Source organism: Algivirga pacifica (assembly GCF_039543525.1).
GTDB lineage: Bacteria > Bacteroidota > Bacteroidia > Cytophagales > Flammeovirgaceae > Algivirga > Algivirga pacifica.
On record NZ_BAABJX010000062.1, the window covers coordinates 115,343 to 157,172 of the forward strand.

General features: G+C 40.4%; 30 protein-coding genes (1 of these 30 only partly in view). 18 read left to right on the forward strand and 12 right to left on the reverse strand.

The genetic code is table 11. From position 1 onward, the window contains the following. Positions 1-12 carry the 5' portion of an SNF2-related protein gene (locus ABD985_RS19540; RefSeq protein WP_345374740.1) on the reverse strand. It extends 3,519 nt beyond the left edge of the window, so the window shows 12 of its 3,531 coding nt (coding positions 1-12); it begins with the start codon at positions 10-12; the stop codon falls past the left edge of the window. 356 nt (positions 13-368) lie between these two features. Beyond that, positions 369-941, reverse strand: a complete 573-nt coding sequence (locus ABD985_RS19545; protein WP_345374741.1) for a hypothetical protein — start codon at positions 939-941, stop codon at positions 369-371. A gap of 410 nt (positions 942-1,351) precedes the next feature. Between ABD985_RS19545 and ABD985_RS19550 the strand changes: the two genes are divergently transcribed. From ABD985_RS19550 to ABD985_RS19620, 15 genes are all read left to right on the forward strand, one after another. Continuing rightward, entirely contained in the window at positions 1,352-2,761 is a 1,410-nt protein-coding gene (locus ABD985_RS19550; RefSeq protein WP_345374742.1) for an anthranilate synthase component I family protein, read from the forward strand. 26 nt (positions 2,762-2,787) lie between these two features. Next, positions 2,788-3,366: an anthranilate synthase component II gene (locus ABD985_RS19555; protein ID WP_345374743.1), complete on the forward strand. Its 579-nt coding sequence runs from the start codon at positions 2,788-2,790 to the stop codon at positions 3,364-3,366. A 323-nt stretch (positions 3,367-3,689) separates the two neighbouring features. Then, entirely contained in the window at positions 3,690-4,697 is a 1,008-nt protein-coding gene (gene trpD / locus ABD985_RS19560) for an anthranilate phosphoribosyltransferase (protein ID WP_345374744.1), read from the forward strand. Between the two features lie 238 nt (positions 4,698-4,935). Continuing rightward, positions 4,936-5,718 (forward strand): indole-3-glycerol phosphate synthase TrpC, encoded by a 783-nt coding sequence (trpC, locus tag ABD985_RS19565; protein WP_345374745.1) that lies wholly within the window; start codon positions 4,936-4,938, stop codon positions 5,716-5,718. Between the two features lie 203 nt (positions 5,719-5,921). Then, complete coding sequence (locus ABD985_RS19570) at positions 5,922-6,545, forward strand: phosphoribosylanthranilate isomerase (RefSeq protein WP_345374746.1); 624 nt, start codon at positions 5,922-5,924, stop codon at positions 6,543-6,545. 33 nt (positions 6,546-6,578) lie between these two features. Beyond that, positions 6,579-7,763 (forward strand): tryptophan synthase subunit beta, encoded by a 1,185-nt coding sequence (gene trpB, locus ABD985_RS19575; protein WP_345374747.1) that lies wholly within the window; start codon positions 6,579-6,581, stop codon positions 7,761-7,763. 341 nt (positions 7,764-8,104) lie between these two features. Next, on the forward strand, positions 8,105-11,449 hold the full coding sequence (locus tag ABD985_RS19580; RefSeq protein WP_345374748.1) for a cadherin domain-containing protein: 3,345 nt from the start codon (positions 8,105-8,107) through the stop codon (positions 11,447-11,449). 124 nt (positions 11,450-11,573) lie between these two features. After that, a complete protein-coding gene (locus tag ABD985_RS19585) occupies positions 11,574-12,671 on the forward strand; it encodes a PorP/SprF family type IX secretion system membrane protein (protein ID WP_345374749.1) in 1,098 nt (365 codons plus the stop codon). Next, positions 12,671-14,056, forward strand: a complete 1,386-nt coding sequence (locus tag ABD985_RS19590) for an OmpA family protein (protein WP_345374750.1) — start codon at positions 12,671-12,673, stop codon at positions 14,054-14,056. The genes ABD985_RS19585 and ABD985_RS19590 overlap by 1 nt, the downstream gene beginning before the upstream one ends. 268 nt (positions 14,057-14,324) lie before the next feature. Then, on the forward strand, positions 14,325-14,885 hold the full coding sequence (locus ABD985_RS19595) for a TlpA family protein disulfide reductase (protein ID WP_345374752.1): 561 nt from the start codon (positions 14,325-14,327) through the stop codon (positions 14,883-14,885). Positions 14,886-15,155: 270 nt separating this feature from the next. Next, positions 15,156-19,022, forward strand: a complete 3,867-nt coding sequence (gene rpoB / locus ABD985_RS19600) for a DNA-directed RNA polymerase subunit beta (RefSeq protein ID WP_345374753.1) — start codon at positions 15,156-15,158, stop codon at positions 19,020-19,022. A gap of 177 nt (positions 19,023-19,199) precedes the next feature. After that, on the forward strand, positions 19,200-19,628 hold the full coding sequence (locus ABD985_RS19605) for a DUF5606 family protein (protein WP_345374754.1): 429 nt from the start codon (positions 19,200-19,202) through the stop codon (positions 19,626-19,628). A gap of 258 nt (positions 19,629-19,886) precedes the next feature. Next, a complete protein-coding gene (locus ABD985_RS19610) occupies positions 19,887-21,692 on the forward strand; it encodes a glycoside hydrolase family 15 protein (protein WP_345374755.1) in 1,806 nt (601 codons plus the stop codon). Positions 21,693-22,191: 499 nt separating this feature from the next. After that, positions 22,192-22,833 carry a T9SS type A sorting domain-containing protein gene (locus tag ABD985_RS19615; protein ID WP_345374756.1) on the forward strand — a complete coding sequence of 214 codons (642 nt, stop codon included), beginning with the start codon at positions 22,192-22,194 and terminating at the stop codon, positions 22,831-22,833. Positions 22,834-23,039: 206 nt separating this feature from the next. Beyond that, entirely contained in the window at positions 23,040-23,390 is a 351-nt protein-coding gene (locus ABD985_RS19620; protein ID WP_345374757.1) for a rhodanese-like domain-containing protein, read from the forward strand. 234 nt (positions 23,391-23,624) lie between these two features. On the opposite strand, the gene ABD985_RS19625 is transcribed toward ABD985_RS19620, so the two are convergent. The 8 genes from ABD985_RS19625 to pbpC all read right to left on the reverse strand — a co-directional run bounded on the left by ABD985_RS19625 (position 23,625) and on the right by pbpC (position 32,905). Then, positions 23,625-23,819 (reverse strand): hypothetical protein, encoded by a 195-nt coding sequence (locus ABD985_RS19625; RefSeq protein ID WP_345374758.1) that lies wholly within the window; start codon positions 23,817-23,819, stop codon positions 23,625-23,627. Positions 23,820-23,833: 14 nt separating this feature from the next. Next, on the reverse strand, positions 23,834-24,007 hold the full coding sequence (locus tag ABD985_RS19630) for a hypothetical protein (protein WP_345374759.1): 174 nt from the start codon (positions 24,005-24,007) through the stop codon (positions 23,834-23,836). A 43-nt stretch (positions 24,008-24,050) separates the two neighbouring features. Next, positions 24,051-24,587: an LPS export ABC transporter periplasmic protein LptC gene (lptC, locus tag ABD985_RS19635; RefSeq protein ID WP_345374760.1), complete on the reverse strand. Its 537-nt coding sequence runs from the start codon at positions 24,585-24,587 to the stop codon at positions 24,051-24,053. A gap of 150 nt (positions 24,588-24,737) precedes the next feature. Then, entirely contained in the window at positions 24,738-26,339 is a 1,602-nt protein-coding gene (locus ABD985_RS19640) for a hypothetical protein (protein WP_345374761.1), read from the reverse strand. An 18-nt stretch (positions 26,340-26,357) separates the two neighbouring features. Further along, on the reverse strand, positions 26,358-27,671 hold the full coding sequence (gene bamG, locus ABD985_RS19645) for a BamG family beta-barrel-assembly machinery protein (protein ID WP_345374762.1): 1,314 nt from the start codon (positions 27,669-27,671) through the stop codon (positions 26,358-26,360). Continuing rightward, positions 27,655-28,407 (reverse strand): type III pantothenate kinase, encoded by a 753-nt coding sequence (locus ABD985_RS19650; protein WP_345374763.1) that lies wholly within the window; start codon positions 28,405-28,407, stop codon positions 27,655-27,657. The genes bamG and ABD985_RS19650 overlap by 17 nt, the downstream gene beginning before the upstream one ends. Before the next feature lie 122 nt (positions 28,408-28,529). Then, a complete protein-coding gene (locus ABD985_RS19655; protein ID WP_345374764.1) occupies positions 28,530-30,350 on the reverse strand; it encodes a cation:proton antiporter in 1,821 nt (606 codons plus the stop codon). A 230-nt stretch (positions 30,351-30,580) separates the two neighbouring features. Next, positions 30,581-32,905, reverse strand: coding sequence for a penicillin-binding protein 1C (pbpC, locus tag ABD985_RS19660; RefSeq protein ID WP_345374765.1), 2,325 nt, complete (start codon positions 32,903-32,905; stop codon positions 30,581-30,583). Between the two features lie 481 nt (positions 32,906-33,386). On the opposite strand from pbpC, the gene ABD985_RS19665 reads away from it, so the two are divergent. After that, the gene (locus tag ABD985_RS19665) at positions 33,387-34,658 is read left to right on the forward strand and encodes a Glu/Leu/Phe/Val family dehydrogenase (protein ID WP_345374766.1); all 1,272 of its coding nucleotides are present in this window, start codon (positions 33,387-33,389) and stop codon (positions 34,656-34,658) included. 202 nt (positions 34,659-34,860) lie between these two features. On the opposite strand, the gene ABD985_RS19670 is transcribed toward ABD985_RS19665, so the two are convergent. Both ABD985_RS19670 and gcvH read right to left on the reverse strand, forming a co-directional pair. Continuing rightward, positions 34,861-38,076, reverse strand: a complete 3,216-nt coding sequence (locus ABD985_RS19670; RefSeq protein ID WP_345374767.1) for a hypothetical protein — start codon at positions 38,074-38,076, stop codon at positions 34,861-34,863. 331 nt (positions 38,077-38,407) lie between these two features. Beyond that, positions 38,408-38,785 carry a glycine cleavage system protein GcvH gene (gcvH, locus tag ABD985_RS19675; protein WP_345374768.1) on the reverse strand — a complete coding sequence of 126 codons (378 nt, stop codon included), beginning with the start codon at positions 38,783-38,785 and terminating at the stop codon, positions 38,408-38,410. A gap of 341 nt (positions 38,786-39,126) precedes the next feature. Here gcvH and ABD985_RS19680 point away from each other — a divergent pair, with 341 nt between their 5' ends. Continuing rightward, positions 39,127-40,281 (forward strand): 1-deoxy-D-xylulose-5-phosphate reductoisomerase, encoded by a 1,155-nt coding sequence (locus ABD985_RS19680; RefSeq protein ID WP_345374770.1) that lies wholly within the window; start codon positions 39,127-39,129, stop codon positions 40,279-40,281. 120 nt (positions 40,282-40,401) lie between these two features. Then, positions 40,402-41,703, forward strand: a complete 1,302-nt coding sequence (gene rseP / locus ABD985_RS19685) for an RIP metalloprotease RseP (RefSeq protein ID WP_345374772.1) — start codon at positions 40,402-40,404, stop codon at positions 41,701-41,703. The last annotated feature ends 127 nt before the right edge of the window (positions 41,704-41,830 follow it).

The window sequence follows — 41,830 nt, forward strand, 5'->3', positions numbered from 1 at the left end:
AATTTTTGCCATCTCAAAATTGGTTTTAAGTCATCGTTTAAAAAGTGTCAGGTTTCTTTTATTCAACGATCCTTATATGATTATGAATATATTTTTTTGTGCCTATGCCGTATAAACCTATAAGTTAATAAACCCTTTTTATTTTTAGTACTAATTAAAAGATTCATACGGGTAATGTTCATCATGTTTGGTTGAACTGTTGAATCGTTGAATTGAGCTTTGCTCGTTGAATCGAGTTGATTTGTTTATTGAGGTATTTCATTCAATCAACAATTCAACTCGATTCAACTCATCTCGAAGTGATGAAATTCAACGATTCAACGGTTCAACTAAAAAATATTGACCAAAACTTTTAGCGATTAACTTGATCAAAAGACTACCTCTACTCGAAAGACCCAAGGAGAGTCCTCAAAGGAAGTGTCCCGATTATAGTCCAGATCATATAGAGCCAACATATTTAATCCTCCTCTACCTCCAATAGGAAACTGTACCCCTCCTCCCAATAGAAATGTCGTATACCAATTAGGCTCCTCTTCTCCGGAGAAAGGATTGTACTGTTTAAATCGATTAGTCAGTAACTCTCCGTGTGGAAATATTCTCAGTCCATTATAGATGTCAATGAGGTATCGGGTAAAAAGTCGCCCTCCAATGATATTGGTTTCATAGGTGTATCCAGGAAAATTCTCTTTGTAATAGGTATATGAAAGAACGGTACCTGCTTGCCAGGCTTCTGTGATGCGAAAGCCCACTAAAGGGGCAAGGCTGATCGCTGTGATATCCCCAAATTGAAAGCCTACGTTTCCACCAAAAAAGAAGCGGTCCTTTAAGGGAATGCTGTTGGCTTCATACGCTGTGTCTTCTGATACTTGAGCAGTACATCGTTTGGGTAACCACAAAACTAAGGATAAAAGTAAGGAATATATTAAAATTCGGTACCACATACAGTAGAAAGGGTTAAGGTTTTTTTATTGGGTAAATCATTGATCAATTTAAGCTTTTTATAGAATAAATAGTGCTATACCCCGTGTTTGAAATAAAAAATAGAATGCGAAAATTGAAATATAAGTACTTAAGTATTAGTGTAATGATCGCATATTGGGGGTGTTTTTGCATTTTTCTAAAAAAAGTTTTTGTTTTTCTGATTCCTCTTTTACCTTTGTTTCCGATGACAAGAAATCAACTCCATATCGCAACTGTAAACCTTTGGTGGTGGCGCTCAGATATACACATTTGAGTGAACCGTTGCCTATACCCGGAGTTTTAAGAAAGAAAACACATCACATTCTGATATATAAGGCCTGTTGTTCACTCAACAGGCTTTTTTTATACCCTAAACATCCAAATAAACTTTATGAAGACATTTCAACTCAAGACGAATCAGGCCAAAATATTGGCAGATACCCTGACGCCAGTGAGCATTTACCTTCGTTTAAGAGATCAATATCCCAATACGTTTTTATTGGAGAGTTCCGATTACCATGGCGATGAGAATAGCTATACCTATATCTGTTGCGAACCAATGGCAGGGTTCTCTGTAGAGCAAGGAAAGTTAAAGAAGAGTTATCCGGATGGGAGTGAAGAGATAGAACAATTGGAGGATTATAGCGTAGCCGTTGAGCAGCTGAGTCAGTTTATGTCGGCCTTCAAGTCAGAGGACATGGGGCATAAGTTTATCTCCAATGGGTTGTTTGGGTATATGACTTTTGATGCGGTACAATACTTTGAGGATATCCGTTTCAGAGCAAAAGATAAGGACGAGCAAATTCCAGAGATTTTTTATCAGGCCTTCCGTTTTGTCATCGCGATTGACCATTTCAAGAATGAGCTTTATGTTTTTGAGCATCAGTTGGCAGAGGATACTTCTCCTTCCCGTATTGACGAGATTTTGACAATTGTAAAGAGCCGTAACTATGGTCAGTTTGACTTCTCTTGTGTAGGAGAAGAAAGCAGCAGTTTTGAGGATGAAGAGTTTTTGGAAGTATTGAAAAAAGGGAAGGAGCATTGCTATAGAGGGGATGTTTTTCAGGTGGTATTGGCCAGACGTTTCCAGCGTGCCTTTAAAGGAGATGAGTTTAATGTGTATAGGGCTTTGCGTTCGATCAACCCTTCTCCTTATCTGTTCTATTTTGATTATGGCAGTTATAAAATATTTGGTTCTTCTCCAGAAGCACAGTTGGTAATCAAAGAAGATAAAGCAACCATACACCCTATTGCCGGAACATTCCGCAGAACAGGAAATGATACGGCAGATGCGGAGTTAGCCAAAGAACTATTGAAAGATCCTAAGGAAAATGCAGAGCATGTGATGTTGGTCGATCTTGCCCGTAATGATCTGAGCCGAAATGGAGGAGAGGTAGAAGTAGAGGTGTATAGAGAAGTACAGTATTACTCTCATTTGATCCATTTAGTATCAAAGGTAAGTGGAAAGTTAGGAGAATCTTCCGATCCAATTCGTGTGGTGGCAGATACGTTCCCTGCCGGAACCCTGTCGGGGGCGCCAAAGTATCGCGCATTGGAAATCATCGACGAGAATGAAACGGTAAGTAGAGGATATTATGGGGGAGCAATTGGTTTCCTGGGTTTTAATGGAGATTTCAACCATGCCATTATGATCCGTTCCTTCCTGAGTCAGAAAAATAATTTGTACTTCCAGGCAGGAGCCGGAGTAGTGGCGGCATCCTCACCAGAAAGTGAGCTACAGGAAGTACATAATAAGTTAGCGGCTCTCCGTAATGCCTTGGAACTGGCAGAAACCCTATAATCCATTTGCTTTAAACGAATAAGACCATGAGTAAAAATATATTAGTAATCGATAACTACGACTCTTTTGTCTACAATCTGGTACACCTGATCAAGGAACTAGGCTATGACCCTAAAGTCGTAAGAAATGATAAGATCACTTTGGAGGAAGTAGCTTCTTATGACAAGATCTTACTCTCTCCTGGGCCAGGAATCCCATCAGAGGCAGGGATTATGCCTGAGTTACTGAAAACCTATGGAAGTAGTAAGAGTATTATGGGGGTATGCCTTGGACATCAGGCAATAGGAGAAGCTTTTGGGGCTACTTTATATAACATCCCTGAAGTATTGCATGGTATTGAAGGAAAGGTCAGTATCCTGAACCAGCAGACCAAGTTATTCAAAGGATTACCAGAGACTTTTTCCATAGGACATTATCACTCCTGGATAATAGATAAGGAAAGTATTGATGAGTCTGTACTTGAGATTACCGCATTAAGCAAAGAGGGCTATGTGATGGCTGTAGCGCATAGGGAGTATGATGTGCAGGGAGTACAGTTCCATCCGGAATCGGTCTTGACGCAGTTTGGGAAGGAGATGATACAGAATTGGTTGGGGAAGGTATAAGTTAAGAGGTAAAAGGTAAGAGGTAAGAAGTAAAAGGTAAAAGGTGTTTATCTATAAGCAGGAAGTTCAAGAGTTCAAATTCCGAACGAGGTACGAGTAAGGAATTGCTCTTGGACCAAGCGGTTTACTACCTTGGTTAAGGTTTGTACTGACTACTTTTAAACTAGGGATGTATTTTCTGATCATACGAAGTAAACCGTGATAAAGTCTAATTTTCTCCTTTCAACTAGATTGAAAGGATTGGCAGCTGATTAACCTACCAACCACCTAACCACCTAACCACGCTGTAAGTCATCTTGAACGTTTGAAAATATAGAACAATCATGAAACAACTATTAAATAAACTATTCGAATATAAAACCTTGAGCCGGGAAGAGGCCAAGAATACCTTAATCAAATTAGCAAAGGGAGAGTATAACAATAGCCAAATGTCGGCTTTCTTGACGGTTTTCCTGATGCGTATGGTGACCGTGGAAGAATTATCCGGATTTAGGGATGCTATGCTGGAGCTGTGTGTTAAGGTAGACCTTAGTGATTACGATGTGATGGATATTGTGGGGACAGGAGGAGATGGGAAAGATACGTTCAACATTTCGACGCTATCGTCTGTAGTGGTGGCAGCAGCAGGACAGTCCGTTGCCAAACATGGAAATAAGAGTGTTTCTTCTGTCTGTGGCTCTTCAAATGTATTGGACCATTTGGGGTATCAGTTTACCAATGACCATGACCTGTTGCGTAAAAGTTTGGATGAGACGAATATCTGCTTTTTACATGCTCCTTTATTTCACCCAGCCATGAAAAATGTAGCACCAGTACGTGGAGAGTTGGGCGTGAAAACTTTCTTTAATATGCTCGGGCCATTGGTAAATCCAGCTTTTCCAAAGAAACAGTTTTTGGGAGTATTTAATCTGGAAGTCGCTAGACTATATACGTATTTACAGCAGCAGACTGAGAATAACTTCTCGATCGTCTATGCGTTGGATGGCTATGATGAGATTTCATTGACGGGAGACTTTAAGGTGATCTCTAATGAAGGGGAGAAGGTGTATAGTCCAGAGGATTTAGGTTTGCCAATAGTAGATGCAAAAGCACTACATGGAGGGAATACCGTAGAAGAAGCGGCTCAGATTTTCATGGATATCCTAAAAGGGAACGGAAATGAGGCGCAGAATGCTGCCATTTTTGCCAATGCCGGAATGGCCTTGAGTAGTGGAAAAGGCATTACGCCAAAAGAGGGAGTGGAAGAAGCGAGAGAGGCTTTATTGTCAGGAAAAGCCTTGCAAACTTTCAATACATTGGTAGAACTATCTAAGTCTACAACTATCCTATAACCGTGGGAGCAGTTGAGGCGGCTTACGCCGCTGGTTGAGTGGCACTGCGTGCCGTTGAGTGGAGCTTCGCTCCGTTGAGATGTACTTCGCAAGTTGAGATTCTGCAGTACTGCTCTTTCTCAACAGCCCGAAGGGCTACTAAACGGAGTGAAGCTCCACTCAACGGCACACAGAACACGCCATGTAATGGACTCAACAGAGCTAGTTAGTAGTATGATGGATAAATATTAGAAACAACATGAACATACTTGATAAAATTGTTGCCCACAAAGAAGGCGAAGTAGCACTCCGAAAAGTAAAGAGAAGTATTGATGAACTGTCGAGCCGCCCTTGGTTTGATAGAGAGCCTGTTTCGGCTAAGAGTTGGATCACTAGTCCAAATCGTTCAGGGATTATTGCAGAGTTTAAGCGTCAGTCTCCTTCCAAAGGATTGATTAATGGAGAAGCAAAGGTGTCGGATGTAACGGAGGAATATATTGCAGCGGGAGCATCAGCATTATCTGTGTTGACAGACGAGCAGTTTTTTGGCGGAAAGATTGATGATCTATTGGCAGCAAGGGCAATCAATGCAGCACCTATTTTGAGAAAAGATTTTATTATAGATGAATATCAGATCTATGAAGCAAAGTCAGTAGGAGCGGATCTTATTTTGTTGATAGCTGCTTGTCTTCCTCCTGCAAGATTGAAGCAATTAGCAGCGAAAGCCAAAGAGCTAGGGATGCAGGTATTGATGGAAGTGCACAGTGAAGAAGAATTGACAGATCACCTTAATGAGCATTTGGACTTGGTAGGGGTAAATAACCGTAACCTTAAAACCTTTGAGGTAAGTATTGAAACTTCTATTCGATTGTCTGAACTCATTCCAAGGGATTTTGTGAAGATCTCAGAAAGTGGCATCAGTGATCCTGCGACGATCAAGCAGTTGAAACAATATGGCTATGAAGGCTTCTTGATAGGAGAGAATTTTATGAAAACCACAGATCCGGGAGCCGCTTGTAAAGCGTTTATAGCGCAACTATAGCTTTTGTTCATAATGTTTAGTAGTAGAGCTTCGCTCGTTCATGTTGTTTAGTTGTTGAATTGCTGAGGCAGCTTTTACTGCCTCAGCAATTCAACTCGAATCAACTTCCCGAAGGGAAAATTCGAGACGCCGTGTAACGGATTCAACGATTCAACAACTAAACATTATGAACGAGCGAAGCTCTACTAAACAACATGAACAAAATGAAGTTAAAAGTATGCGGCATGCGAGCGCCGCAAAATATAGAAGAGGTACTGACATTATCTCCTGACTACCTAGGGTTTATCTTTTACGAGAAGTCCCCTCGATTTGTAGCAAATATTCCTGAGACCATTGATTTTATTAAGTCGTTGGGTCAAGTGAAGAAGGTAGGGGTATTTGTGAATGCTCCGGTAGAGGAGTTGCTGCAAATTGCTCAGCGATATGACTTGCAGGTGATACAGTTACATGGAAAAGAGTCCGTAGAAACTTGTCGACAGGTGCGTGAGCAAGGCTATGAGGTTTTTAAGGTATTTGGTGTAGGGGAGGATTTTGATTTTTCTGTACTCAAACCTTATGAGGAGGTTGTCGATTACTTCCTTTTTGATACCAAGAGCAAGCAGCACGGAGGCACTGGAAAGACATTTGATTGGTCGGTTCTTCAAGGGTATGATAGTAAGGTGCCTTTCTTTTTAAGTGGAGGGGTAAGTTTGGAAAATCTCGAAGAAGTGAAGCAGCTGAACTTATCAACATTATATGGAATTGATGTGAATAGTCGATTTGAAAACGCTCCGGCCCTGAAAGATGTTACTTTATTAAAGGAACTGAAGAAGGGACTGCAGTCTTAACGATTTAAAATACACAAGCAAACAATAACACTTATGACATTTAAAACCCCAGACGAAAACGGATACTATGGTGATTTTGGAGGAGCATTTATTCCTGAAATGCTTTATCCGAACGTAGATGAACTGAAGCAGGCTTACTTGGAAATGATTCAGGAAGAGGCTTTCCAGAAGGAGTTTGACCAGTTGTTGAAAGATTATGTAGGGAGGCCGACTCCTTTATACTATGCTCCTAATTTATCGGCGCATTATAAAACGAATATCTATCTGAAACGTGAAGACCTGAATCACACGGGAGCGCACAAGATCAATAATACAATTGGTCAGATCCTGTTGGCAAAACGTTTGGGTAAAAAGAAAATTATTGCTGAAACAGGAGCTGGTCAACATGGTGTAGCAACAGCGACAGTCTGTGCCTTGATGGGGGTGGAGTGTATTGTCTACATGGGAGAGATTGATATGGCTCGCCAACGTCCCAATGTGGAGCGTATGCGTATCTTAGGAGCAGAGGTACGTCCGGCAACTAGTGGAAGTAAAACCCTCAAAGATGCAACCAATGAGGCGATGAGACATTGGATCAATAATCCAACAGACACACATTATATCATTGGTTCTGTGGTGGGACCTCATCCATACCCCGATATGGTTACTAGGTTTCAGTCGGTGATTTCGGAGGAAATGCGTATTCAGTTGAAAGAGCATATCGGTAGAGAAACACCAGATTACGTGATTGCTTGTGTAGGTGGGGGAAGTAATGCTGCAGGAGCCTTTTACCATTACCTGGATGAGCCGGAAGTAAACCTTGTTGCCGTAGAGGCCGCAGGGCACGGGGTACAGTCAGGGGAGTCTGCCGCAACCACGGCCTTGGGTAAGCCGGGAGTATTGCATGGCAGTAAGACAATCCTGATGCAGACGGAGGATGGACAAGTAGTAGAGCCTTATTCTATATCGGCAGGGTTGGACTACCCGGGTATAGGGCCTATTCACGCACATTTGTTCGCTTCAGGTAGAGCGTCATTCCAATACGTAACCGATGAAGAAGCCATGCAGGCAGGGATACAGCTGAGCCGTATGGAAGGTATCATCCCGGCGATAGAGTCAGCACATGCTTTCGGAGCCCTTCAAAAGATTGATTTTAAAGAGGATGATGTAGTCATCGTTAATCTTTCGGGTAGAGGAGACAAAGACCTGGAGAGTTATATCAAGTGGGGAAAGTATTAATGAAGAATGATTTGTAGGGGCGACCCCAAGTGGTCGCCCTTAGCCATAGTTGAACTTGAACACTATAGATAATAGATCTATTATTTTTTTGTACTATAAACATACAGGGACATTGTTTTAAGGATAAATAGTGGTATTTTCGTTAGCTGAAATTAAAAATCGAATACTCTCAATACTGCATTAACCGATTAGAGGTTGTTTTTCTCAAAAAAAATAAGTGTGCAGATAGAGGACACAATAAAGACTTTCTTTGCTGCTACTAATAGGTTACGAAGCTTGATGGTATTCGTATTTATATCACTTACAGGCATTTATCTACTCTCAAAAACTTTAATACCTGAATGACTAAAATAACTCGATTATTAGTGCTTTTCGCAGGCGCTTTTATAGGACCTTTTTTTGCTTTACATGCCCAGACTGTATCAGAGATCATTATTGATACAGGAGAGAAAACCAATAAGCAACTATTCTTACCCCATCATGCTACTGAGGTATCGTCTCTTTCAGCAGGCTATGTACATACGGCAGTGGTCAACTTTGGAGCGCTAAAGATTCAACAGGGTACAACTTCCATTGAAGATGTAAAGGAGGTTTCTGCAGGCTTTTACTATACGCTAGTCCTAAAAAATGATGGAACAGTAGATATACTGTCCCATGGGGAGAAGAATAAGTTTATGACTTCTGATAATATTCCGGCAGAGGTCAATACAGGAGCAAAGGTAGTGGCAATAGGCGCTGGAGATGAACATGCGGTTGTTCTGAAAGAAGATGGAAGTGTATTGACTTGGGGAGACAACACACATCAACAATTGGCGATACCGGTAGGGTTGCCTGCAATTAAGGCAATCAGTGTGGGAAATTTTCATACGTTAGCGCTTTCGACTACTGGAGAAGTATATGCTTGGGGTAAGAATGACGAAGGGCAAACTGATATTCCGACAGCTGTAACGACAGGCAATGTCAAACAACTTGCAGCCGGAGAGTTACACTCATTGGCATTACTGGAGGATGGAAACGTCGTATTTTGGGGAGATCAATCCCTATTCAATCAAGGGCCGGTTCCGGCGGAGATCCAAGGACGCGTTATTAATATAGAGGCCGGCAATCATCACACAATGGCTGTTTTGGAGGATTCTAGTTTGGTGATGTGGGGAAATGAGACTTTCTCACAGGCTAGTGAACTACAGGTATTGAAAGGAAGAAAAATAAGAAAAATTTCGGCAGGGTATGGGCATTCAGTGATTACAGCCTCCAATTACAATCCTTCGGAAATTTTGGTGGCCGATACCATCTATGTCAATGAAACGGTTTTGGAGCCAGAAGAGGAATTTGAACCTTTCGTGATTGGTTCCGCACTAGCAGTAGATAGGGATGCCGTAGATCATCTGGTGTACAGCACGACAACCTATACAGGTATATTTGGCTTTGGAGGAGGGCCTAGCTCTGCAGAAGATGATAGGGCTTTTCAGTCTGCTCCGGCAGCAGGACAATTAGGCTTGGGTGAGCCGTTGGATTACGAGACGAAGAATCTTTATACCGTTGGGCTAAGTGCTTATGACCTGAGTGGAAACGCAGTGATAGGTAGTACAGTGGTGAAGGTGTTGGATGTAAATGAGAAGCCCGATAGCTTATTCTTAGCTGCTGATAGTATTTGGGAAAATGTACCCGTAGGAAGCTTTGTGGGTACATTAAGTACTCAGGATGTAGATTTTGGCGATACGCATACCTATACGTTTGTTACAGGGGAAGGTGATAGCCACAATGATGCCTTTGAGATTCGTAACGATAGTTTGTTTACAAAGGTTAGCCTATACGGAAAGTCTTCTACGCTAAAAGTGAGAATTGAGACGGAAGATAAAGGAGGGCTTACTTTACAGGAGAGCTTCTTTATTGAGATGAAAAGAGTGCCACAAGGAGTGAGGCTATTCAATGACTCTATTCCGGAAAACCTTCCAGTCGGCGCATTGGTGAGTAAATTAGAAGCTATCAATACCAATGAGTTTAGCGTATATAGTTTCTCTTTGGATAAGGATAGTGCAGACAATGCTTACTTTCGTATCAGTGGGGATAGCCTTTTGCTTGACAGTGCCTTGAATTATGAAAAAGATGATGAATATCGAATCGTTATTGAAGTATCGGATCAAGGGATTGTTACTTATGAAGACCCAAAATGGATTGTGATCACGGATGTGAATGAGGCACCATTTGACATTACTTTCTCTGACAGTGTAATTCTTAAAACAGAGGGGATGGCGACAGGAAGTGTGATTGGCGCCTTGTCTGCCAAGGATGAGGATAAGAACGAAACCTATACCTTTACATTACCAGAGGGGCCAGGGATGTTTTCCTTGGATGGGAAGCAGGTAGTGGCAGATCCTTCTTTCTATAACTCCCCGGATACCATTTATCGTATGCTGGTACAGGTAGAGGATAGTGAGGGACTAACGTATCAGGAAGAGGTTATATTCAAGGCATTTCATTTACCTGTTCTTGATGATACCGTCGTAGAAGTATATACGCAAGAGGCTTTAGAACAACCTTTGGATACCTTGAGGGCTTATCGAGGAATCGCTCCTTATACTTATAGTATTGTGAAAGGAAACGAGGAGGGCTACTTTACCTTAGAGCATGATGTACTTTTGGCAACGGATAAGTTGTCGATAGAGGATGCTGATGAGTATTACTTCTTGACCGTAGAGGCCATAGATGCTAAAGGGTTGAAGGCACAGGCAAAAGTGATGGTGAAGCTGCAGGAGCGTTTGTCAAAGCCATATTTCTATGCTGATAGTATGTATACGATTCATGAAGATATTCCGGTAGGGGAAGTATTCGGTATTGTACCTGCGAGAAGCGATAAGGAAGGGTCGCTGACATTTGAGTTGATTGATCAGAAGCAAGCCAAGGATTTTGCCGTATCCTTAGTAGAAGGTAAGTTAAGTGTAGCCGGAAATCTGGAGGCGAACCGCCAATCGTTTTACGAACTAAAGGTACGTGTAACCGATCAGGATGGAGAAACAGCAGAAGGAACGGTACAAGTGAAAGTGATCAATGTGAACCGTGCTCCTTATGAAATTGAGTGGGAAGAAACATCGGTATATGTACAAGAAGGAGCAGTGGTACCAATTTACGTTGGAACCCTTCATACGAAAGATAAAGATGAAGAAGATTCTCATATGTATGAGTTAGTTAATCATTTTAATTCGAAGAATGACGACGATGACGACGATGACGACGACGATGACGATGACGACGACCGTGGTGACAATAGTGATTCTTTCTTTGAAATATTACCGAATGGAGAAGTTTATCTTATCAAAACAGTTCCATCAGATCGTTCAACTTTATTTTTTACTGTGAAATCTACTGATAATGGAGTTCCTGTAAAGTCTGTAACACAAAAGATGGCCGTTCCTGTGAAGTTACTGGATGAACTGGTAATCTATAACTCTTTCACGCCAAACGGAGATGGCGTAAATGACACTTGGTATATCGATGGCATAAAAGAGTATACCCCATCTTATGTAGTCGTGTTTAACGGAGCAGGTAATAAGGTTTTTGAAACCAAGAAAGGAGATGAATGGGATGGCCGATACCAAGGCAAGGAGCAACCTGTAGGAGTATACTACTATGTGGTAGCTTTAGGAAACAAGGCGCCAATTAAAGGTACGGTAACAATTCTTCGATAAGAGCTTGTCTGAATCAGTGTTACAAGCAAGCTCTAAGCAGTATTCGTTCGATATGTTCAATTGTAATTGAACATATCGAACAACTCATGTTTTGCATATCCTAATAGAGTAAAATAATCCATTTATGAGTATTTATATACGTTATTTTTCAGCGTTATTCCTTTTTTTGTTTCCATTTTTGAGTGATGCCCAGCAATTTTATTTAACACAGTATTCTCAGGCACTTCCTTGGTACAACCCATCATTTACGGGAATAGAGTCTTTTTCAGCAGTAGATTTAGGGATAAGAGATAATGGAGGGGGAGATGTGAATACCCCTACAACAATGCAGGTGAATATTAATTTAGCATTGACAGGTGAAAATAAGAAGTATGGGCAGGAAACAAAGACAGTCAAGCGCCCTAATATTACTTTTCGTACCAGTGACCAGACACTTTTTAGTCGACATGATACAAAAGTGGAAACAGAGGTGCATGGTGGAGGACTAAGGAAACGTCAGGAAGTTTTTGAAGCCCGTAGTAAACATGGATTAGGAGCAGGCTTGGTGAGTATAAAAGCCGGAGGTATCGTACAGTATCAAGGACAGTTATCTTATGCCTTTCATTTGCCTTTATCTAAGCGCTGGAAGGCTTCTTTTGGAGCGGCAGCACTAGTTTCGAGTTCCAGGTATAATGTGATAGATTATACAATGAGAAACTCGAATGATCAAATTTACTTAGAACTTCTGGATAAGGGAGGTCGTCAGGAACTATTCTATTATTTAAATATGGGAGGAACGCTGTATAGTCAGCGATATCATTTGAGTTATGCGTACACGAATGTGTTAGGAGGGAATTTAGAAAATACGGCGAATGACTCTAGCGCAATTAGTAATAAAATGGAAGATGTTCACGGAATAATGGCAGGAATGAGGATATCTCTTGGGGGAAGGTCAGAGTTACAGCCTAATGTATTATTACTATTAAGAACGAATACTCCTTCCTTGATTAGCCCAGGAGTCAAGTGGATATACGATCAGAAATTTATGGCAGGAGTAAATTATCGTCCAAACGAATCTGTCGATTTTATAACAGCTGTAATGCTTTCCCCTCAGATTAAATTTGGGTATTCTTTTGACTTACTGATTGGGGATCCTAATAATACAGATTTTCGAATGCATGAGCTATCCCTTTCCTTTATATTGAATAGAGATAATAAAACTTTTGACCGTCGTTTTTGGTAATGAAACAATACTTTTTTTTGAATGCTAAGTGGAGTTTGATGGGAGCATTATTATGTATCCTAGGGACTTCGATGAGCTTCGCACAGGATACTCTTGTTTTTTCGGACCTTAAGAAAGTGGAGGAGGTGAGCTCAATACATGAAGAAATATTTCCTTTGTCTTTCGGAGAGAAGCAGTTGTTGTTTACAAGGATATATCGCCCTGAAGCAGGACAGCAGACTATAAAATATGGGACATGGTGTCTGGATGTAGAGACAGGAGCAGAACAACAACTTCACTTACTTGAGGAAGGAGGGAAGGAAGCTATCGTGGGAGTTACGGATAGTTTACTTTATGTAAAACAGGTTTATCAAGGAGAAATACATTTATTTAGCTTATCCAAGGCAGTATTAGAAGGTGGAGAAAGTAAAGCAATAGAGGTAGAGATTCCGGGATTGAAAGATATAAGCTCCTTGAGTGTTTGCGCTACAGGGGATATAATGTTGATTGTGATGAGTAGTGGGAGACGAAAGGAGCAGGATGACTTATTTGTTAGTTTTAAAAAGGGCTTGTCAGCAGGTAAGGAGCATTGGACAAGGCCAAAGTCGTTAGGAAGAACGATTAATTCAATGGCTTATGAGTTATCTCCTTTTTTGCAGAGAGATACAAAGACCTTATTCTTCTCTAGTGAGCGTGAGGGAGGAAAAGGTGGTGCAGATATCTACAGAACAGAGCGATTGGATGATACCTGGCAGCAATGGGCTGAGCCTATTAACCTAAGTGAAATCAACACAGAGCACTTTGATGCGTATTTTGTATGGGAGGATAGCTTGGCTTATTGGGCGAGTAATCGAGATACTGCAGCGGCAGCTTTATCGGATATTTATAGGGCTGAAGGTCGTTGGAATAAAGTGGAATTAGCAAAAGATATAGTCGATAGGCAAGCAGGTATAGTCCCGGATACAACAGCATCATTATACGCCAATAGGAAGTTACCATTATCAACAGCAGAGTCACCGGCGGAAAAAGGACTATTTTTATTGGATGCTTCTACATCGGTAAAGGAATATGCGATTGAGTTTGGGGTGGGAAGTGCAGACCTGTATTGGAAAGACATCGCATTACTCAATAAGCTTAGTCAGGTATTGATACAAAACAGGAATTATATGATCAAATTGCAAGGGCATGCTGATGCAGTAGGTTCCAGTGATGATAACCTGATACTATCCAGGCAGAGGGCCGAAGCAATTCGTCACTATTTGTTGGAAAAAGGAGTGTCATTTGCACAGGTGAAAGTACAGTATCATGGAGAGAAAGAACCGCTAACTTCTAATAATACAAAAGAAGGACGGCAGCAAAACCGCAGAGTAGAAATATATCTCTCCAAAATAGATATTGAACAATGATATATGATTAAAAGACATCGAGTAATAGACATCGAAAGACTTATCCTTTTTCGATGTCTTTTTTTGTCGTAAGGTGTCTAAAGTCACATAACACCCTTGTATTTCCCACAGAACCTTAACAGAAGAGTTGGCAGCTTATGGGTGGTGACTTTTTTTCGTATATTGCTCATTCCGTCTAGAGTAAGAGTCTGTTTAGTGCCCTATTCTCAAAATATGGATACCAAACAAGCTCTAGGTTAAAGTGAAGGGTAAATAAGCAAACGCAAACATGAACTGGAAGAAAGAACTAAAAAGCTGGGGTATTACCGTTGCTGTAATCTTAGGGTTGTATGTGACAGGTTTACACACAGAGGTGATCGGATTATTACAAAGAGTAACATTGGCAACAGGGTTGAGGGAGGCTTCTGTATTGCATAAGCCTGAGCAAGCTTCTTATGATATGATATTAGAAGATTTGGAAGGAAATCATATGGCTCTGTCAGAACTGAAAGGTAAAAATATATTTATGAACTTCTGGGCTACTTGGTGTCCTCCTTGTATCGCCGAGATGCCGGAAATTGAAGAGCTGTATCAAGAGCTGGAAAAAGAAGATAAAGCAGCCTTTGTCATGATATCTGTCGATGAGGATCTGGAAAAGGTAAAGCATTTTATGGAGAGAAAGGGATTTTCTTTTCCGGTTTATCGCTTGCGCTCTGAGCGCCCTGCAATGTATCGCAGTAATTCCATCCCTACCACCTTTATTATTTCTTCAGAAGGGAAGGTGGTTGTGAGACAAATTGGTATTGCTAGTTATTTAAATGACGGAATACGCTCATTGATGAAAAAATAATAATAAAAAATACCCTTGAGGGAACTTTCTCACAAGAGTGGTTTTTTAGGAAATATTATTGAAATGCAGGCACCTAGGTTAACGAATATTTAATAAAAATTCTTATCTTCACGGGATGTATTCTACATAATTCCTTTGCACCTTAAAAGTAAATATGTAGTTTTGCACCCTATTTTGCATAAATAGTACTTTATTGAGAGCATTTTCAGCATTTTAAGAGATGCTTTATAGCAGATAAAGTTTGTTCCGAAAATCAAACAAAATATTACCTTGGCTACATTCACACACGGCAGGAAAAACTTCGCGTCAGCAGAAAGAATTATGGACTATCCTAACTTTCTGGACGTTCAGTTTGAGTCATTTAAAGATTTCTTTCAGTTAGATACCCCGCCAGATAAACGTAAAGAAGAGGGTCTTTACAAAGTATTCCAAGAAAACTTCCCAATTGCGGATTCCAGAGAGAATTTCGTATTGGAGTTTATTGACTATACGGTGGATCCTCCTAAGTATACGGTTGACGAGTGTATCGAAAGAGGCTTGACCTATAGCGTTCCTTTGAAGGCAAAGCTAAGGCTTTACTGTAATGATGAGGACAATGAAGACTTTGAGACCATCGAGCAAGAGGTGTTCTTAGGAACAGTTCCTTACATGACTGAGCGTGGCTCTTTCGTGATCAATGGTGCAGAGCGTGTTATTGTATCTCAGCTACACAGATCTCCAGGGGTGTTCTTTGCACAATCAAAGCATACCAATGGTACAAAGCTTTACTCAGCAAGGGTAATTCCTTTTAAAGGATCTTGGATCGAGTTTGCGACCGACGTAAATAACGTAATGTATGCGTACATCGATCGTAAGAAAAAATTCCCGGTAACAACTCTTCTAAGAGCAATTGGATGGGGTGGTGACCGAGATATCCTAGGATTATTCAACCTTTCAGAGGAAGTTGAGGCTACATCTGCTGCTTTGCAAAAAGTAGTGGGTAGAAAGCTTGCTGCCCGTGTTTTGAAAACATGGACAGAGGATTTTGTAGATGAAGATACTGGAGAGGTAGTTTCTATCGATCGTAACGAGATCTTGCTAGAGCGTGATCACGAGATCGAAGAAAGTGATATTGACTTGATCCTTGATTCAGGGGTTAGCACGATTATCTTGCACCGTGCAGATATCAATATCGCAGATTACCAAATTATCTATAATACGTTACAGAAGGATAACTCTAACTCTGAGAAAGAGGCCGTTGAGCAAATCTATCGTCAGCTTCGTAATACAGAAGCTCCAGATGAGCAAACAGCAAGAGAGATTATCCAAAACTTGTTCTTCTCTGACAAGCGTTATGATTTGGGTGAGGTAGGTCGTTACAGAATCAACAAGAAGTTGAAGCACGACCCGGATACCAACAACCAAAAAGTCTTGACAAAAGACGATATCATTGAAATCATCCGTTTCTTGATCACTTTGATCAACTCTAAAGCGGTAGTGGATGATATTGACCACTTGTCAAACAGACGTGTTAGAACAGTAGGAGAGCAGTTGCATAGCCAGTTTGGCGTAGGTTTGGCGCGTATGGCGCGTACAATCAAAGAAAGAATGAACGTACGTGACAATGAGGATTTCAAGCCAGTAGACTTGATCAATGCTCGTACATTGTCATCTGTTATCAACTCTTTCTTCGGTACAAACCAGTTATCTCAGTTCATGGACCAAACAAACCCATTGGCCGAGGTAACACACAAACGAAGAGTTTCCGCTTTGGGACCAGGTGGTCTTTCTCGTGAAAGAGCAGGTTTCGAGGTTCGTGACGTTCACTATACACACTACGGTCGTCTTTGTACAATTGAGACTCCGGAAGGTCCAAACATTGGTTTGATTTCTTCACTTTGTACGTATGCAAAAGTGAACTCTATGGGATTCATCGAAACTCCTTACCGTGAGGTGAAAGAGGGTGTGGTGACCAAAGATATCACTTACTTGAGTGCAGAAGAGGAAGATGGCGTATTTATCGCACAAGCGAAGATTGATCTGAATGAGCAGGGAGCATTTACTGACGAGCTAATGAAGGTTCGTTTTGAAGGTGACTTCCCATTGAAATCACCAGATGAGATTAGCTATGTGGATATCGCTCCAAACCAGATTGTATCGGTAGCCGCATCTATGATTCCTTTCTTGGAGCATGATGATGCCAACCGTGCCTTGATGGGATCCAACATGCAGCGTCAGGCAGTTCCATTGTTGAAGCCTGAAGCACCAATCGTAGGTACAGGTCTGGAAAGACGTGTTGCGATTGACTCTAGAACAGTATTGTTAGCGAGAGAAGATGGTGAGGTAGCATTCGTAGATGCGAATAAAATCCATATGCGTTATGACCTTTCTGCGGACCAACGTCTGACTTCTTTCGATAATGAGATCGTAGAGCATAGCTTGGTGAAGTTCAGAAGAACCAACCAGGATACTTGTATGAACATGAGACCTCTGGTAAAAAGAGGTGATCTTGTGAAGAAAGGACAAGTATTGTCGGAAGGATACTCTACTGAGGAAGGAGAGTTGGCATTGGGTAAAAACATGTTGGTGGCATTCGTGCCATGGCAAGGTTACAACTTTGAGGATGCGATCGTAATCTCAGAAAGAGTTGTAAGAAATGACGTGTTTACTTCATTGCACATCGAAGAATTCGAACTTGAAGTAAGAGATACTAAGCGTGGTGAGGAAGAATTGACTTCTGAAATTCCGAACGTAAGTGAGGATGCAGTGAAGAACCTGGATGAGAATGGTATTATCCGTGTAGGTAGCTTCATCAAGGAAGGAGATATTCTTGTTGGTAAAATTACGCCTAAAGGAGAGTCTGACCCTACACCAGAGGAGAAGCTATTGAGAGCAATCTTCGGTGATAAGGCAGGTGATGTGAAAGATGCTTCTATGAAAGCTTCTGCATCTCTTAGAGGTACAGTAATTGATACTAAGTTGTTCTCTCGTCCTAAGAAAGACAAGGACATGAGAGCGAAAGCCAAGCTTGAGGTTGAAAAACTTAAAAAGCAATATTCAAGAGACCTGAAAGGACTTGAGGTGAAAGCCATCAACAAACTGACTGAGTTGTTGGATGGATTGACTTCTCAGGGAGTATTCCACAAGTTCGGTGAGGAGATCTTGAGCAAAGGAGTGAAATTCTCTTATGAGAACATTCAGAAGAACTTGTTCCCAGAGAGAAACCCTTATAAAGATGAGTCAAGCTACGCAGTTCCTGAGGAAGTGAACCTATTGGGTGATCTAATTTTGGAGAACTGGACTGAGGATGCAAGAGTTAACGCAATGATTGCAGCCATGGTTAAAAACTATACTGTTGCTCGTAACGAGTTGACCAGCCGATTCAAACGTGATCGTTTCACATTGGAGGTAGGTGATGAGTTACCAACAGGTATTGTGAAGCTTGCAAAAGTATACGTTGCTAAGAAACGTAAACTGAAAGTAGGGGATAAGATGGCCGGTCGTCACGGTAACAAGGGTGTTGTGGCGAAGATCGTTCCTGAAGAGGATATGCCATTCTTGGAAGATGGAACACCGATGGACGTTTGTTTGAACCCATTGGGGGTACCTTCTCGTATGAACCTTGGTCAGATTTACGAAACAGTCCTAGGTTGGGCAGGTAGAAAACTAGGAAGAAAGTATGCGACACCAATCTTTGATGGTGCTTCTGAAGAGGAAGTAAGATTAGAGTTGGAAGAAGCAGGACTACCTAGATTTGGACGTGCTTACCTATATGACGGTAACACTGGAGAGCGTTTTGACCAGGCAGTAACAGTAGGTATCATGTACATGCTGAAACTAGGTCACTTGGTAGATGACAAGATGCACGCCCGTTCAATCGGTCCTTACTCATTGATTACACAGCAGCCATTGGGTGGTAAAGCTCAGTTTGGTGGTCAGCGTTTTGGTGAGATGGAGGTTTGGGCACTTGAGGCATTCGGTGCATCCAACGTTCTTCGTGAGATCTTGACAGTGAAGTCCGATGATGTAATTGGTAGAGCAAAAGCTTATGAAGCGATTGTGAAAGGTGAAAACATGCCGAAGCCAAGCATTCCGGAATCATTCAACGTATTGGTACACGAATTAAGAGGTTTGGCGCTAGAAATTACGCTAGACTAAAAAACGATATGTAGCCAAAAAAACCTGCAGGACTATTCTTGCAGGTTTTTTTACGTTTAAAAGGTAGGCAACATAGAATAGTTGAAGTAGATTATTTACTTTTGTATCCCTTTGTTTTTACTCAGTAGGTACAAAGGGCTTTCTTGAGATTATTATCCAGCATAAAGTATATTAAAGATGAAATTAAGAGACGTAGCTGCAATAGCAGGCAAACCTGGTTTGTATAAAATTTTGAAACCTACTCGCACAGGAGTTATCGTAGAGGAGATCGGAGGAACGAAGAAAATGGTAGTGAATGCTAACCAGAGAATTTCAGTACTTCAGGAAATCTCTATCTATGTTGTTGGAGAGGCTGAGGAGTCTATTCCTTTGGAGGATGCATTTAAAATGATCCACGAAAAGTGTGAAGGAAAAGCAGACGTGAACGTTGCAGATGAAGCTTCTTTGAGAGAGTTTATGGAAGATGCTCTACCGAACTATGATCAAGCTAGAGTATACAACTCAGACATCAAGAAATTGGTGAACTGGTATAACCTTCTTGCTGCAAATTATCCTGAAGTATTTGAGGATGATGAGGAAGAAGCAACAGAGGAAGGTGCTGAGTAAGCACATTTCTTGAAGACTTAACGACAAATAGCAGTTTTTAGACTGTATATTATGTAGTTCAAGCTGAAAGTCATTTAAATGGCTTTCAGCTTTTTTTTTAAATTAACTATCTTATAGCTATTGGTTCAGGTGAATGTCCTTTGACTTGACTTTTCAGCTAACTTTTATATCATAAGAGCTTGTCTGAATTAGTATTCCAAACAAGCGCTAAATAATCCTATAAATAAATTTAATAAACCTTAAACAAATTACCATTCTATGTCGACCACACATAAATACAACATGGGAGTAATTGGCAATTGCGCATACATGGCTTATGTCGATGATGTGGCAAATGTCAAGTGGCTTTGCTGGCCCAAGTTTGACAGTAGTTTTGTCTTTGGAGGACTTCTGGATGAAGAAAAAGGAGGGAAGTTTGCGATCGTTCCGGAAACAGAAGATTTTACGACTCAACAATATTATGTACCCAATACTAATATTCTGTGTACCGAATTTCATCAGGAAAATGGTGATTCTTTTAAGGTGACGGATTTTGCTCCCCGTTTTACGCAGGCGGATCGTTACTATAAACCTTTGATGCTGATTCGTAAGATCGAACCTATGCATGGGGTTTGTAGAATAAAAGTGGAGTGTGAACCCATGGCAGAATATGGGAAAGTCCAACCTGAAAAGTCTCAAGGAAGTAATCATATTCGCTATATCGGATATGAGCAGCCCATGCGCTTGACGACAAACATTCCATTGAGCTACATTATGGATGAATCGTATTTTGTCCTCAGTGGAGCTGTGTACTTGGTGATGACCTATGGAACTCCTTTGGAAGCTTCTTTGAAAACGACGGTAGAGACTTTTTATCAGAAGACGAAAGGGTATTGGAGACAATGGGTGAAATCAACCAGTATTGGTACGTTTGCACAAGAAAAAGTGATTCGCTCTGCACTCATTCTTAAAATACATCAGTTTGAGGATACTGGTGCAATCATTGCCTCCGGTTCTACGAGCTTACCCGAGCATCCAGGTAGTGGACGAAATTGGGATTACCGTTATTGTTGGATGCGTGATACCTATTATACGCTGAACGCCTTCAATAATATTGGTCACTTTGAAGAAATGGAAGGGTATTTCCGTTACATCGAAAATGTGGCCAGTAGGGAGACCGAACGACATTTACAGCCACTCTATAGTATTACAGCAGAAAAAAAACTGACAGAGATAGAGTTAGACTTAAGTGGGTATCAGGGAAATAATAAACCTGTACGTATTGGTAATGATGCCTATACACATATTCAGAATGATGTTTATGGGCAGGTCTTTGTATCGCTATTACCTTTCTATAATGATAAGCGCTTCAGTAACCCCCATCGACAGTATACCAAAGAGAACCTCCAGAAGTTACTCTATAAGATCTCTGAGACAATGGAGCAGCCTGATGCAGGGTTGTGGGAGTTTAGGAATAAGGCACAGCTACATTGTTATACTTTCTTGTTTCATTGGGCTGGAGCTTGCTCGGCAGAGAAAATAGCCGATTACTTTCAGGATGATAAGTTTAGAGCAGAGGCCATAAAGCTGAAAAAAGAGGCTATAGAGAAGATTGAGGCATGTAAAGACCCTGAGACGGGAGTGTATATGCAAGCGGTAGGTTCCAAGGATATGGATGCAAGCTGTTTGCAGTTAATTACCATGGGATATTTGGATCCTCGTTCAGAGGAAGCCAGAATACACTTAGAAGGAATGGAAAAGGAGTTAAAGGCAGAAAATGGCTTGTTCTATCGTTATAAACATGAAGATGACTTCGGAACACCTTCTTCTACTTTCCTGATTTGTGGCTATTGGTATATAGAAGCACTGGCTTGTGTAGGAAGAGTAGATGAGGCAATTGATTATTTTAATCAAATAGCCAAATATGCCAATCATTTGGGGCTGTTGAGTGAGGATGTAGATGAACGAGATGGAAGTCAATGGGGAAATTTCCCTCAAACATACAGTCATGTAGGTTTAATCAATGCGGCTTACCGTATTGCCAAGAAATTGGATCTGCCAAACTTCTTAGGGAAAAGTAGTTGATAGATAACGATTTATGCGTATAAGTGAAAAGCCCATACAGTCTATGTATGGGCTTTTTTATGTTGCTAGGTATTATCTGCTATAGTGTATCTTGAAAACTGCTAAAAATCATTTTTTGAAAAAAACAAGGATATTAAGTGTACAACTGGGGTTTATTAGTGTTAAAAAAAGTTAAAATTAAAGTTTGTTTTCTTAAATACAAGGAATTCTTGTTCTCAGGACACTTAACAAAGGATCTTCTTCATCTATGAGGTATTGAAGTATAAAATTTGAAAAGTGTCAATTTATCATGAAATAATATTCTATAAGTGTAGTTTTGTCATATCTAAAATTTTATGATAAGTGTAATTTTTGGAATTTTATTTCAAAAAATAGACTATTGACTTATCGAAAGATTATGTGCTGCTTTGTATTGTCAGCGGGGCGAAAAGGTGCTGAAAGACAAAGGACTGACACACGATAATTAATAAAGTAAGACTTCAATAAAAACTATAATAATATGAAAACTGTAAACAGAATCTTTGGAATCATCGCAGTAGTGCTTGTAACAATCATCTCTGTTTCAACAACTCAAGCAAGTGTTGCAGCATTCAAACCTCTAGCTGGAGGTATTACATACAGCTTTAAAGTAGCAACAGGACAACAAGCAGCTACACTAGTTCTTAAGGACATGGAAGGTAAGTCAGTAAACTTCATCCTTTCAGACAATAAGACGAACAGACTGGTAATGCACAGAAAGTTCGAAGGGATTAAAGAAACAAAAGCAAGCCTTGACTTTGCAGCGCTTGCAGCAGGAGAATATAAAATGGTATTGCAGTTTGAGGACAATAGAGTCGTTAGAATCTTGGAGATTACTGACGAGCAAACTGTAGTAATGAAAGATTATCAATTGGCTAGATTGGATATGCCTTACCAGATTAATCTGCACGGAGAAGATTTGAACATTATCTTCAACAAGCAAGCAGAAAGAGCCCTTGATATCAAGATTACAGACACAAGAGGGGTTGTGGTATATTCTACAAGCTTTGTGAAAGGCTTTAAGCCAGTAAAACATTTTGACTTGAGCAACTTGAAGAGCGGTATCTACTATGTTCGTATCAAAGGACAGGAGACTGATGTTACGGAAACAATTGCTCTATAATCAAGTCCATAAAATTATTTGATATAAGATCTGATATAAAACTCATTTGTTTATCAAAGTAGTAAACAGTTAAAAGCATAACCGAAAAAAGCAGGGTCCTACCCTGCTTTTTTTTTATTCCTAAATAATCCAATTGTTTATCTTTGTACATGTTTGGGATAGAGGAGGAGAGGTTGATGTTATATAAACAAAAACAAACAGAAGATATGCTAGATTTTATCAAGGGAATTTTTGGAAAAGGGATTGAAGGCTTTACAGAATTAGAGGATGAGGCATTTGCTGCTAAGTTAAGAGATACATCCAAGCCTTTTATTCTTGACGTTCGTTCACGTCAGGAGCATAAAGAGGAGAAGTTACATAATGCCTTTAATATGGATATAATGATGCCCAATTTTGAGGAGCGTATAGGCCATATGGATAAGGATAAGCACTATTTTGTGTATTGTAAATCTGGTTCCAGAGGTAGAAAGGCTTGTAGGAAGCTTGTAAAGGCTGGTTTTAAGCACATCTACAATCTAAAGGGAGGATTGAATGCCTGGACGGGAAAAACTGTCTAAGGACAACTTATTTGTTCATGATGTTTAGGTGAGCTTCGCTCGTTCATGATGTTTAGTTGATTTGTTGAGTTTCATCACTTCGTGATGAGTTGACTCGAGTTGATGTGTTGCTGGATTTCGATAAATACATCAACTTGAATCAATATACTATGTATATGGAGCGAAGCTCCATTTAACAATTCAACTAAACATCATGAACGAGCGAAGCTCACCTAAACATCATGAACAGAAATGCTACTCCAGGCTTTTCATAATCTTTAAAATAACCCGTACAATATAAGAAACGAGCATCATCACCAGCATTCCTTGTATATAGTAGGAGAACTCCGCTTCTTTTTCTATGATCAACATAACGCCAAAGAAAAAGGCGGTATAAATGACCCAAACGATGAGTAAATATTTAATTTCTTCTAGTGGTTTGAACTTCATAGCTTCCTCCTTAACTATTTCTTTTTTTCTTTTTCTTCCTTACGTTTTTTCAGCCATAAGAGTAGAAGTAAACATACGGCAGAGAAATTAAAAAGCCAGTAGCTTTCATTCAGGCCTATGGTCATACTTTGGTGTACGCCGATAATAAAAAAGGCAACTCCCATGACGAAAACAATCGTGCGTAGCATTTTATCTTTTTCCTTATTTTGTTTGAAATTCGCTTCTTTCCAATTAATCAATATAAGCAGACCCTTCTACATTAAGGATTTCATAATCATCTGGATTATGCTGATTGGCTTTTAGTCCAGTACCATAAGTAATTAGTCCGTCTGCGGTGATTTTAACTTTAGTGTCAGTATATATATCCCCATTATTCTTATTGTAATTTAGGGTATCTGTTTCTAAGGTTTGCTCTTTGTTCAGATCGATAAGGACAACATTTCCCATCGCTTTATAGACGTGTTCTTTTTCGTAGTAAATGGCGCTGTCAGCCACTAGAGTAGACTGCTTCTCTCCCTTGGGGTCGTAAGTCGTGATAAAAATACCTTCCGGAAAGTGCTCATTGCCATCGCTGTAGCGTAACTGTAAAGCTGCCTCCATTTTCATATTGAGCTTGGTGTTTTCCGTTACAGTCATCACGACATTTTTAGACATATATTCTGGTGTGTTGGGATCCAGCATTAAGGACAGCTCTTTCTTTGTTTTTGTTTTTTGACATCCTCCAAAGATAGCTCCTAATAAAAGTAGTGAGATCAGCTTATTTTTCATGGTGTAAAAAAATAGTGAATAAGATATGCGCAAAAGTACAATTCCTTTTGCAACAATTGGAGTATAAAGTACTTAAATAAAATTAAAAAGGTCTGCAGCATAATTGCTGCAGACCCTTATCATTATATTCTTAAGCTAGTGTAGCTGGAATTATGGTCTCTTACGGATGATCGTAGTACCACCAATCCAACATCCTACCTGAATAGGCTTACCAGCTTCGTATCCTTGCTGGAAGATGTCTGCCATAGATGGGAACTGTTGTTTTACTTCAGCCATCTTCGCAGAGTTTCCTGCTCTAGAGTACATATCGTAAGCAGCTAGGTAACATGCTCTTGATTTTACTTCGTCTTTGATATCGAAACAATCTTTGTAAGAACCGTAGTATAGGTCACCAATCAAAGTGTAAGCTTCAGCAGCCATAGACTCGTCAACCTTAGCAGCTTCCAAAGCATCAGCTCTAGCAGCAGACTTTTGTCCAGCTCTGTTCTTGAACTTCGCAAGAGAGATCAACGCTTCTGCCTTTTTCGCAGGGTTCTCTTCGTAAAGCTCAATAGACTTGTTCATGTAGTCCATTGCCTTGCTTAGAGAGTCCTTAGAAGCATATTGCTTTGCAATTACGTTTGCAAGACCTGCGTCTGGCTCGCTGTTGAATACATTTACAGAAGCTTCTAGGAAGTATGGGCTGTCTACATACTTAGCGATTAGACAGTACTTCATCATGTTTTTCGCTACTTTAACATCTGTTTTGTTAGCCTCGAAGATAGGACCATAGATGTTGTTTACGAAATCCTCATCGATTTTTACAATTGCAGGAAGCATTTTGCTGTCAATGGTAGACTTTACAGACTCCCACTTTGGCTTATACTTGTCTTTATCGTTCTCGATGTTGTAATCGATCACTTCTGCCATTGCACTGTACTTATCCATGTACCAGTCTACATTGTATGTAGCATACTTGTTGTATTCTGCGTCTGTAGTCTTGAACTCTTCTTCCAATCTTACCAACTCAGCTTTAGCTGCGTCTACTTTTTCTTTTGCCGTAGCGCCTTGCTGTGCATCTTCCAAGTATGGCTCCCAAGTTAGGATGATACTACGTTGTGCTTTTACCGCGTCAAGGTTTCTGAACTTGATTTCTTGGTTTTTGAAGTTCAATGCCAACTTAGTAGCGATTGCCATGTGTGACTGAACGTTACTGTAGTTTGCATCTTCTTTACCTTCTGCTTCAGCTACCTCTTCGTAGAAAGCCAAGTGCTTGTCCAAGTTGTCATCAAATGTAGGGCGGTCACTTAGGTAACGATAGTAGTACATCCCTTGGTAAGAAAGGTTTTTATCCCCTTTTCCAAAGTATTTAGTTCTCATATCGTAAAGCTTAAGTACCATGTCCTCGTACTCCGACTCTTTTGGATCTTTTGCTTTTGCTGCTTTACTAGCCAATGCCTTATACACTTTCAAGCCTTTGATGTAAAGGTTTTTATGAAGGTAAGGGTCATTTGCCAATAACCAGTCCAAAGAAGCCTTGGCAGACTCGTATCTTTTTGCCTTGATTTCGTCAGACATGAAGGTATACTTCTCTTTTGATGTCTGAACGTCTTCTCCCCAGCACCAGCCTTTGTCATCACAGCCTTTTTTCTCAGAGCCGTCTGCTGCTGTTTCTGTTTTCATTGATGTCGCATTTGCCTGCGCATCTTCCTGAGCGTTAGTCAGGTTTGTTACTAAAAAGAATAGTAAAAGGATGCTTCCAAACTTTTTCATAATAATGATAATCTGTTTTTAATTCACTCTTCGTTTAAGGAACCAGCGATCGTTTATTGTTAGTCCAAGTTGTACTCTGAAATATTCTTCTCTGATGCCCTCTCCCAGGTCGTCTTCAGTCCATCCATACTCACCAGCCAATGATAGGGCTGAGAAACTCTTAATCATAGGGAAAGAAACACCAATGTTGAAACTATAATCCTCCAGTGAGCGGCCTTCCAGTTGCTCATTGAATGGTTTTTTATAGTCCAATGTTTCATATTTAAAACCACCTCTCCAGGTGATTCGTTTCCAATAGCTTGTAGCCGACATAAAGTCAGGTGTATATTCACCACCAACACTGATACGCTCAGCTCTGCTTAATTGGAAAAAGGATACCGAGTTGCTGTTATCGAAAACCTCTTGATCATCCAGTTGTTTCAACTCATAATCTACTCCTACACTTAGCTTTCCTGCATGCTCATAGCTGATACCTGCAGTATACACCTCTGGAAATGTTTGCTTCAATTCATCATTGAACGTCAACGTATCCAGATCAATAGGAGTATCAATAGTCGTAGAACGTATAATCACAACACTTGATTCAAATTTGTAATCCATCTTTGGTTGATACGTACCACCGATATTGATTCTTTTCTTGCCTTCATCCGCTAAAGGAATCTTAAACAACACGCCTGGTTTATAGGTAAACTGTCGATGATTAACTCTTTCCAGTTTACTGGTGTTGTTTGCGGTAGTCGAGCCGATTAAGCTTGACTTAAAGCGTTTGTCGATATTACCAAAGACGAAATCTCCTTCAATACCGACTGTGATATATTTTCCAAGGTCAAAAGAGTGTCCAAAATAAATTTGATTTACCCCTCCCTCTCCAAGTTTTTGTCTATTATAGTACTCTACGATAGCATCATTATCATTGGCGATAGGCTCAATACTATTAATGGTGTAATTAATAGAAGTAATTGGACGAAGCCCAAACCCCATACTCCACCATTTAGTCAGTGGCATGGCAAAGTGGAAGTAACTGATGTTTCCTCCTATGTCATGCTGAGACGGCAAGCCTTCCTGTGAAAGGTTTCTGCGCTCCAAATAATAAGCGGCTTCGAATTGGGTGTAGTATTTGTTGTAGGTCAATAAAGCCGGGTTTAACATATTGGCTTGCTGAGTACTTCCCATACTGACACCCGCGCCTCCCATAGCTTGATTACGAATTCCTCCTAGTCCAAGGATTTTTCCCGTACCCAGAATAGAGTAGGGAGAATTGGCAATCTGTGCCTTGGCCTGATAGCTAAAAAATACAGAGGCTAGTATAAGTAAACTATAAATTTTTTTCATTCGTCCGTAAAATTCTATTTAACCCATAGTGGATTAAATGGTAGTCTGCAAAGATGAAAGGTTTTAAAGCTTTTTCAAAGTAAATTCCGTCTCCACCACACAGGATTACCTTGATTTTGCCAAATTTTTCCTGATAATGTTGGATGATCCCTATGATTTCTGCCTTTAAACCGTGGTAAACGCCAGATTGTATACTTTGCTCCGTACTATTTCCTATTAATCCTATTTCAGGATTGGTAGAACATAGCGGTAAACGAGCTGTAAACGCTTCCAGAGCTTTAAAACGCATGCTAAGACCAGGAGAAATACTGCCGCCGTGATATTGGTTGTGTTCGTCAATAAAGTCAAAGGTAACACATGTCCCCATATCAATAACCAGACAAGCATCCTCAGGAAAATGTACTTTTGCACCCATCACGCCTGCCAGTCTATCCAGACCTAGCGTATGAGGAGTGGTATATAAGTTGTGTATTGGAAGAGACGTCTTATGGTTAAAAGACATCACAAAAGGGATAAAGGTCAGAAGCTCCTCTGTTAAAAAATCCTTATTTTCTCCAACATTACAGATAATCGCTTCCTCGATGACATAGTTTTGCAAACAATTTTTTACATCGGATGCTGTGAGCCTTGAATAAACCTTGATCAATTCATCTTTATAAAAGATGCCTACCTTTCCATATGTATTTCCAAAGTCAATTGTCGCTCTATAAAGAGCGTCCTTGCCTGCCTTCATCATTCTTCCAAAAAATGGTAAAATCCTAACAGTCAATATTACAAATTTTATAAGGACTGCGCACAGGAAACTTTAGATTTAACATTATTAAATGTTAAATAAATTTAATGCTAAAGGGGAGGACATTATTCGACAGCAAAATATACAACGGTGTCTCCTTCTTGTATTTCTTGTTGCATCGGTTCTAGTTGGCTAATAGGGGTGACGGCTTGGTTGCTGGAAATGAGAAACAAAGGAACTTTGACGGATTTTTTTTGCAATAACTCAATAAACTCTTGGTTGTTTTGCACTTTTTTCTCGACAAAAGTTGGACGTGTACGAATAAACTGTGTAATACCTATAAAATCATATTGTCCACCAAAAAGAACGTTAGCAGGAGCAGGCCCTACTTTTTTCTGTTCGGCATTCGTAATAAGACGATAGGTATTATGGCTTCCGATCTCTCTTCCGATCATACGAGTAGCCATCATATTGATATCGCTATTGGAGGTAGTGGCATACATTTGCCCGTACTGTGAGAAGTCAATTTCTTCTAACGCTTTATCATTAAGAATACTTCCTTCATAAACAGGAAGTAGAAGATTCCGAGCTTCCCGAATATTGTAGGCGGATGTATCACATAACATCACGGGGATACCTTTGGAATGTAGGAACTTGGCCAGATAGCGAGCAGTTTCATTGGCCCCTAAAAATAGAATGCCATTGGGCGTTACCCGTCCAACTCCTAGGAGCTCTACAACCTTTTTAGCAGTAAGTCCTTGTTGTACAACAGTTCCTACGATAGTCATAAAGGTTAGGGGTAAAAGCATTTTAGCCTCCTCTGCCTGTTCTGCTGAGATAATACCTTGGAAAGATCCATCTGATAATTTTACAGAGAAAAGGGACGCCACTGCAGCAGCAACGATTCCTCGTGGACAGATATAAGCAATGAATAATCGCTCTCTCCAGGTTAAGGTAGAATTATAGGTACTGATAAATACAACAATTGGACGTAAGATAAAGACGATTATCAGAAAGAGCATTAGAATTTTAATATTCAATAATGAGTATAGGTCGGCCATATCGATACGAGAGGAGAGCATGACAAATAAGAAGGATATAAGAATAATCGTTACATCTTCCTTAAAGGATAAGATATGCTTGAGTTCCTCCAAACGGGTATTCCCTATAATCATCCCTGAGATAGTTACCGCTAATAGTCCAGACTCTTCGTGTAACATATCTGATAATCCAAAAGTGAGAATCACAATCCCTAGGATAATAGTATTCCGAAGATAATGTGGGATCATTTGTCTACGTAGTAATAAATAGATGAGACTAGCGGATAAACTTCCAACAATAAGTCCTACGAGGACAGTAATCATAAACCCTTGAAGAGCGAAAAGTGTGAAGTATTGGTCTGCCTGTCCACTGATAATAAATTCATAAATCAGAATGGCTGCCAGTGCGCCTACAGGGTCTATAAGAATACCTTCCCATTTCAGAATAGTAGCAATATTATTATTGGCACGGACATTACGTAGAATAGGGCCAATAACGGTTGGGCCACTCACAACAATCAGCGCGCCAAACAAAAAGGAAATATGCCAGGAGTAGCCCATAATGTAATGTAGGGCTATTCCCCCTCCAATGAGGGTGACCACAGTTCCCACAATAATAAGGTTGCGAACGGTATGGGCTAGTGTTTTGATCTCTTTGATTTTTAAGGTAAGCCCTCCTTCGAATAGAATAAGTCCTACAGATAACCCCACCACATCAAATAGCATATCACCTTGGAAGATCATATCTCCATCAATGAACTTATTTCCCTCTCCCAGAATGATACTGGAAAGGGGACCGATCATTAAACCAATAATGATCAGAGGTAAGATGGCAGGCACCTTAACCCTCCAGGCAAGCCATTGTGCAAAAAATCCTAATACTAAAATTCCAGAAATTTCAATCATATCTTCAAGTATTATCGTGTGTTGGAGTAGTCTTATATCAATTTAGTGCATTGACTGCTAAGTAAACTTATCACTAAGTGCTACTTTCAATCGGTTTAAGGATAAAGGATAAAGGATAAAGGAATAGAAACCTTGAATAGTTATTTTTCCTTCCTCCTCCATTTGGAAGTAGTACCTTTATTTTTATTGGAAAACTTAATTAACCGATAAACAAAAGTTAACTCGGCAGCTTATATAACAGTAATATAGATGTCTGTGTTTCGGCCTTTATCATCGCTACAGGAAATTTTCACCTCTCCTTTTGGAGGAGTGAAGAAAAGAGCCTCTTGACTGTCTACCTTTTTTAGTAGCTGATCATTTATGTACCAATATACATATTCTACTTCTTGATTAGTTTGACATTCCAAAGATAATTGGACTGCTTCTCCTCCTGTAATATAGGTACGGCGATCTAATGGAGAGGTAATGGTAGGAGGATGATCGCTGAGTACGGCTTTGCAGCTATTCAGGTGAGGGGGTGTGTGCTCAAAGGGAATATTTTCTTTCTGATAATAGGCAATGAGTGCAGGAGAATAGTTCGGGTATAATGTTCTTTTATACCCATTATAAGGTAAGCAATCGGAACAGTAGCTATGCATATCATCTTCTGAGGTAAATACATAGTGCATATGCGTACACTTTTGTGTGGGTGATACTTGAGGAATGTAATAGTCTACAACCGTTTTATCACAAAAGAACTCAGGGATTTTCCCACTGACAGCACAAACGTCTCTTTCCTGTAATCTTTCAGGGTAAGAAAAAGCTTGTGAGCGACTGGCATTAGAGTCAATAGCCTTGAATAGTTCAAATAATAAAGGAGCGGCAGCTTGTGCTCCAGTGAGTCGATATACTCCTTGTCCGTCAAAGTTCCCCACCCATACCCCTATGGTATAGCGTTTGTTGAAACCTACGCTCCAAGCATCTTTCCTGCCATAGGAGGTGCCTGTTTTCCATGCAATCTTTGGAAGGTTACTTTTCTCTAGGAACTGCTGAGGAAAGTCAGGTCTTTTTACTTCGGTTAGAATATCTTGCAACATGTATGCAGAGGCTTCACTAACTACAGCTTGAGATGTTTGAGGTGTAGTCGGTTGCTCTGATAATAGGAAGCGCAGTGGCATATAAGTTCCCTTATTAGCCAAACTAGCATATAAGTTGGTTACTTCTAGCAATTTTACTCCACATCCACCCAGGGCTAATGACAACCCCAGTCGATGTTCTTGTTTTCCAATGCTTTCAAATCCATTTTTTTTAAGTGCTTGTATAAATGGGTATAACCCCACTTTGTCTAAGGCTTTCACCGCTGGGATATTCAAGGACTGTTGTAAGGCAGCAGCTATGCTGACACTTCCATGAAAATGGTTGTCATAGTTTTTTGGAGAGTAGTTCTTAAAATGGGTTTCCACATCCAGCACTTTTTGTTGTGGTGTATAGATCCCTTGGTCAAAAGCCATTCCATAGATAAAAGGCTTTAAAGTACTACCAGGTGATCTCAATGCCCTTACTCCATCAATTTGACCACTAAAACGATTATTGTGAAAGTCAGCTGAGCCTACATAGGCCAACACTTCTCTATGCTCGTTGTCAATAACAAGTACTGCCGCTTGATGAATCCCATAATGGTGTAGCTTTTGTACATACCTTTTGGTCAGCGTTTGGGTTTGGAACTGTAGTGAAGCGTCAATTGTGGTGTTGACTTTTGATGTTTTCTGAAACTTTCGACCTAACCAACGGGTTAAATGGGGAGCTTTTTTTACAATATTCCTTCGATAGGTATTTACAGGCTCATCAAATGCTGTAGCGATAGATGTTTTGGGAAAAAGAGCTGCTTCCTCAAATGTCCGTAGCCATTTATCCCTTCCTTCTTGTATAGCTTGATTGTCCTGACCAATTCTCCAACTAGTGGGGCGGTTGGGAATAATCGCCAGAATAGTAGCTTGGGATAAACTTAGTTGCTTGGGAGATTGATCAAAGTATAACAAGGAAGCCGCTTTCACACCCTCGATATTTCCTCCATAGGGAATGAGGTTAAGGTACATTTCCAGAATTTCTTTTTTAGAAAAGGAGAGCTCCAACTGTATGGCATGAATCGCTTCTATGATTTTATTTCCTAGTGTTCTAGGCTTGGGAGTGAGTAGTCGTACCACTTGCATACTGATGGTAGAAGCCCCAGAAGTTACCTTTTGCTGTAGTATATTATTACTTAATGCTCTAATGATGGATAAAGGATTGACACCTAAGTGGTAGTAAAAAAAACGATCCTCCTTAAAGAGGATAGCTGTAATGAGTTCTTCAGAAACATCTTCCAATTGAACTTCCATGCGCCACTTATCGGTATTGTTGAGAGTGGCACCTAGCACAGAACCTTCCCTGGAGGTATATACCGTAGAGTAAGAGATAGAAGGCTTAAAAGGAAACGCAAGGTGCAATACTATTAAGATAAGAAGTATCCCTCCACTCATATATAAAAAGTGGCGATAACGGAAAAATAATTTAGAGATTCTCAGGGATGTTTTCACAGCAGAAAAGTTAAATCATAGGTGTTGTATTCTAAAAATATAAAATAAGATTATTTCCACCAAAATAGGAATGCTGTGCCCACAGAGACTAGGGAAAAGGTAAAAAGCAAAAGGTAATGGGTAAAAAAGGATAAGGGATTTAATTTTCTCCTTTATCCTTAATAAAAGAGCCGTAGAATTAAATGCGAAATATTATACCGGAATCATTCGTGATTTCCATTTTATTTATAGGTTAAAAGGTTGATCTGTAAATTATACACTTTATTATAAAGGCTTGTTTTTAATTATTTTTCATACTAAAAAATAACTAATTAGATTTCTCCCTGTTAATGATATGGAATAAAAATATAAATTTTTTATGATCAGATATTGAAATATCTAAAATTAGTTTACATTTGTAGCGTAAAACTTACACTTAAATCAAGTAGATAAATCGATAGAACTTATACTTCTAATCACTTATTAAGCACAGATAACAACCATGGCATATATAGAACCGGCTCCTATTAAAGATAAGGAGAATCCATTTGAGTCAATGATGGAGCGATTCAATATCGCTGCTGAGAAATTGGGACTTGACCAAGAAACCTATGAAGTACTAAAAAGCCCAGCAAAACAGGTAGCGGTATCTTTACCTATTACCATGGATGATGGGACAAAGAAGGTCTTTGAAGGATATAGAGTAATTCACTCCAATACATTGGGCCCCTCTAAAGGTGGTATCCGTTTTGATCCGGAAGTGAATATTGATGAGGTAAAAGCATTAGCCGCTTGGATGACTTGGAAATGTGCCGTTGTGGATATTCCATACGGTGGTGCCAAAGGGGGAATCAAGTGTGAGCCATGGAAAATGTCTCAGGGAGAACTAGAGCGTTTGACACGAGCTTATACCGTAGCGATGAATGAGGTATTTGGTGAAGACCGTGATATTCCAGCTCCTGATATGGGAACAAATTCTCAGGTGATGGCATGGATCATGGATGAATACTCTAAAGCACAAGGTAAAACAGTGAACGGAGTAGTAACGGGTAAGCCTTTGGTCTTAGGGGGATCATTGGGTAGAGTAGAAGCTACAGGACGTGGAGTAATGGTATCTGCTTTGGCAGCCATGCAACGTTTGGGAATGAACCCTACTCAATCTACTTGTGCTATTCAGGGATTTGGTAACGTAGGAAGTAACGCAGCAGTTCTTTTGGAAGAAAGAGGGTTGAAAATCTTGGGAATCAGTGATCACACCGGTGCTTACTGGAACGAAAAAGGTTTGGATATTCAGGCTGCAATTGCATATAGAGCGGACAATGGTTCTTTGGAAGGTTTCTCAGGTGGAGAGCCAATTACCAATGAAGAGTTGTTGGTTAGTAATGTGGACGTACTGGTGCCTGCTGCAAAGGAGGACGTAATTACTTACCACAATGCTGATAAGATCAAAGCGAAATTGATCGTAGAAGGTGCTAACGGACCTACAGGAGCAAGAGCCGACAAAATCATTAATGATAAAGGAATTGTGGTAGTACCAGATATCCTAGCTAACGCAGGAGGGGTAACGGTATCTTACTTTGAGTGGATCCAAAACCGTTTGGGATACAAGTGGACCGCTGAACGTGTAAACCGTAGAAGTGATAGAATTATGAAAGATGCTTTTGAGCGTGTTTATGATGCTGCTCAAGAATATGATGTTTCTTTACGTATTGCTTCTTATATCGTAGCGATTCGCAAGGTAGCAGAAACTTATAAGTTGAGAGGAGGGTATTAATTCTTTGGGGGATTATCCCCCAAGATGTACTAATCCTTTAACCTTACCGTGTTTGAAAAAACGCTTCCATAAACAATACAGACAATATAAGCCATGCCGGATTTCCGACATGGCTTTTTTAATGAGGAATGAAAAGTGAAGAATGAAAAATAGATTGTTGCATCGTTGTATTGAGCTTCGCTCAGTTCAACGATGCAATAACCTAGAATATATAAAACTTTTGTTGATAAGTACTGCTGACATTACCAACATGATCTTTGAAGCGGAGGTATACAGGGATGTTGCCCATACCCGAAATAGTCCATTGGAAAAGAGGACGATAAGGTTTCCATTCAGCACCGTCAAAGTTCTCAGACAAAGAGATTTGGACAAACTCCGTATCCTCAGAGGCATTGACATGTACGGTGACTTCTCTACTTTGCTCCTTGGCGTTGAGGTACTCTAACTTTCTCTTTTGGACAAAAGTTCTACCCTCAAATTCTTCTTCATCTATTCTTTCTTTATAGATATGATAGCCCGCTATAAGTGGTGGTGTCTGGTCCAGGATAATCTTACTGTGGTAAACGGGACTTTCATTTAATGCATCATCCCTAAACTTGACATAGAGGGTATGCGGGCCATCAAAATCATCAAGTTTCCAGCTCTTTTCCGCTTGGTAAGGCTCCCATCGGGCAGGAAGTGGAAAGTTAGGTCTATCGCTGATAATCATCTCACTTCCTTCTTCTATATTTAGTTGTAGAGAGAGGAGACGTTCGTTGGTTAGCGCTTCGCCTTGATTAATTTGTATACGCCCATTTTTAGGAGCTTCTGTATCTAGTAGTACAGAAAGTTCTTGGGTAGGTGAGGCATTGCCAGAGTAGTCCATGAACTTGTAGTAAAGGATTTTTCTACCTTCTTCCCCCACAAACTCCCAGTCGATAGGTCCTATGGGATATTTAAATACACGAGCATTGGCAAAATCCTCGGTTTCTCCCACAAGCAGAAGATGTGCTCCTTGGGCTTTAGGTTTAAGCTTGACGATTTTTCCTTTGGTGGTAATATTGGGATCATGGATCTCCAAAGTAGTGAGCATTGGTGGTTGCTGGTCAATGAGGATGTGATCTTGTATAAGTCGGGATACATTCCCTAAAGAATCACGGAATTGTGCCAATACTCTTTTTTCAGAACTGCCTTCTGACAGCGTAAGCTCAACACTTTGTGCATAGGGTTGCCATTGTGTATTTCTCCATCGAAGATCTTCCGCTATTTTCATTTCCTTGGCGCCTGCAGCATGTGCATTGACCGTTACGGTACGTATATTACCACTTTTGGGCATATTAGAAAGTACAGGAAGAAGCTCATCTTTTTTCTCTACAATTCCAATGTATGGGTCCAAAGGAGGAGTGAAGTCCAAGGTGATAGTACCTTGAGAGGTCTTACTAATATTGCCTGCAGTATCTTTGAAGCGGAAGAAAAGTGTACGTTTTCCTTCGGTTTTATTCTTAAAGGCGTAATAAAAAGGGAAGCTGCTAAATGAGCGCCAGTTTTTCCCACTAAAGTTGCTGTCCTCACTGATCTGCATGAGGTCTGCATCAATAGAGGAAAGTTGTATGATAATATCCCTTTCCCCAGAAAGACGCTCTCCAAAAGTGAGTGGCTTGAGTCGTATTTGTGGAGAGGTGGGAGCTGTAGCGTCTAATACAATAGTACTTTGAAGTACTTCACTCTGGTCATGGGAGATACTCCTCACTTTGGCATATACTGTTTTGAGGCCATCTCCTTCTGAAAGTGTCCAGGGAAAAGAAGCTTGAAAGGGTTGCCAAACAGCTCCTCTAAAGTCTGGCGTATTGGCCACCATCATTTCGTGAGCATTTTGCGTCTTAAGATCTACGGTAACCTCTCGCTGTGGGTTGGTACAGAAATAATTACGTTGATCCAGGTGCACTTCATATAGATTGGCAACCTGTGCATAGGTGATCTTTTCTGTAAAGCGCTTAGTGTTATTGCCTACAGCATCTTGAAACTGTACGATGACGGTCTTTTCCCCATATCCACCTTCTCCAATATGGATAGAAAAGGCACTAGGGGTATAGGATTTCCATTCTTGCTGGGCAAAGTTCTCCTCGGTTCCTATTTTGAAGTAATGGGCATCTTCTGAGCGAAGTTTTACCTGAATATAAGGTTGATAACTACGTTTGTACTCATTAAGCAAGACAACCTTACAATTTTGAGGAGGAATATTGTCATAGGTGATGTAGTCGTGAACAATCTTAGAGATATTATGTGCTTTATCTCTAAATCGAGCATAAACAACCTTATCAGTATTAAGATTTAGCGTATCCAGTGTCCATGTTATTTTATCTTGAAAGGAAATCCATGGTTTGTTGGTAAACAGGGAATCATGGCTGATTTGCATCTCATGGGCACCATTGGAGTTGAGGTAAAGTGTCACCTCAGGAGTATTTGTAGCAGGCTTATCTTGGTTAATATATACCGTATTACTGGCAGGAGGAAGGTTATCCACATATATGGTGGTATGAATAGGCTCACTTTCATTACCAGCTTTGTCTCGGAAAAGAGCGTAAACTTTATAGTAAACCTCTTGTTGTGGAAACTCAGGGATTACCCATTCCTTAAACTCTTCCTGATATAACCTCCAACGTTCATTGGTAAAGGAAGGCGTATGATTTAGCTTCATGAACTCAGCTCCTTCTGCCTTGAGTTTTAGATTGACGACAGCAGTATGCGCAAGATGTCCCATATGGCGAGCAGAATCGACAATTAGATAGGGAGACTCTACTTCAACGTTGAGGGCTTTTGGGGGTAGGCGATCTACGATTACCTGACAACTTTTGATAGGAGAGATGTTGCCAGCTTGATCCTTGAACTTGGCATATACCGTTTTTTCTCCATCTCCTTCAGGAACACGCCAGTTATAATATAGCTCATTAAAAGGGACCCAAAAACTCTCTGAAAAGTCTTCCGTATTACTGAGCATCACCTCTGAAGCACCTTGTCCATATAACTTAAAATTCAGCGCGGTGGTGTTGGCATGTACTCCTCTCTCATAGTAGAGGGCACAGCGTTCAGGGGGAGTAGTGTCTAAAATTATTTTAGAACTGAAAACAGGGGATATTTTGTCTTTAACATTCCGGAATTGTACATAAACAGTTTTTGTTTCATCGTTCTCAGAGAGCTCCCAAGGGATTTCTGATTGAAAAGGAAGCCATTCTGCACTTTCTAGCAAGTACTCAGAGTTCCCAATTCTCATCTCCTTTGGCACATCATAATTGAGCTGTAGAGTGACTAATTGTTGATTTGTATAACGGGCATTGTCATTGATAATAATATGTTGGGCATGACAGAAAGCAGTTATACTGAGGGCGAAAAATAAAAAAACACTGATTCTTAGAAGCTTGAGAGAAAGATTTGCCACCATAATTACTAATATATTTTAGGAATGCTTTTATCCTTTTGATGTAGTGCAAAAAGTGTACAGAAACTGTAGCGTAGTACTTGAGTTTGTATCTCAAATATACGTTAAAAAGTAATAGGTAAAAGGTAAAAAGTAAGGGCATCCCTTGTGGGTGCCCGTCGATTACTACCAAAAAGGAAGGTCGGAGTCCCCTCGTGGGTGCCCGTCGATTACATTGACTAGGATACACAAAAAAAGATGCTCAAAAACGATTATCGTTTCCTGAGCATCTTTTTTGTGTTTTCTTCTAGAAGTCTTCTTTGAAGTGAGTAAACTTCGTCAAAGAACAGTCTATTTAGGCGATGAGGTCTTTGTAAGCCGCAACGTCCAATAGATCTGCTACTTCAGCATCATTGGTAAGTTTGATTTTGATCATCCATCCGTCTCCGTAAGGGTCAGAGTTAACGGTCTCAGGAGCATCCTCAAGTCCCTCGTTTACCTCTACGATTTCACCTGACAAAGGCATGAATAGGTCAGAAACAGTTTTTACCGCTTCTACTGATCCAAATACCTCACCAAGGTCTACTTCTTCACCTTCCTCAGAAATATCAACATAAACGATATCTCCTAGTTCTTTTTGAGCAAAGTCAGTAATACCTACATAGGCAAATTCACCGTCGATTTTTACCCATTCGTGATCTTTCGTGTACTTTAGTTCCTCCGGAAAATTCATGATTTTCGAGCGTTATTACTTTGATGTTTATAAAGTGGCTGAATGCGTCTTGTCAAGAGTGACTCAAAGACGAATCAAAGAAACGGATAATCGCTAAAAAAACAAAGAAAGGTAATAGGTAAAAGGTAATAGGTAAAAAGTAGGGGCACCTCTTGTGGTACCCCCAATCAAAGCCACTAAAACCATCTTCTTCCAAAACGGTTACTTTATAAAGGTTTTCCAGTCAAGACTTTTAATAAATTGTGGAATGAAGCATCTTTACTTCAGAAATACAATGCAATAAATTATTCGGAAAAGACGCTTTCCGGGACATATAAGAGATCATCTATTTTTTACAGGAAATGGGAAAGAAAAAGATTGCGGTTTTGGGCTCTACAGGCTCTATTGGAACCCAAACATTGGACGTAGTTAGAGCGCATGCAGAGCAGTTTGAAATTGATGTGTTGACAGCGGGTAATAATGCTTCCTTGTTGATTGAGCAAAGTTTGGAGTTTACACCATCCTTTGTAGTGATTGGAAATGAAGAAAAGTATGTAGAGGTAAAGGACGCCTTGGCTAGTAAGGGAATTCAAGTATTTGCAGGAGAGTCTGCCTTGACGGAGGTTATGGAGATGACTAATGCAGATATCGTACTAACTGCTTTGGTAGGCTATGCTGGTTTGCTCCCAACGCTTAAGGCTATTGACCGTGGAATGGATATTGCCTTGGCTAATAAAGAAACATTGGTCGTGGCTGGAGAAATTGTGATGGAACAAGCCCGTCAGAAAGGAGTGCATATTCATCCGGTAGACTCGGAGCACTCAGCAATATACCAATGCCTGATTGGAGAAGAGTCAAACCCTATAGAAAAAATAATCCTGACAGCTTCTGGAGGGCCATTTAGAGGAAGAAAAAGAGCTGATCTGGCACAAGTAACTAAAGAGCAGGCTTTGAAACACCCTAACTGGGATATGGGAGCAAAAATTACGATTGATTCTGCTTCCTTAATGAATAAAGGCCTGGAGGTGATTGAAGCCAAATGGTTATTTGACTTGACGCCAGAACAGATTGATGTTGTAGTGCACCCACAGTCGATCATACATTCTTTGGTGCAGTTTGAGGACGGAAGTATCAAGGCGCAGCTAGGGTTGCCGGATATGAAATTACCTATTCAGTATGCCATTGGATACCCGAACCGTTTACCTTCCAATTTTGAGCGTTTCAGCTTTTTGGACTATCCTAACCTTACTTTTGAGCAACCAGATAAGGAAACCTTCAGAAATTTACAATTGGCTTTTGATGCTTTGGAAAAAGGAGGTAATATGGCTTGTATCCTGAATGCGGCCAATGAAGTAGCTGTTCAGCGTTTCTTAAACGACGAGATTAAGTTCCTGGAGTTGGCGGAGCTGAATGAGGCTTGTATGCAAAAAGTGGCATTTATAGCGCATCCAACTTTACAGGACTATATTGAGACTGATAAAGAGGCGAGACGAGTAGCTGCAACCTATGGGAGTTAGCAGTGAACAGTGAACAGTGAGAAGTAAGCAGTGAATTATGGACTAATCATTAACCACTAACCACTAATCACCACCAACTATTCTCTAGCAACGAATATTCATTAAACGAAAAAAAGATATATGGGAACCGTAATTATGATTGCCCAGTTTTTGTTTGGCCTATCGGTTTTGGTAGCCTTGCATGAGTTGGGGCACCTGTTGGCAGCAAAGGCCTTTGGAATGAAAGCAGAAAAATTCTTTATAGGCTTTCCTCCAAAGATTGTAAGCTTTAAGTGGGGAGAAACAGAGTATGGATTAGGAGCGATTCCTTTGGGAGGATTTGTGAAAATATCTGGGATGATCGACGAGTCTCTGGATACGAAACAAATGGAGTCAGAACCTCAGCCTTGGGAGTTTCGTGCCAAGCCCGTATGGCAACGATTGATTGTCATGTTAGGGGGAATTATTATGAATGTGATCACCGGAGTGGTCATCTTTGTAGGGATTAAGTATGCCTATGGCACGGACTATTTGAGTATGAAGTCCGTGAATGAAGCAGGACTTTATGCCAATGAGTATATGGAAGAGATAGGGTTCCAAACGGGAGACCGATTTGTAAATTATAATGGACAGACACTAGAGAAGTTCAACGACTTGGGGCATATCCTCATCACGGAGGATGTGGAGTATATCACCGTTGATCGAAGCGGACAAGAAGTTAAAGTTGATTTACCGCAAGATCTGTTGAAGCACCTGGAGAAAAGAGGTGGATTTATTCGTCCGATTTGGCCAGTAGTGGTGAATGAGGTTTCTGCTGGGCAGGGCGCTGAAAAGGCGGGTTTGCAAAAAGGAGACCATATCGTACGCTTGGATAGCACCGAAATTGTGGACTTCTACCAGTTCAAGGAATTGTTGGATGAGCACAAAGGAGGAGAGGTAACCTTACAATATGAGCGTAAAGGAAGTTTATATACGGTAGCAGCACCTGTGAGCGAGCAAGGGCGTTTGGGTTTTGTACTGGAGCAGTTGCCTAAGTTTGACAATAAACAATACTCTTTGGTAGAAGCTGTTCCTGCAGGAACAAAAGACGCCTTCAGAGTAGTAGCTCTACAGCTGGGAGCATTTGCGAAGATGTTTACCGACAAGATTGATGCTTCCGAGAACATGACAGGACCTGTTGGAATGGCTCAGATTTATGGAAAAACCATTATGATCAAGAAATTCCTTTACATTACAGGGCTACTGTCGATGGTATTGGCCTTTATGAACCTACTACCTATTCCAGCCTTGGATGGGGGACACGTGGTATTCTTGACTTATGAAATGATCTCAGGACAAAAGCCTTCTCAAAAAGTATTAATTGCGGCTCAGCAAATCGGAATGATTCTATTGCTAGCGTTATTGATATGGGTAACCTGGAACGATATCCTAAGACAGTTTTAAATAGCTTCAGAGATTGAGTATATCATTGAGGTAAAAAGCACGGACTATATTTTTAGTCCGTGCTTTTTTTAGTGTGCCGTGCATGGTATTTGGCTAGGTGGTGCAAGTCCACTGTGGGGGATGGTAG

Coding starts and splice junctions, on each gene's coding strand:
- ABD985_RS19545 (WP_345374741.1), bottom strand. CDS start 941: ATGTGGTACCGAATTTTAATATATTCCTTACTTTTATCCTTAGTTTTG.
- ABD985_RS19550 (WP_345374742.1), top strand. CDS start 1,352: ATGAAGACATTTCAACTCAAGACGAATCAGGCCAAAATATTGGCAGAT.
- ABD985_RS19555 (WP_345374743.1), top strand. CDS start 2,788: ATGAGTAAAAATATATTAGTAATCGATAACTACGACTCTTTTGTCTAC.
- trpD (WP_345374744.1), top strand. CDS start 3,690: ATGAAACAACTATTAAATAAACTATTCGAATATAAAACCTTGAGCCGG.
- trpC (WP_345374745.1), top strand. CDS start 4,936: ATGAACATACTTGATAAAATTGTTGCCCACAAAGAAGGCGAAGTAGCA.
- ABD985_RS19570 (WP_345374746.1), top strand. CDS start 5,922: ATGAAGTTAAAAGTATGCGGCATGCGAGCGCCGCAAAATATAGAAGAG.
- trpB (WP_345374747.1), top strand. CDS start 6,579: ATGACATTTAAAACCCCAGACGAAAACGGATACTATGGTGATTTTGGA.
- ABD985_RS19580 (WP_345374748.1), top strand. CDS start 8,105: ATGACTAAAATAACTCGATTATTAGTGCTTTTCGCAGGCGCTTTTATA.
- ABD985_RS19585 (WP_345374749.1), top strand. CDS start 11,574: ATGAGTATTTATATACGTTATTTTTCAGCGTTATTCCTTTTTTTGTTT.
- ABD985_RS19590 (WP_345374750.1), top strand. CDS start 12,671: ATGAAACAATACTTTTTTTTGAATGCTAAGTGGAGTTTGATGGGAGCA.
- ABD985_RS19595 (WP_345374752.1), top strand. CDS start 14,325: ATGAACTGGAAGAAAGAACTAAAAAGCTGGGGTATTACCGTTGCTGTA.
- ABD985_RS19605 (WP_345374754.1), top strand. CDS start 19,200: ATGAAATTAAGAGACGTAGCTGCAATAGCAGGCAAACCTGGTTTGTAT.
- ABD985_RS19610 (WP_345374755.1), top strand. CDS start 19,887: ATGTCGACCACACATAAATACAACATGGGAGTAATTGGCAATTGCGCA.
- ABD985_RS19615 (WP_345374756.1), top strand. CDS start 22,192: ATGAAAACTGTAAACAGAATCTTTGGAATCATCGCAGTAGTGCTTGTA.
- ABD985_RS19620 (WP_345374757.1), top strand. CDS start 23,040: ATGCTAGATTTTATCAAGGGAATTTTTGGAAAAGGGATTGAAGGCTTT.
- ABD985_RS19625 (WP_345374758.1), bottom strand. CDS start 23,819: ATGAAGTTCAAACCACTAGAAGAAATTAAATATTTACTCATCGTTTGG.
- ABD985_RS19630 (WP_345374759.1), bottom strand. CDS start 24,007: ATGCTACGCACGATTGTTTTCGTCATGGGAGTTGCCTTTTTTATTATC.
- lptC (WP_345374760.1), bottom strand. CDS start 24,587: ATGAAAAATAAGCTGATCTCACTACTTTTATTAGGAGCTATCTTTGGA.
- ABD985_RS19640 (WP_345374761.1), bottom strand. CDS start 26,339: ATGAAAAAGTTTGGAAGCATCCTTTTACTATTCTTTTTAGTAACAAAC.
- bamG (WP_345374762.1), bottom strand. CDS start 27,671: ATGAAAAAAATTTATAGTTTACTTATACTAGCCTCTGTATTTTTTAGC.
- ABD985_RS19650 (WP_345374763.1), bottom strand. CDS start 28,407: ATGATGAAGGCAGGCAAGGACGCTCTTTATAGAGCGACAATTGACTTT.
- ABD985_RS19655 (WP_345374764.1), bottom strand. CDS start 30,350: ATGATTGAAATTTCTGGAATTTTAGTATTAGGATTTTTTGCACAATGG.
- ABD985_RS19665 (WP_345374766.1), top strand. CDS start 33,387: ATGGCATATATAGAACCGGCTCCTATTAAAGATAAGGAGAATCCATTT.
- ABD985_RS19670 (WP_345374767.1), bottom strand. CDS start 38,076: ATGGTGGCAAATCTTTCTCTCAAGCTTCTAAGAATCAGTGTTTTTTTA.
- gcvH (WP_345374768.1), bottom strand. CDS start 38,785: ATGAATTTTCCGGAGGAACTAAAGTACACGAAAGATCACGAATGGGTA.
- ABD985_RS19680 (WP_345374770.1), top strand. CDS start 39,127: ATGGGAAAGAAAAAGATTGCGGTTTTGGGCTCTACAGGCTCTATTGGA.
- rseP (WP_345374772.1), top strand. CDS start 40,402: ATGGGAACCGTAATTATGATTGCCCAGTTTTTGTTTGGCCTATCGGTT.